46 protein-coding genes (2 of these 46 running past the window's edge) are annotated in these 57,671 nt (G+C 60.5%); 18 read left to right on the plus strand and 28 right to left on the minus strand.

Annotation, left to right across the window (positions count from 1 at the left end):
* Positions 1-1,423, plus strand: the 3' portion of a protein-coding gene (locus tag AC1RNA_RS05900) for a phosphoketolase family protein (protein ID WP_492951182.1). 947 nt of this gene lie to the left of the window's left edge; the window shows 1,423 of its 2,370 coding nt (coding positions 948-2,370); the start codon falls outside the window, past its left edge; it ends in the stop codon at positions 1,421-1,423.
* A gap of 47 nt (positions 1,424-1,470) precedes the next feature.
* Here AC1RNA_RS05900 and AC1RNA_RS05905 read toward each other — a convergent pair whose 3' ends face one another.
* The 5 genes from AC1RNA_RS05905 to AC1RNA_RS05925 form a co-directional block, all read right to left on the minus strand.
* Positions 1,471-1,944 (minus strand): hypothetical protein, encoded by a 474-nt coding sequence (locus tag AC1RNA_RS05905; protein WP_009337652.1) that lies wholly within the window; start codon positions 1,942-1,944, stop codon positions 1,471-1,473.
* A gap of 69 nt (positions 1,945-2,013) precedes the next feature.
* Positions 2,014-4,578 (minus strand): magnesium-translocating P-type ATPase, encoded by a 2,565-nt coding sequence (gene mgtA, locus AC1RNA_RS05910; RefSeq protein WP_492950456.1) that lies wholly within the window; start codon positions 4,576-4,578, stop codon positions 2,014-2,016.
* A complete protein-coding gene (locus AC1RNA_RS05915) occupies positions 4,575-4,829 on the minus strand; it encodes a hypothetical protein (RefSeq protein ID WP_492950457.1) in 255 nt (84 codons plus the stop codon). Before AC1RNA_RS05915 ends, mgtA begins: the two co-directional genes overlap by 4 nt.
* 103 nt (positions 4,830-4,932) lie before the next feature.
* On the minus strand, positions 4,933-5,580 hold the full coding sequence (locus AC1RNA_RS05920; protein WP_492950458.1) for a BON domain-containing protein: 648 nt from the start codon (positions 5,578-5,580) through the stop codon (positions 4,933-4,935).
* A gap of 115 nt (positions 5,581-5,695) precedes the next feature.
* Positions 5,696-6,670: a CHAD domain-containing protein gene (locus tag AC1RNA_RS05925; protein ID WP_492950459.1), complete on the minus strand. Its 975-nt coding sequence runs from the start codon at positions 6,668-6,670 to the stop codon at positions 5,696-5,698.
* 277 nt (positions 6,671-6,947) lie between these two features.
* On the opposite strand from AC1RNA_RS05925, the gene AC1RNA_RS05930 reads away from it, so the two are divergent.
* On the plus strand, positions 6,948-7,295 hold the full coding sequence (locus AC1RNA_RS05930) for a hypothetical protein (protein WP_156186797.1): 348 nt from the start codon (positions 6,948-6,950) through the stop codon (positions 7,293-7,295).
* Between the two features lie 154 nt (positions 7,296-7,449).
* On the opposite strand, the gene AC1RNA_RS05935 is transcribed toward AC1RNA_RS05930, so the two are convergent.
* Together AC1RNA_RS05935 and AC1RNA_RS05940 are read right to left on the minus strand one after the other, a co-directional pair.
* Positions 7,450-7,836 carry a hypothetical protein gene (locus tag AC1RNA_RS05935; protein ID WP_492950460.1) on the minus strand — a complete coding sequence of 129 codons (387 nt, stop codon included), beginning with the start codon at positions 7,834-7,836 and terminating at the stop codon, positions 7,450-7,452.
* Positions 7,837-7,928: 92 nt separating this feature from the next.
* Complete coding sequence (locus AC1RNA_RS05940; RefSeq protein ID WP_492950461.1) at positions 7,929-9,695, minus strand: PHA/PHB synthase family protein; 1,767 nt, start codon at positions 9,693-9,695, stop codon at positions 7,929-7,931.
* 189 nt (positions 9,696-9,884) lie between these two features.
* Here AC1RNA_RS05940 and AC1RNA_RS05945 point away from each other — a divergent pair, with 189 nt between their 5' ends.
* Positions 9,885-10,718, plus strand: a complete 834-nt coding sequence (locus tag AC1RNA_RS05945) for a universal stress protein (protein WP_492950462.1) — start codon at positions 9,885-9,887, stop codon at positions 10,716-10,718.
* Between the two features lie 72 nt (positions 10,719-10,790).
* Here AC1RNA_RS05945 and AC1RNA_RS05950 read toward each other — a convergent pair whose 3' ends face one another.
* The 6 genes from AC1RNA_RS05950 to AC1RNA_RS05975 all read right to left on the minus strand — a co-directional run bounded on the left by AC1RNA_RS05950 (position 10,791) and on the right by AC1RNA_RS05975 (position 21,953).
* On the minus strand, positions 10,791-13,127 hold the full coding sequence (locus tag AC1RNA_RS05950) for an HAD-IC family P-type ATPase (protein WP_492950463.1): 2,337 nt from the start codon (positions 13,125-13,127) through the stop codon (positions 10,791-10,793).
* Positions 13,128-13,218: 91 nt separating this feature from the next.
* Entirely contained in the window at positions 13,219-14,346 is a 1,128-nt protein-coding gene (locus tag AC1RNA_RS05955) for an ABC transporter permease (protein ID WP_492950464.1), read from the minus strand.
* A 6-nt stretch (positions 14,347-14,352) separates the two neighbouring features.
* Positions 14,353-17,124 (minus strand): ribosome-associated ATPase/putative transporter RbbA, encoded by a 2,772-nt coding sequence (gene rbbA, locus AC1RNA_RS05960; RefSeq protein WP_492950465.1) that lies wholly within the window; start codon positions 17,122-17,124, stop codon positions 14,353-14,355.
* On the minus strand, positions 17,121-18,224 hold the full coding sequence (locus tag AC1RNA_RS05965; protein WP_492950466.1) for an HlyD family secretion protein: 1,104 nt from the start codon (positions 18,222-18,224) through the stop codon (positions 17,121-17,123). Before AC1RNA_RS05965 ends, rbbA begins: the two co-directional genes overlap by 4 nt.
* Positions 18,225-18,603: 379 nt before the next feature.
* A complete protein-coding gene (locus tag AC1RNA_RS05970; RefSeq protein WP_009337639.1) occupies positions 18,604-20,721 on the minus strand; it encodes a methyl-accepting chemotaxis protein in 2,118 nt (705 codons plus the stop codon).
* Positions 20,722-20,780: 59 nt separating this feature from the next.
* Entirely contained in the window at positions 20,781-21,953 is a 1,173-nt protein-coding gene (locus tag AC1RNA_RS05975; protein ID WP_009337638.1) for an ABC transporter substrate-binding protein, read from the minus strand.
* A gap of 314 nt (positions 21,954-22,267) precedes the next feature.
* On the opposite strand from AC1RNA_RS05975, the gene AC1RNA_RS05980 reads away from it, so the two are divergent.
* The 5 genes from AC1RNA_RS05980 to AC1RNA_RS06000 all read left to right on the plus strand — a co-directional run bounded on the left by AC1RNA_RS05980 (position 22,268) and on the right by AC1RNA_RS06000 (position 25,494).
* Entirely contained in the window at positions 22,268-22,885 is a 618-nt protein-coding gene (locus AC1RNA_RS05980) for a LemA family protein (RefSeq protein ID WP_492950467.1), read from the plus strand.
* Between the two features lie 24 nt (positions 22,886-22,909).
* Complete coding sequence (locus tag AC1RNA_RS05985; protein WP_492950468.1) at positions 22,910-23,776, plus strand: TPM domain-containing protein; 867 nt, start codon at positions 22,910-22,912, stop codon at positions 23,774-23,776.
* A gap of 11 nt (positions 23,777-23,787) precedes the next feature.
* Positions 23,788-24,291 carry a TPM domain-containing protein gene (locus tag AC1RNA_RS05990; RefSeq protein WP_492950469.1) on the plus strand — a complete coding sequence of 168 codons (504 nt, stop codon included), beginning with the start codon at positions 23,788-23,790 and terminating at the stop codon, positions 24,289-24,291.
* Between the two features lie 112 nt (positions 24,292-24,403).
* On the plus strand, positions 24,404-25,027 hold the full coding sequence (locus AC1RNA_RS05995; protein WP_009337634.1) for a hypothetical protein: 624 nt from the start codon (positions 24,404-24,406) through the stop codon (positions 25,025-25,027).
* 80 nt (positions 25,028-25,107) lie between these two features.
* Positions 25,108-25,494: a hypothetical protein gene (locus AC1RNA_RS06000; protein WP_492950470.1), complete on the plus strand. Its 387-nt coding sequence runs from the start codon at positions 25,108-25,110 to the stop codon at positions 25,492-25,494.
* 83 nt (positions 25,495-25,577) lie between these two features.
* On the opposite strand, the gene AC1RNA_RS06005 is transcribed toward AC1RNA_RS06000, so the two are convergent.
* Positions 25,578-26,858 carry a glycerate kinase type-2 family protein gene (locus tag AC1RNA_RS06005; RefSeq protein ID WP_492950471.1) on the minus strand — a complete coding sequence of 427 codons (1,281 nt, stop codon included), beginning with the start codon at positions 26,856-26,858 and terminating at the stop codon, positions 25,578-25,580.
* A gap of 228 nt (positions 26,859-27,086) precedes the next feature.
* Between AC1RNA_RS06005 and AC1RNA_RS06010 the strand changes: the two genes are divergently transcribed.
* Entirely contained in the window at positions 27,087-28,274 is a 1,188-nt protein-coding gene (locus AC1RNA_RS06010) for an acetyl-CoA C-acyltransferase (RefSeq protein ID WP_492950472.1), read from the plus strand.
* Between the two features lie 9 nt (positions 28,275-28,283).
* Positions 28,284-29,786, plus strand: a complete 1,503-nt coding sequence (gene glpK, locus AC1RNA_RS06015) for a glycerol kinase GlpK (protein ID WP_492950473.1) — start codon at positions 28,284-28,286, stop codon at positions 29,784-29,786.
* Between the two features lie 60 nt (positions 29,787-29,846).
* Here glpK and AC1RNA_RS06020 read toward each other — a convergent pair whose 3' ends face one another.
* The 3 genes from AC1RNA_RS06020 to metF form a co-directional block, all read right to left on the minus strand.
* Positions 29,847-30,377 (minus strand): hypothetical protein, encoded by a 531-nt coding sequence (locus AC1RNA_RS06020; protein ID WP_492950474.1) that lies wholly within the window; start codon positions 30,375-30,377, stop codon positions 29,847-29,849.
* A 233-nt stretch (positions 30,378-30,610) separates the two neighbouring features.
* Positions 30,611-34,459 (minus strand): methionine synthase, encoded by a 3,849-nt coding sequence (metH, locus tag AC1RNA_RS06025; protein WP_492950475.1) that lies wholly within the window; start codon positions 34,457-34,459, stop codon positions 30,611-30,613.
* A 58-nt stretch (positions 34,460-34,517) separates the two neighbouring features.
* Positions 34,518-35,423, minus strand: coding sequence for a methylenetetrahydrofolate reductase [NAD(P)H] (metF, locus tag AC1RNA_RS06030; RefSeq protein ID WP_492950476.1), 906 nt, complete (start codon positions 35,421-35,423; stop codon positions 34,518-34,520).
* A gap of 322 nt (positions 35,424-35,745) precedes the next feature.
* On the opposite strand from metF, the gene AC1RNA_RS06035 reads away from it, so the two are divergent.
* On the plus strand, positions 35,746-36,765 hold the full coding sequence (locus tag AC1RNA_RS06035) for an LLM class flavin-dependent oxidoreductase (protein WP_492950477.1): 1,020 nt from the start codon (positions 35,746-35,748) through the stop codon (positions 36,763-36,765).
* A gap of 4 nt (positions 36,766-36,769) precedes the next feature.
* On the opposite strand, the gene AC1RNA_RS06040 is transcribed toward AC1RNA_RS06035, so the two are convergent.
* Together AC1RNA_RS06040 and AC1RNA_RS06045 are read right to left on the minus strand one after the other, a co-directional pair.
* The gene (locus AC1RNA_RS06040; protein ID WP_009337625.1) at positions 36,770-37,636 is read right to left on the minus strand and encodes a prephenate dehydratase; all 867 of its coding nucleotides are present in this window, start codon (positions 37,634-37,636) and stop codon (positions 36,770-36,772) included.
* 8 nt (positions 37,637-37,644) lie between these two features.
* Complete coding sequence (locus tag AC1RNA_RS06045; protein ID WP_492950478.1) at positions 37,645-38,388, minus strand: 3-deoxy-manno-octulosonate cytidylyltransferase; 744 nt, start codon at positions 38,386-38,388, stop codon at positions 37,645-37,647.
* 220 nt (positions 38,389-38,608) lie between these two features.
* On the opposite strand from AC1RNA_RS06045, the gene AC1RNA_RS06050 reads away from it, so the two are divergent.
* From AC1RNA_RS06050 to AC1RNA_RS06075, 6 genes are all read left to right on the plus strand, one after another.
* Positions 38,609-39,124, plus strand: coding sequence for a c-type cytochrome (locus AC1RNA_RS06050; protein ID WP_048755534.1), 516 nt, complete (start codon positions 38,609-38,611; stop codon positions 39,122-39,124).
* 197 nt (positions 39,125-39,321) lie between these two features.
* Entirely contained in the window at positions 39,322-41,205 is a 1,884-nt protein-coding gene (locus AC1RNA_RS06055; protein ID WP_492950479.1) for an extracellular solute-binding protein, read from the plus strand.
* Positions 41,202-43,064 (plus strand): extracellular solute-binding protein, encoded by a 1,863-nt coding sequence (locus AC1RNA_RS06060; RefSeq protein ID WP_492950480.1) that lies wholly within the window; start codon positions 41,202-41,204, stop codon positions 43,062-43,064. The genes AC1RNA_RS06055 and AC1RNA_RS06060 overlap by 4 nt, the downstream gene beginning before the upstream one ends.
* Before the next feature lie 3 nt (positions 43,065-43,067).
* Positions 43,068-44,174: a microcin C ABC transporter permease YejB gene (locus AC1RNA_RS06065; protein WP_009337620.1), complete on the plus strand. Its 1,107-nt coding sequence runs from the start codon at positions 43,068-43,070 to the stop codon at positions 44,172-44,174.
* On the plus strand, positions 44,171-45,343 hold the full coding sequence (locus AC1RNA_RS06070) for an ABC transporter permease (RefSeq protein WP_009337619.1): 1,173 nt from the start codon (positions 44,171-44,173) through the stop codon (positions 45,341-45,343). Before AC1RNA_RS06065 ends, AC1RNA_RS06070 begins: the two co-directional genes overlap by 4 nt.
* A 5-nt stretch (positions 45,344-45,348) precedes the next feature.
* Positions 45,349-46,986, plus strand: coding sequence for an ABC transporter ATP-binding protein (locus AC1RNA_RS06075; RefSeq protein ID WP_492950481.1), 1,638 nt, complete (start codon positions 45,349-45,351; stop codon positions 46,984-46,986).
* 6 nt (positions 46,987-46,992) lie between these two features.
* On the opposite strand, the gene AC1RNA_RS06080 is transcribed toward AC1RNA_RS06075, so the two are convergent.
* Together AC1RNA_RS06080 and AC1RNA_RS06085 are read right to left on the minus strand one after the other, a co-directional pair.
* Entirely contained in the window at positions 46,993-47,850 is an 858-nt protein-coding gene (locus AC1RNA_RS06080) for a C40 family peptidase (RefSeq protein ID WP_492950482.1), read from the minus strand.
* Entirely contained in the window at positions 47,843-49,219 is a 1,377-nt protein-coding gene (locus AC1RNA_RS06085; protein ID WP_492950483.1) for a leucyl aminopeptidase family protein, read from the minus strand. The genes AC1RNA_RS06080 and AC1RNA_RS06085 overlap by 8 nt, the downstream gene beginning before the upstream one ends.
* Positions 49,220-49,372: 153 nt before the next feature.
* Here AC1RNA_RS06085 and AC1RNA_RS06090 point away from each other — a divergent pair, with 153 nt between their 5' ends.
* On the plus strand, positions 49,373-50,182 hold the full coding sequence (locus tag AC1RNA_RS06090) for a tetratricopeptide repeat protein (protein ID WP_492950484.1): 810 nt from the start codon (positions 49,373-49,375) through the stop codon (positions 50,180-50,182).
* 64 nt (positions 50,183-50,246) lie between these two features.
* Here AC1RNA_RS06090 and AC1RNA_RS06095 read toward each other — a convergent pair whose 3' ends face one another.
* From AC1RNA_RS06095 to AC1RNA_RS06125, 7 genes are all read right to left on the minus strand, one after another.
* Complete coding sequence (locus AC1RNA_RS06095; protein ID WP_492950485.1) at positions 50,247-51,224, minus strand: type II secretion system F family protein; 978 nt, start codon at positions 51,222-51,224, stop codon at positions 50,247-50,249.
* A gap of 10 nt (positions 51,225-51,234) precedes the next feature.
* The gene (locus AC1RNA_RS06100) at positions 51,235-52,209 is read right to left on the minus strand and encodes a type II secretion system F family protein (protein ID WP_492950486.1); all 975 of its coding nucleotides are present in this window, start codon (positions 52,207-52,209) and stop codon (positions 51,235-51,237) included.
* An 11-nt stretch (positions 52,210-52,220) separates the two neighbouring features.
* Positions 52,221-53,687: a TadA family conjugal transfer-associated ATPase gene (locus AC1RNA_RS06105; protein ID WP_492950487.1), complete on the minus strand. Its 1,467-nt coding sequence runs from the start codon at positions 53,685-53,687 to the stop codon at positions 52,221-52,223.
* Positions 53,688-53,705: 18 nt separating this feature from the next.
* On the minus strand, positions 53,706-54,971 hold the full coding sequence (locus tag AC1RNA_RS06110) for a CpaE/TadZ family protein (RefSeq protein ID WP_009337611.1): 1,266 nt from the start codon (positions 54,969-54,971) through the stop codon (positions 53,706-53,708).
* Positions 54,968-55,708, minus strand: coding sequence for a CpaD family pilus assembly protein (locus AC1RNA_RS06115; RefSeq protein WP_492950488.1), 741 nt, complete (start codon positions 55,706-55,708; stop codon positions 54,968-54,970). Before AC1RNA_RS06115 ends, AC1RNA_RS06110 begins: the two co-directional genes overlap by 4 nt.
* A 20-nt stretch (positions 55,709-55,728) precedes the next feature.
* A complete protein-coding gene (locus AC1RNA_RS06120) occupies positions 55,729-57,183 on the minus strand; it encodes a type II and III secretion system protein family protein (protein ID WP_492950489.1) in 1,455 nt (484 codons plus the stop codon).
* A gap of 133 nt (positions 57,184-57,316) precedes the next feature.
* On the minus strand, positions 57,317-57,671 hold the 3' portion of the coding sequence (locus AC1RNA_RS06125) for an A24 family peptidase (RefSeq protein WP_492950490.1). It continues 170 nt past the right edge of the window; 355 of the gene's 525 nt are visible here — the last part of the coding sequence; its start codon lies beyond the right edge, outside the window — the gene reads right to left on this strand; its stop codon occupies positions 57,317-57,319.

Consider the following 57,671-nt stretch of genomic DNA (forward strand, 5'->3'; position numbering starts at 1 on the left):
GCCGGGTCACCTGCAACTGCTGGAGCACTGGCTTCGCAGCTATCTTCCCGAACGGCTGTTCGACGAGCAAGGTAAGCTCCGCGCAGAGATCGCCGCCCTCGCGCCGGTAGGGACAAGGCGGATGAGCGCGAACCCTTATGCCAATGGCGGTGCCGAGAGACGGCCGCTTTGCCTGCCCGATTTCACAACCTTCGCCGTCGATGTCGAGACACCTGGAAAAGCCGACGCCGAGGCTACGCGCGTGCTGGGAGGTTTTCTGCGCGACACCATGGCGGCGAACAAGGCCAATCGGAATTTTCGCGTCTTTGGTCCGGACGAGACCGCCTCCAACCGGTTGCAGGCGCTGTTCGAGGTCACCGACCGGTCATGGGACGCCGAAAGAATTCCGGAGGATGATCATCTCAGCCCCGATGGCCGCGTGATGGAAATCCTGAGCGAGCATACCTGCCAGGGATGGCTCGAAGGCTACCTTCTGACGGGCCGGCACGGCATGTTTTCCTGCTACGAGGCGTTCATCCACATCGTGGATTCAATGTTCAATCAGCACGCTAAATGGCTCAAGATCTCGCGCGAAGTGCCTTGGCGGCAGCCGATCGCCTCGCTGAATTATCTGCTCACCTCACACGTCTGGCAGCAGGATCATAACGGCTTCAGTCATCAGGATCCCGGCTTCATCGATCATGTGGTCAACAAGAAGGCGGACATCGTTCGCGTCTATCTGCCACCAGACGCGAACAGTCTGCTGTATATAACGGATCACTGCCTGCGAAGCTGGGACCGCGTCAACGTTATCGTTGCCGGCAAGGCGCCAAGTCCGCAATGGCTATCAATGGACGCGGCGATCAAGCATTGCACGCAAGGTGTCGGAATCTGGGAATGGGCCAGCAATGACAGGGGCGGCGAGCCCGACGTCGTGATGGCCTGCGCGGGAGATGTGCCCACATTGGAGACGCTTGCTGCTGTCGACCTGCTGAGGAACCAAATTCCGGAGCTGAAAATCCGGGTGGTGAATGTCGTCGATCTGATGACCTTGCAATCGAAAGAGCAGCATCCGCATGGGCTGACCAATAACGATTTTGATGCATTGTTCACCACGAATAAGCCTGTGATCTTTGCCTATCACGGCTATCCGCCGTTGATCCACCGGCTCACCTACAAGCGCGCTAATCACGCCAATATCCATGTGCGAGGTTATGAGGAGGAGGGGTCAACGACGACGTCTTTCGACATGGCCGTTCGTAACAGGCTTGATCGCTTCCATCTTGTCGCCGATGTCATTGACCGGGTGCCGCAACTCGGCGCGGCTGCCGTATATGTCAAGCAGGCCATTCGCGATAAGCTGGTCGAGCATGAACGATATATCCGGGTCCACGGTGTGGATTTGCCAGAGGTAAGAAATTGGCGGTGGAAGGGCACCAAATAACTCACCGGCCTTGAATGAGCTCGGTCTTTGGTGAGGCTGGAACTGCCTTATTTCTTCAGCGGGAAAACCTGATTGCTGAATGGCGAAGCGGTCGGGACCTGGATGACGATATACTCCCGACCGATCGCCTGGTGGCAGGAATTGCAGGCCGCCGTTAGCTCCTTGTAAGTTTCGCTGAATTTCACGGCATCCCTGGCCTTGATGGCCTCGCCAATATCCTTGGTGGGACCGATAAGCATTTCCACATCGGCGACAGGCACGTTCGGATAGAGGATGGCGATATCCCGGAAATTCTCCATCATCAGGTCGACTTCGTAGGCGGCCAGAGGCCAGTTATTCGATCTGCCGGCGAACCATAGCTTGAGGTGCCGCGCTTGCATGGTGTTCATGAGGTCGCCGAGATGCGGTAAGTAAGCCTCTCGGGAAAGTGACTCAGCGGCGCTTCCCTTTGGTACGCCGAGTGTCAGTGCAGTCGCAAATAAGATTGCTTGGCAAATTTCTCTCGTCCGCAAAGCGCGCATGTAAGCCTCCTTTGTCAGATAATATTTTAGCCGAGCGAGGAACCCCAAGTTTGATTTGACTCAATACGATTACGACGCGGTCTTGGGGGGTATCTCACGGGGTGGATAAAGCCACCTCGCGCCTGTGCGTTTGACGGCTTCGGCGCACAGCAAATATGCCCCGACCATAGCCATCATGGCCGCGACCACCATGGACGGTAACGGCACGAGTTGCGCCAATATGCCGAGCGGGGTCAGGGCAATGACGAGCGCACAGCCCAGCGCGCCCAGCGACGTCAGCGCTAGCATTTCATGCGGATGGCTTTTGAGTGGGGAAAGCACAGTCCGGATGATAAAAATCACCAGGATCTGGCTGGCGATCGATTCCACAAACCAAGCCGTCCGAAAGGCCGAGACGTCGAGCGCAAAGACAAGCCGCAGCAGGGCGAAGGTCGCGATGTCGAACAGAGAGGATAGTGCGCCCATGACAAGTGTAAAGCGCAGGATAGATCGCATGTCCCAGGCATGGGGCTTGTCGACATCAGCCTTGTCGGCGCGATCGAACGGGATGCCGGTTTCGGACAAATCGTACAGAAGATTGTTGAGCAGAATCTGGAGAGGCGTCAGCGGCAGAAATGGCAACAGCAGCGAAGCAAACGCCATCGACAACATGTTGCCGAAATTGGAGCTGGTTGCCATCCGGATATACTTCATGATGTTGGCGTATGTCCGACGGCCCTCCTTGATGCCGGCGCTGAGAACGCCGAGATCGGGCGCGAGCAGGATGATATCGGCAGCCGCACGGGCGACGTCGGTTCCTGTGTCAACTGAGATGCCGACATCCGCCGCATGGATCGCAGGCGCGTCATTGATCCCGTCGCCCAGAAATCCGACGGTGTGGCCACATCGTCGAAGGGTACGAACAATCCGCATTTTCTGATCCGGAGAGGTCCGCACGAATGCGTCGATATCCGCCACGCATGCCTCGAGTGCCGTCGCGCTCATCTGTTCAATTTCGTCGCCCGATATGATCTGCGGCGACTTCCAGCCGAATACCCCCAGCAAATGACGCACCACCGGCTTTGCATCGCCGGAGATGATCTTCACGTTGACACCTGCTTCCGATAATTCACGGATGGCATCCTTGGCTGAAGCCTTTGGGGGATCGAGAAACGAGGCAAAGCCTGCGAGAATGAGGTCGCATTCGTCGTGTATGTCGATCGTGGTACGGTCGCTTGGCATCGCCCGGCATGCGACCGCCAGGAGGCGATAGCCTTGTGCGCCGCGATCTTCCACCAGAGCCCTCAGCTTGTTGCTTATCGACGCGTCCAGCGGGCGGATTGAGCCGTCTGCGTGCTGTACTTTCGAGCACAACAGGATGAGGCTTTCGGGAGTCCCTTTGGTCACGATCGTCGGGGTGCCTGCGCGAGTGAAAAGAACCGAGGAGCGCCGCCGCTCGAAGTCAAAGGGCGCGGCGTCGAGATAGCCGTCCACTGCGGCGGGCGTTGCCGTTTTAAGAACGGCGTCGTCCATTTCATTGTGAGCGTAGCGCGAGAGTTTGCAGTTCAAATAGAGAAGAGCCTCGACATCGGCGCTTTTTTGTCCATCGCAATCGAAGCTGCCGTCATACGCAATGCTCGCTTCCGTAAGTGTTCCAGTCTTGTCGGTGCAGAGGATATCCATGGCCCCGAGGTCGTGAATGGCCGACAGTTTCTTCACGATGACCTTGCGTTGGGCCATGTAAACGGCGCCCTTCGACAAAGTGACGGTCACGATCATGGGAAGCAGTTCGGGTGTCAGCCCGACCGCCAGCGCGACCGCAAAGAGAAAACTATCGAGCGAAAAGCGGTGGCTGCTCACTTGGACAAGAACGACGAAGAGAACCAGAAATCCGGTAAGCCGCAGAATGAGAACGCCGAGAGAGTGAATGCCTGTCTCGAACGCAGTCGGCGCCTCCTGATCCTGCAGTGACGAGGATATTTTGCCGAAGCGCGTTTGTGTGCCGGTGCGGATCACGAGCATTTCGGCTGTGCCATTGACGAGGCACGTGCCGCTGAACAACGCGTTGAATGCATCGGCTGGCAGCACGCCGGAGCTTGGTCCCGGGCGCTTTTCGACCGCATAAGGTTCGCCGGTCAGAATGGCTTCATTGGTACGGGCGTCATGAGAGGTCAGGACAACGCCATCCGCCGGGACGAGTCCGCCTGCCTTGAGTTGAATGATGTCTCCTGGCACGATATCGCGAACGAGAACCGTCTGATACAGGCCGTCGCGGCGCACCTGTGCGGTGACGGCCACGGATTTTCGCAGCGCTTCGACAGCGGCTTCCGCGCGTTGAACCTGAAACAGATCCAGAGCGATGGAGGAGGTGAGAATGACGACAATGATCACGCAGCTTTCCCGGTCGCCCATGACGCCGGTGATCAAAGCGGCCAGCAGGAGAATAGCGGTGAGCGGTTCAATCAGCCGCCGCCCAATCTTGATGAGAAGGCTTCGCCGCAGAGATGTGACCGGTTCGTTCGGGCCATAGAGCGCCAACCTTGCGGTGGCCTCCTGGCTGGAGAGACCGCGGGTGTCGGACGAAACTCCGGATGCAAGATCGAGGTTGGTTGCAGTCCAGAAGCAATCGTCCGCCGCGATGGTATTGGAACTCATGCAGGTCCCTGTGTCTTGGGCCTCCCGCGGGTGGTGTGCGGGCTCCCGGAATGTATGCCGAGTTCGGCCCTGACGTTGTCTGCACACCTTGCAAGTTTTTGATATTCGGCTGCCACCTGGATCAGGTGGGCCTTGAACTGGGGATCTTCAACGGACTTCGCTTTGTCCAAGGTCAGCTTGGCCCTGCGACGCCAGTGGTTGGCGTTATAGGCTTCCCGCGGTGTCAGAACATGATGATCGACATATGGCATGTCGTTTTCCTCTCTCGACGAATCCATGCGTTGAGATGAGTCAAGCCGGCAGTGGCGGAAGACGTAGCCAGCCCGGTCGAAGCCGGGCTGGCTACGTATTTGGTCAGGCAATCCTGAGATTATCTTCAACCTGGCTCACGCCAGCGGCGGCCCAGGCGGCTTGTTCGGCGATATTTCTTTCGTGCCATGCGTGAATCTTGCCGTTAAGGGTGACCTTGTTGCCGGTGACTCCGACAATGATGTTGCTGGATTCCATCTGTGCGTTGCGCTTCAACGCCTCCTCGATGCGGCGCTTGACGTCGGGGGCGCTGACCTTGGGGCGAACTTCAATGAGGTTGGTGACACCCAGGACGCCTCCGAGCCGGCGTACGGCGGCCTCTGCATTGTTTCTTTGGAACGCCCAATCGGCGTGGCCCTTGAGGGTGACCCACCCGTTCTGGACCATGACCTGGATATGTTCGTCGGGAATTGTCGTATCCCAGGCGATAATATCGAGCGCGCGTTTTGCGATTTGGTCGTCCGCGGTTTTTTTCTCATCGGGATAGCGGACCTCGATGTCCTGGGCGATTCCGTGGACACCTTTGACACGCTGAGCGGCATGCCCCGCGGCAACGCGTTCGGCATAGCTGTTGACATATCCCGTCAGGGTGACGATTCCGTCCTTGACGGCAACTCCGATATGGCTCGCCTCCACCCGCGGGTCGAAGTCGAGTTCATTGAGAATATCTTGGCGCAGTTGGATATCGTTCATGGCTAGAACTCCCTCACGATGCTGGAGCCTGATTAAAGCCTGCCGCAGGGCGCCCCGTTTGATTCACCTCAAGGTCCGTTAAGCTGTATTTTAGGGAAGGGCGAGATTTTGGAACTCAAGCTAGCCGGTAAAGGCGGCGGCCGGATCTTTTCGCTTTCTTCAGGATCGGCTGGATACGACATATTCTGAGGCCGATCACGAAACCAAGCGAGAGAGCTTCTTTATCGTCCTTCAATTCGCGGGAAAGCTTCGATGCAAGCTCCATCTGAGTTGCGATGTCATTCAATTTCCCAAGCTTGTCCTGCAATGAATCCAGCTCCTCCATAAAGCTCAGCTTTATTCCCTTTATTGCTTTCGTCGTGATGAGGTGTTCAAAAAATCCATATGTGTAACGTATCTTCTTCACTGCAATGCGAAGCTTGTGGCGTCTCGCAGGAGTGAGCTTGTCGATTCCGCGCGCCGCATTGGAAATTTTCCACGCACGCTCTCGTAGCTCATGTTGGGCAAAATGTTTCAGAAGCTTTTCGCGGGCAAAGGTGGTGCGGCTGTCTCTGTCGTGCAACCAAGGACCATCCAGCAGCCACAAGGCCAATTCGGCGATAAATGCTCGAAAGCCATCGCTACCGACGACCCTTTTGGATGAATTTAGGAAAAGATCGTATCTAGCTCTGATGTCAGCCTTCAAAACCTCAAATTCGAGGCCGGATGTGTGCGCATGTTTAAAGGCGTCTGTCAGAAAAACATGATATTCTCGTGCCGGCTCAAGCTGGTTCGCCAGCCATTTGACTTTATCTGTGATTGCTATGATGTCGCGCCCGCGCAGCATCTTCTTGAAAATCGATAGCGCCACGCGTAGCCGCCGCAAACCGATGCGCATTTGATGGATGCCTTCACTGTCTCCCCGGAGCACAGCTTCCCGATTGCGGGCGACATGGCAGAGGCATTCGATCCCGATGGATATGAACGCTTCCGCTGTCGTCATGTTCGGATCGAGCACGATGATTCCAGCTTCCGACGGATTCCCGCCGCTTCTTGCGACGGAGCCTCGTCCATGTCTGGTCGATAGTTGTTGTTTCGTTTGTCTTACCATGCGCTGCATCCGCATCGGCCTGACCGTAGCAAAGTATTGATTGGTGATTCTCGAACTAATCTAAAAGCATGAAATGTCGTTTCGTTTGATCTAGCTCATGTGGTTCCCCCAGCCAGTGCGCATTCTGGAATAGATGGGATATCTAAGTACGGGGAGGATCATGAATGACAAGCTCATGGGCGGGATTGGGATTGTGGTCGCTCAGAGGTCTCGAAAGGATACGCCGTAAGGATTTCACGAGGGAGTATTCAATCGTGCGAACGGAAGGTCCGATATCTTGACCGATCATGTTTCGGCAACGCTTTGTGATCTTGCCGCAGGTAGCTGGGATTGCGGCTTGAGGATGCTCACTGAAGCTACAAAGAGCGAAGACTTGGTGCGCGACCTATTCGCGTCGAAGTCGGCGTCGGATGTTTTCGTAGCGTGGTGCAATTATTCTGCTGGGCAGGTCGCTAAAGGACTCGATCAGGCGCGAATCGTCCAGGATCTCTATTGGAATGCCGGCGTAGCCCTGGGACGAGCTGGCGGCATATTACCTCCGCTGACTGCAGGCGTGAGCACTGGTGGCAAATGCGACGCAACCTCCCCTGAACAGGAGGTAATGTTGCTTCATGTTATCGAGTAAGATGGACAGCCAGCGTGGTGCGGGGCGCTCTCGGCCACCTTGCGGCCAAAGGATCGGCCGGTAAAGGCGGCAGATATCACCTCTGCATCCGCTCAGCGCCAATAACTTGTAGGTGCAACTGTGCCAATCAGGAAGCGTTTTCCTGAAGCTCGATTTACGCGGCTCTCGGCCAAATAAAGGGGAGGGCTTCCTCGTTGGTCTGCTGTCCGGCCTGAGCCGACGCCATTGATGAAACCGCAGTATGAACGAGTTGTTGGTATGCGATCTGGTCGTCGAGAATGCGCGATGCTGCTCCTGCGGCCCATTCCTGATAGCACGCGATCATCTCGGCGGCGTTTTTTGACTCGCAAGCACGCAGGGAGGCCTCGAGCGCGGCTCGTGTGCCGACATGGCGCCGATCGAACCAGCCGGCCGAAAATCTCTGCATGCTATCGAGGACCTTCGACTGGCTTTCCCAGAATTTGCTGGCGAAGTCTCTCGTCGATCCGTTGTGGAAGTTCCAGATGGCGAACATTTCCATAGGAGTTTTGGCACTGCACATGACGCAAGTCTCCGGTTGAGGTTTTTAGCGTAGTGAATTGAACGCGCCCTGTCTTGAGGCGGATCAATGCCGTTAGTCCAGATACCGAGTTCCTAATGCTCGCGGACGTAGGAGCCGGGTGCATCTTCCAAAACCGGATATCCCATTTCCGGAGCACCTAATGGTGGAGGCGAAAGCGCGGCGCCTGAATGGTCTTTGAGCCAGTCAACCCATGCCGGCCACCATGAGCCGTCCTGTTTCGCCGCCCGTATCGCCCATTCATCCGGCGATAGATAATCGCTTTTTGACGGACGGTTCATCATACGAAAATGGCGGCCAGGATGACCCGGTTCGCTGACGATTCCTGCGTTATGCCCGCCAGACGTCAGAACGAAGGTGATATCGCCGCTATTCAGAAGATGAATTTTGTAGACCGAGCGCCAGGGTGCAACGTGGTCGGTCTCCGTGCTGACGCTGAAGATCGGCGCATGAATGTCCTGCAGCGCGATGCTCTCGCCGCCCGCAATGTAGCGGCCTTCTGCCAGATCGTTATGAAGAAACATCTGATGGAGATATTCCGAATGCATCCTATAGGGCATGCGTGTTGCGTCCGCATTCCACGCCATCAGATCGCTTGGTTGCTCCCGCTCACCTAGCAGATAGGATTTGACGACCCGTGACCAGATCAGGTCATTCGATCTGAGGAGCTGGAATGCCCCTGCCATCTGTGTGCTGTCGAGATAGCCTTGACGCCACATCACATCGTCGAGCAGCGCCAATCCACTCTCGTCCGTGAAAAGCTGGAGCTCGCCAGGTTCGCTGAAATCGGTTTGTGCGGCGAGCAGCGTCACCGTGGCTAACTGGTCGTTGCGATCCCGCGCCATGGTGGCTGCCGCGATGGCGAGAATCGTGCCTCCCAGACAATAGCCGCAGGCATGCACTTTGGCATTTCCGCAAATCGCCTGAATGACATCGAGCGCCACCATGACGCCGTGGCGACGGTAGTCGTCGAACGAGACGTCGCGCATTCCGGCATTCGGATTCCGCCAGGATATGCAGAACACAGTGAAGCCTTGTGAAACGAGATAGCGGATCAGCGAGTTCTCGGGGGAAAGATCGAGAATATAATATTTCATGATCCATGCGGGCACGATCAGCACCGGCTCCGGATGGACGGTCACGGTGGCCGGTTCGTATTGAATCAGTTCGATCAACTCGTTTCGGAATACAACCTTGCCGGGGGTGATCGCCACATTCTCGCCGACAACGAAATGACCCGCGCCCTGCTTTCCGCCGGTTGCGGCGCCGAGGAGGTCCTCGGCGCAATTGTAGAATCCCTTCACGAAGTTGAAGCCGCCTTGTCGAACTGTCGCTCTTAGAACCTCTGGATTAAGCCACGCGTAATTGGAGGGCGAATACATGTCGAGGATCTGCCGCGCGGCAAAGGAGATGACATTGCCGTGCGATTTCGCGACGCCGGCGGGTCCCGTGGTTGCCTCGCGCCACCACTCCTCGATGAGCAGGAAACTCTGCGAGATCACATTGAACGGATAATCATCCCATGCCGGGTCATTGAAGCGCCAGTCCTGGGGTAAGGGGTGGATCCATTTTTCCGACTTGGTGAGCTGTTCGAACAATTCGAAGGCGCGGCAGGCCAGTTGAATCTGGCGTCCAGGCGAGTTCGCGAGATGCCATGCAAAATCCAGATAGGCAAGCGCGAGAGAGATTGTGGAGAGGGAGCCTGTCAATCGCGCTTCGGCAGCGTGAACAACACGATCGATCGAAAGCGGCTGTGATGCCGGAGTCGCCTCAACCGGAGCAGTCGGAATTTTGATCGCGCTCGTCAATGGAGCAGCTTTCGAGGCAAAAGGATCAACCATTATTCTTCCCATCATATTATTTATTTTAGGTCGTACGCCGTCCCATCTGGTTGATATCGATCAAGCCCCGTTAAGTGACGTGGGAAACCTTGCTGATTGCGGGAGCCTCTTGACCTCGGTCAATATCGTATGTGCGACATATGAGAGCGTCTTGGATCACGTATATCTTTTCCTCCCGGAGAGAGAACCATGATTAAGGACATCATCTTGAATCTTGAGACGGAAAAGTCGCGGGACAGTGTCTGCGGCTATGCCATTTCAGTTGCGGAAGCCTTTGACGCTCATCTGGCGGGGGTAGCCTTCGCGGGTAGGGGGGTCGTTCCCAGTTATTTCATGCCAGGCGTTCCACCTTATGTTCTCGATGACGTGATGAGAGATTCAAATCAGCAAGCAGCTGCTGCCTTGGAGCGCTTTGAGGCTGCAGCCAAACGCAGCGCCCTTTCGGTCGAATGTAGACTCGATACCGAAAACGGCTTCTCGCCAGCCCAGAGTTTCTCAACGATGGCGCGTCGTTTCGATCTGAGCATCATCATGCAATCCGACGACACCAATGGTCCAGAGAATGATCTGCTGATTGAAGCGGCGCTATTCGACTCGGGGCGTCCAATGATCGTTGTCCCTTATATTCAAAAGGGAGGGCTGAAAGTAGAACGGATTGTCTGTTGCTGGGATGGAAGCAGTGCTGCGGCGCGTGCCATCAACGACTCGCTGCCAATCCTGAGGAGGGCGGCATTGGTTGAATTGTTCATCGTCACGAACGAAAAGACCAAGGGCGGCAACGAATTTCGCGGTGCCGATATGGCCAATCATCTCGCCCGGCACGATGTCAAAGTGGAGATGACGGCGCTGCCCGGTGCGGACAGCGACGTCGCAAACGTCATTCTCTCGCATGTTGCCGACTGCGGCGGAGACATGCTTGTAATGGGTGGCTACGGGCATTCGCGATTGCATGAGTTCATCTTGGGTGGTGCTACGCGCGGAATCCTGGCGACGATGACTGTCCCCGTATTCATTTCGCATTAGCGCGAATGGAAGTGAGAACGGCGAGAGAGTTGAGTCGCGCGTTTGCATTTCGATTAAGATGGCTGTGCTTTATCAATCTATCGTGAGATGATGCAGAAGGACTGTTTTCACGCCGTCGAGCGTGAATGCGAAGATGGCAGAAACTCCGAATAATCCGGCGATGATCGGAACAGGCAAGGGCGCCATCAACGTTCCGGTCACGGCAAGCGATGGCACCAGCGTAAGATCAATAATTGAACAGGCAGCGACGATCTTGCTCGGCCGCGATGACCAGAGGTGACGCCGCTCTCTGACCACATAGTAAATGGCCTGACCACTCACGACCAGATTGACGAGCGTCAATGTCTGCATCGTCTCAATTGGAAGATGCAGCTTCGCATGTCCGATCCACAGGATGAGGACGCAGAAGAGCAGATCGAATGCTCCCATCATGATTCCCATCAGCGTCAGATCGCCGATCTTCCATATATTCGGTCTAGGCGAAGGAATGACGTTGTCCGTGGTCGATGACATCGCCAGAAAGTCGCCGGTGATCATCGAAATCACCACGAGCATCGGTGTGAGAATGGCGTGGCCTGTCATGAAAAGTCCGATTCCGAGATACGGCACCTGCCGAACCTTGTGCAGGATCGAGCGCAACGTGTAGGTGAGAATGCGCTGGAACGCGATGCGCCCTTGGGTGACGGCGTTGACGATTCCGGACAATCCCGGTTCTGTCAGGACAATCCCGGCAGCCGATTTGGCAACGTCGGTCGAGGTGGATACAGCGATGCCAAACTGCGCTTGCCGCAATGCTGGCGCATCATTCGCGCCGTCGCCGCACATTCCGACGATATGGCCAGCCGATTGAAATGCTTTAACGAGTATGAACTTGTCTTCCGGGAGACAGCCAGCAAAAACTGCGAAGTCCTCTGGCTCGATCCGATCCGGTATCGTTCTTCCAGCGAAGACTTTTCCTTCGAGTCCGACGGCCCGTGCAACTGTTGCAGCGGTTTCGGGTGCGTCGCCTGTCACTATCACGACATGGATGCCCATCTGCTGCAGAGTTCTGACGCACTCCCGAGCGTCAGGTCGCGGCGGGTCGCTCAACGCCAGCAACCCCGCAAGACGCATTTTCCCGGGAGGCCCTTCGGCGACGCCAAGGACTCGCAGACCTTGGTTTTCCAACTTGGAGGCTTCGCTAGTGGCGAGCAGTGTGCAACGGCTGGCTTTTGCCACGTAGGAAAAAGCGCCCTTGATGATCGTCCTTTGCGATCCCGACGAGTCCAGCACCATGGCTTGCGCCATCTTGGTGTTGGGATCGAACGGAGTGAATCGCTCGAGCCTCAAACCGGCCGGCGCTGGGCGGGCAGACTCGCGCACGGCGGCATCGATGGGGTCCAATCCGCCGTCGGAGCTGGCGAGCCGCGCCAATCCGAGAACGCTGTTTTCGTCGTATCCGTCGAACGGCACAACCTTTGCGATCGCAAGCTCGTTCTGAGTCAGAGTACCGGTCTTGTCGACACACAACACGTTCATGGTGGCTGCTTCATCGACGGCGGAAAGCCGTGTCGGTAGTACGCCCGTTCTCGCAAGTTTCTGGGCACTGTTCGCCGCAGCAAGCGTGAAGGTGGCGGGCAGGGCGACCGGTACAGAAGCCAGCACTGCAATTAAACCCAGCGGCAAGATCTCCTCGACCGGGAGTTTGAGGAAAATCGAATATCCGATCAGGGCAACCGCAAATATGCCATTGGCTATTGCGAGATAAAGGACGACCCGAAAGATGGCCTGCTGTTGGGAGCTCGCATTGTGAGCCGTGCGCACGAGTTCGGCGGTTTTTCCGAATTTTGTGGCATGACCAGTCGCAGTGACCTCGGCGACGGCTTCGCCACGGCGGATCAGGGCGCCAGCGTAAGTCTCACGGCCGGGCCCCGCTTCGACGGGAAGGGATTCTCCGGTAAGCATCGATTGATCGAGCAGTACGGAGCCGGATTTCAAGCGGACATCGGCTGCAACGACGCTTCCCAGGGAAAGTTTGATGATATCTCCGGGTACGAGCTTCTCTGCAGGCAGGATCGTCCATGCTCCGTCGCGAAGGGCCGTCGTTTTTAGGGCCAGGCGTTTTCTCAGGGCTTCCAGCGTCGCTCGGGCGCGGCTCTCCTGAAAGAAGCCGAGCGTTGCGTTGAAGATCAGCAATACGGCGATCAGGGAGGCTTCGATGTACTCGCCGAGAATGATCTGAAGGATGATCGCGCCTTCCAACAGGCAGGGAATGGGCGCAAGAAACTTGGCCCACAACAGGCGCCAAGTGCTCTCCTCGACATCAATCGCGGAGTTGGGCCCAAAGGTCTGGAGGCGGCGGTTTGCCTCTTGTGTCGACAGGCCAATATCCTTTTGGGGAGAGCTGATTACCGCCGGATTGCCTGCCATAGCGCCATCATTCGCTGGTATCGATCAATCGGCCTTTCTAGCAGCCGCCTGCATTGGCTTTTTGCTATAGGTCAAACAACAGATTGCGGAGCTAAGACGACGCGGAACCGATGGCAGATCGGAAGCGGATGAGCACGAGCCATACAAACAGAACGCCGATGCCGCTGATTGCCAGGAACTCCGGCCAGACGATGTCGAATCCTGCACCCCGATAGAGAATCGCCTGAGCAAGAGCAACGAAATGCGTCGAGGGAGATGCCTGCATCATGGTCGCAAGCCAAGGCGGCATGCTCTCCAGTGGAGTCGCGCTGCCTGACAGAATATTCATCGGCGTCGCCACAAGCATGAAGAGCAGGCCAAGCTGCGGCATGGACCGGGCCACGGTGCCGAGAAACAGGCCGAGCGCTGTAGCGAAGAACAGATACAGGATGGTGCCGAACAAAAATAACGGAATGGAACCGGCAATCGGAATCTGCAGAAGCAGCCGAATCACGAGATAGATCGCAAGCGCAACGGCGACAGCAATCACAAGTCCGTTCGCCCAAATCTTCGACATCGCGATTTCGAAAGGAGTGATGGGCATGACCATGAGGTGGTCCATGGTGCCGTGTTCACGCTCCCTGACGAGGGCTGCGCCGGCGAGGATAATCGCCAGTATGTTGACGCTGCCAATGATGCTCATCACGCCGGTGAACCAGGAGGTCGTTACGTTGGGGTTGAAGGCGATCCTGATTGCCAGATTGACAGGTGATAGCGGCGTGCCTTCGCGGCGTGACAAAAATTGTGCGATCTCGGTACTGATGATCTGCTGAGCATACCCGGAGCCAAGGCCCGCCTGGACCATGGCGGTAGCGTCGACATTGATTTGAAGCGCCGGTTGACGGCCCGCAAGAACGTCCCGCTGAAAGTTCGGTGGAATATCGATGATGAAGGTATACCGGCCCGCATTCATCAGGGGTTCGATGTCGGCTTCATCGATCAGGACCGGTGGTTTGAAATACGGCATGAGAAACGCGTGCGTAATCCGTCGCGATAACTCGGAATGGTCTTCATCTACCACGCCTATCGATGCGTGATACAGCTCTTGCGAACTGCTTTGTGCCTGACTGATGACGGCCAGTGAAAATGAATAGATTACGAAGGCAAGCAACACCCAGTCGCTGAAGAAGCTCCTCAATTCTTTGGTGCCGAGCCAGAATATGTTGGAGAGACTGCGCATCGGTTTTCATCGTTCTTGTTTCGGAAGCAGCCAGAGGCTGAGTATCGTCAGCGCCGGAATGAACAGTATCAAAAGCAGGATGCTGGAGGTGAGATCGGAAAACCCCAGTCCCTTGGTAAAGGTCCCGACGCTGATCGGTCGATAGTAGGTCATAGGAAAAATCAAGCCGATCAGTTGTGCCGTCCCCGACAGAGAAGATACCGGCGTCATCATGCCGGAGAATTGCTGGGCTGGAAGGATTGTCAGGATTGCCGTTCCGAACAGCGCTGCTATCTGGCTGCTGCAAAATGTCGAGATCAACATTCCGTAGCCGGTGGTAGTGAAGACATAGATGATCGTGCCAATAAGCAGGGCCAGGAAGCTGCCTTTCAGGGGTACACGGAAAAGCAACACGGCTATTGCGAACATGACTGTAAAGTTAATCATCGCGACTGCGACGTAAGGCAGCTGCTTGCCGACCAGAAACTCCAGCCGGGTCACCGGCGTGACATAGAGATTGGTAATGGAGCCGAGCTCTTTCTCACGCACCACGGCAAGGGCCATCAGGATTGCCGGAAATAGCGCCAGCATCATCGCAATGGTCGACGGCACCATTGCATAGATGCTGTCGAAATCCTGATTGTACTTGAATCTTACTTCGATGTCGGCGGAGAACGGATTCGATGGTTGCGTCGTCTTGATAGCCGGATCGCTCAGATAAAGTTGGTGCATACCCTGGAGATAGCCACGGATGGTTTCTGCCCGGAAAGGCATGGCTCCGTCGATCCACGCGGAGACCCAGGCCGGTCGGCTCCGCTTGATGTCTGATCCGAAATTCGGCGGAATTTCGATGCTGACATCGATGCTTCCGTTCTTCAAACGCCGGTCGAGGTCTGCATAGTCCTTCAGCGGGGCCTTCTCAACGAAGTAGCTCGATCCCCTGACTTCTTCGAGATAAGCACGGCTTTCGGGAGTCTGATCGCGATCGAGAACGGCAAATGTCAGGTTGTTGACGTCGGTGGATATCCCGAGGCCGAAAACGACCATCAGCAGAGTGGTGCCAAACAACGCGAACATGAGTCGGATGGGATCGCGGAGGAGTTCGAGGCTCTCTCGAATGGTGCAGGCGACCAATCTCTGAAAGCTCTGAAAAATGGCAGGACGGTCTTGGTAATTTGTTCCGTCTGACGCAACGCTGGTAGTTCGTGATGCGTCGGATGTGATTGTCGAGATGCCGAGAGATTTCGTCTGCTCGCTTGGCTCTTCTTGCTCGAGAAAGCTGATGAAGGCATCTTCAAGATTGTTGCCGTTCTTGGCCCGGATCAAGTCGGCAGGCGTGTCGGTGGCGAGCACCCGCCCTTCGTGCATCAGCGATACTCGATCACAACGCTCGGCCTCGTTCATGAAGTGCGTCGATACGAGGATGGTAATGCCTTCGTTTTTCGACAGGTGAATCAGCAAGTTCCAGAACTGATCGCGGGCCACCGGATCAACGCCGGAGGTCGGCTCATCCAATATGAGAAGATCTGGCTTGTGAACAATGGCAACGGCAAGTGAAAGCCTTTGTCTGATTCCAAGCGGTAGTGTGGAGGCAAGGCTGTCAAGGTAGCCGGTGAGATTGCATTTCTCAATCAGCTCGGCAATCCGCTCTTCCGCAAACTTTTCCGGAAGGTGGAAGAGCTTGGCGTGCAAAGTGAGATTTTGCCGAACCGTCAACTCGCTATAAAGCGAAAAAGATTGCGACATGTAACCGACGCGGCGACGAGACTCGATGGTATCGGCTGCCAGCGGCTTTCCAAAGACAAGAGCTTCGCCTTCGGTGGGTGGCAGAAGTCCCGTCAGCATCTTCATGGTGGTTGTTTTGCCGGATCCGTTCGAGCCGACAAAGCCGAAGATTTCACCTTGTCGGATCGTGAAGTTGACTCCATTGACGGCGGTGAAATTGCCGAAGCGGCATGTCAAATTCTTTGCAACAATGACTGGCTCTGTCGGAGTGAGGAGCGGCTGAGCATTCTCCGCACTCTGCTTTTCAGCGCGAGCCGGCTCCCGCCGCGGCAGCAATGTGACGAAGGCGTCCTCGACCGATCCTGTATGCGTCTGCTGTTTCAGGTCGGACGGCGTGCCTGCAGCGAGGCTTCGTCCTTCGTTCATGGCAATCAACCAGTCGAAATGTTCTGCCTCTTCCATGTAGGCGGTTGCAACGACCACGCTCATCTCCGGCCGACGTGCATGCAGCCTGCCGATGAGATCCCAGAACTGCCGGCGCGACAGCGGATCGACACCGGTGGTGGGTTCGTCGAGGATCAGAAGATCAGGATCGTGAATGAGCGAGCAGCACAGGCCGAGCTTCTGCCGCATTCCCCCTGAAAGTTTGCTGGCGGGTCGATCGACGAAAGGCCTCAGTCCGGTGCTTTCCAGGAGCTCTTTGATTCTCCATTCGCGTTCCCGATGGGACTGGCCAAACAACCTGGCAAAGAACTCGATGTTTTCACGAACGCTGAGGTCAGGATACAGGTTCTTTCCGAGTCCCTGCGGCATGTATGCGATTTTGGGGCAGATCTGAGTACGTGCCGAGGAGTTTGAGATATCGACGCCGAGGACCGTGACGCAGCCCTGCTGGATTTTGCGCGCGCCGGCCATGATCGCGAGTAGCGACGATTTTCCGACGCCGTCGGGGCCGATCAGTCCAGTGAGCCGGCTCATGGGAATGTCGACCGATATGTCGTCCAAAGCGGTCACGGAGCCGTAGTTGTGAGAGAGACCCCGAACGACCGCCACTGGACCATTACAGCCACTCATGGAGCGCTCTTAAGTTTTGCGGGCCAACCGACTGAATAGTCCCAGCGCACATAGGCCTCGCCTGGCAGGCCGCTTCTGATGGAATCGCTGTGTGCAAGCAAACGGTCCTGATCAATCCGCACCCGGATTCGAAACATCAGCTTATCGCGCTCGCTTTTTGTCTCCACTGTCTTCGGTGTGAACTGGGATAGATTCGCGACGAACGAGACTTTCGCGGGAATTGGATGATCGGGATAGGCGTCAAGAACGATACGGGCATCGTCGCCGACCTTGACCTTGCCCGCTTCCGCGGTGGGTAGATAGATGTCCATGTAGACATATGAGAAGTCGAGCATGGTGAAGACCTTGCCCCCAGCGGGAAGGACTTCGCCAATATTGGCAAGCCGGTATTGGATTCTCCCTCTCTTGGGCGCGATGAGGGCATTGTCAGCGATCTGGACTCTATAGAAGGCGGCATCGTGCTCTGCTGCGCTGAGCGCATGCTCTGTCTGAAGAACCCTGGCCTTCGCGGCAGTCAGGCCGGCATTGGCGGCGTCAAGCTGTTGTTGCCGTTGGTCCATCAATTCTTTTGTTGCCCAGCCACTCTTCAACAAGGTGCGGGTTCGCTCGATCTCTTGTTCTGAGAGCCTCTGCTGAGTCTGTTGCTGGACAAGATTTGCTTGCGCTTCGTCGATCGCCTTCTGCGCTTGGCGCGCCGTTGCTTCGGATTTCGAAAGGGATTGCTGGATATCCTGGGTATCCATTTTGGCCACGACCTGTCCGGGAGACACCAGATCGCCAATGTCCGCTCCCAACTCAGCGATTCTGCCTGCGTATTTTGTGGCGATATCAATTTCGTCTGCTTCGATGCGGCCGTTTCCGTAACTGATCCCAATCGGGAGAGATGGGTGCAATCGCTCCCACCAGTAGTATCCTGCTCCGCCAGATAGGGCACCGAGCAGCAGTAAGGCTGCTGGCAGCCATCGATGCCTGACTGTTCGGTTGTCTCGTGATTGAGGCACGGGAAGGTGCTCCCTGCCGGGGGGAACGATCCCGTTCTCAGATGAGGTTTTGTACGTTTGTGTTTCTTGTGAGGGGGAGTTTTCTTGACCCGTGACCATGCTTCAGCTCCGCACCGAAACTCAGTCGCACTTTCTTATCTGCAGTGCTTGATCTGGCTCAAGTGAAGAAGGAACAGGGGCACTTCCTGGTCCGATTTCTGCAAGCTACGAGCCACAAAACACAAACTGTTTTATGCTTCAGTCATCCTGCAGGCGTTCGGTTGCTGGAGAACCAGGCGACGCCTTGGAAAAAGAAGAGGAGCGGGATGGGGCTGCCATTGACGGGATAGTGATAGAAGTGCTGCACAGGGCTGGAACGCATCCTTTCGGGCGCGCCATTCAAATCAGCAGGTCAAAGCCAGCTTGTAGCTTATGTGGCGATAGCGGGTTCGCTATCGCCAGTCTGCGCCATTCACATCGCCTCGCAGGCTTCCGCCCGTTAGGCGGCGCGTACGGTCTCCAGGAAACGATCGACTTCCAGCTTGAGGCGATTGCTTTCGCCGGACAGGGATTGCGCCGACGAAAGCACCTGCGAGGATGCCGAACTCGTTTCATTGGCGCCCTTGTTCACTTCGCTGATGTTGCCGGCAACTTCGCTGGTTGACTTGGCCGCGCCCTGAACACTGCGGACAATCTCTTGAATGGCGCTGCCCTGCTGTCCGACCGAATCGGCGATCACCGAAGCGATTTCCGAAATGCGGCCGATGGTGGCGCTGATCTGCTTGATCGCGCCAACCGATTCCTGCGTCGCCACCTGCATGCCGGCGATCTGGGAGCTGATCTCGTTGGTCGCCTTGCTGGTCTGGGTCGCCAGCGACTTGACCTCCTGCGCGACGACGGCAAACCCCTTGCCGGATTCGCCGGCGCGCGCGGCCTCGATGGTCGCATTCAGCGCCAGCAGGTTGGTCTGCTCCGCGATGGAGGTGATGAGATTGATGACGTCGCCGATCCGTGTCGCCGCCTTGGACAATTCGTTGATGCGGCCATCGGTCATTTCAGCCTGATGCACCGCGTCGGAGGCGATACGGTTGGACTCCTGCACCTGACGATTGATCTCGGCGATCGAAGCGGTCATCTCCTCGGTGGCGGCGGCGACAGAATCGACATTCCGGGACGCGTCGCCCGACGCGGTTTCTACCATCGCGGACAGTTGCTGAGTCTCCGCTGCGGTTGAGGTCAGTGTCCTCGCCGACGCCTCGAGCTCGGTGGAAGCGGACGACACCGTTTGCACGATTTCGCCGACCGCGGCATGGAATTCGTCGGCGAGTTGCGACATCTCGCTCCGGCGCTGGGCCGAGGCGCGCTTCTCGCCTTCGATCCGCTCGGCACGCAAGCGGTTGGATTCCGCCATGTTGTCCTTGAACACCTGAAGCGCTTCGCCCATCGCGGCGATTTCATCCGACCCCTTGGTGGCCACGTCCACCGCGAGGTCTCCGGCGGCAATCGCCTTCATGTTCGTCTGCAATCCGACGAGGCGACGCACCACGCCACGGCCGACATAGAACCAGCCGATCAGCAGCGCCGCGAGCAGGCTCGCAAGGGCGATCGTGATCAACACGACCCGGCCCCGGCCGATTTCGGCCTGGGAAGCCTGCACCGCGCCTGCGGCGGCGACTTCGCTCCGCTGGCCGAGCCCGGCCACTTCCTTTGCAAATTCGGTTGCGAGCACGCGGTTCTGAGCCACCACGTCCACGCCGGCCTTGGTGGCCGCGATTTCCTTCTGCTTCAGATCGAAGATATTGTTCGAGCCGCGACCGATAGCGACCAACTGGCCGACAAGCTTGGTCGTTTCCGGGTTTTTGAGGATCGCCGCCGCCTTGTTGATGTGATTGGCGGCTGCATTGAAGCGATCCTTCACCGGCGGCAGCAGGTCGGCGGATGTGAGATCGGCGGCCTCGACGAGGACACCGAGCATCAGGTTGGATTCGGCACGCAGCGCCAGCACCGCCTGAAGTTCGCCGAGTTCATTATCGGCCAGCCCCATCAAGGTTGTATGTACGGTGGCAGGGTCGGGCTCGTCAGCGGCCTTTTCCAGCGCCATCGTGAGCGCGAAGCCAACATCGTCCGCAATCGGGATCAGTTTTTCAGCAAGCTTCTGGTGTGTCTTGCGCAATTCGCCGATCAGGGCATGACGGGCTTCGGCGATCGATTGGCGCTCGGTGACGGATTTCTCCAGCCGCGTCAGGTTTTCGAGAATGCGCCCGGCAGTGCCGTTGAGCTTGGCGGCATCATCCGCGCTCAACAGGCCGATGCTGTGTTTCATTTCTTCGCGCGCAGCCGCAAGCGCCTTGAGGGCATCGCTGCGCTCGGCGTTGTTCGCTGCGGCAAGCAGGCTGGGGGCGGCCGCGCCGACATCGCCTGCAGCCTTGATGACGCTGGAGGATCGCGTCAATTCGGGGAGGCTCTGCTCGGCGATCACGCCGAGAGAATTGCCGAGGCTGACATAGGAGAATATCGCGTTCAGGCTTGCGATCACGGTCAATGCCGCGACCAATCCGAACGCCATGAACAGGCGGCCCCGCAAACCAAAATGCAATTTCGACAGTACGGCCTTCATCGTATCCCCCGAAGCTCGTGCCTTATCCATTGTTGCCGTCTTCACTGAAGCCTTCGCCGTCACATTCCGGCTTTTTGCAAGCGGTTGACCGCCTGCAGGCTGCCGTCGGCCTGAATCACCGTCAGGAAGACCTGATCGGAGCCGCGATTGCTTGTGGTGCTGTAGGATAGCTTCATGCCGCCGACATCGATCGGGCTGGCTTTCTGGACCGCCTCGATCAATCCCTTGCGCGTCGGCGCACCATCGATCTTCTCAAGCCCGGCGATCAATGTGCGGCCGACCAGATAACCTTCCAGCGATACGAAGCCCGGTTTGGCATCCGGCGCCACGGATTTGAGGGCTGCCTGATAGTGGCCAACCACGGGAATCTTATTGTCCAGCGGGAATGGCACGACCTGCGTCACGACCACGCCCGCGCCATTCGAGCCAAGCTCCTTGGCGAGAGCGTCGGAGCCGACGAAGGAGACGTTGACGAAGGTCGGGTCGAACTTGATCTCGCGCGCCAACTTGATGAATGCCGCCGCTGGCTTGTAGGAGCTGATCATCACCACGGCTTCGGGCTTGGCCTTCCGCACCGCAAGCAGCGCGGTCTTGATCGCGACCGTGTTGCGTTCGTACGTCCCCTCACCGGTGAGCTTCATGCCGCGCTTTTCCAGCGCGCGCTGCAGCCCGGCGAGGCCCGCCTGCCCATAGCCGTCATCCTGATACATGATGCCGATGCGGGTGTAGCCGAGATCCTTGGTGAGATGCTCGACCATCGCCTCGGTCTCCTGGTAGTAGGAGGCGCGGACGTTCATCACCAATGGCTTATAAGGCTCGCGGAGAAATTCGACGCCGGAGAATGCGCCGATCATCGGGACACCGGCATTGGTCGCGATCGGCAGGATCGCGGCGGCGGTCGGCGTGCCGACCGTGCCGATAATCGCGAAGACCTTGTCTTCTTCCAGCAGCTTCTTGACGACCCCGATCGAGCGCGTCGGCTCATAGCCATCGTCGACGCTCTTGAGTTCGAGCTTCCGGCCCTTGATGCCGCCGGCCTTGTTGGCCTCGGCGAATGCCGCTTCGAGGCCCAGCTTCATGCCCTGCCCCAGGGCTGCCGCCGGGCCGGTCAACGCTGCCGCCTGACCAAGCACGATCTTGTCCGCCGAGACGCCATCCTCGGCGTGGGCAGCGGGCAGGGCGGCCATAAAGCCAGCCAACGCAATCGAAGCCATTCTGAACGACGGGCGCATGGAAATATCCTTAGATTTCAATCGTGATGGTTGATCCGGCAAGGTCGACGAAAACTGTCCGACGTCCCGCCATCGCGAAGACTCAGTCCCGATTGCATACAATCCAGCAAAAGCATCTATTTTGAATTAATCGTCAGGGCCGATGGCACCGATGTATTTTCTTGATCTATGCCTTGACGCTATGCTGCCCCCATTCAGGTTTGCGCCTCGCCAGTGCGATGCTGGCGGCTGGCGCACGATGCAGTCTTCGTGATGATATAAGATGCGACCATCACCGCACGCGGATGTGCGCGTTCAATGACAGGAGATTTTTCATGCGCAGGTTGCTGACGGTTCTCGCCGCGCTCGCGACACTTAGTCTGACCAATTGCGGATACAATGCGATCCAGCAAAACGACGAGCAGGTGAAGTCCGCCTGGTCGGAGGTGGTGAACCAGTATCAGCGCCGCGCGGACCTCGTGCCCAACCTCGTCAATTCGGTGAAGGGTTTTGCGCAGCAGGAAAAGGATGTGCTGCTCGGCGTCACCAATGCGCGCGCCAAGGTCGGCAGCGTGCAGGCGGGTCCCGATGTCGTCAACGATCCGGCGGCGTTGCAGAAATTCCAGGCAGCGCAGGGTGAACTGTCGAGCGCGCTGTCGCGCCTGCTGGTCGTCACCGAAAACTATCCGCAGCTCAAGTCCGACCAGTTGTTTCGCGACCTGATGGCTCAACTGGAAGGCACCGAGAACCGCATCACGGTCGCGCGCAACCGCTACATCAAGGCGGTGCAGGACTATAACGTCAACATCCGCACCTTCCCGAATAACCTCACCGCGATGGTGTTCGGCTACAAGACCAAGGCGAACTTCACCGTCGATAATGAGAAAGATATATCGATTGCGCCGAAGGTCGATTTCAATGCACCCGCACCCGCTCCGGCGCCTGCCAAGTAGCGGGGTGGCCGGCGAGGCGCATCGATGAAGATCGCGAGGCAGCTCGTTCTTGCGTTCCTGCTGTGCTGGGCGGCGGTCGCCGTGGCGGATGTCGCGGTGCCGCAGCTCACCGCGCGCGTCACCGACCAGACCGGAACGCTGAGCGCCGCCGACATCTCGAATCTCGACCAGAAACTGGCCGCGTTCGAGGCCCGCAAGGGCAGCCAGATCGCGGTGCTGATCGTGCCGACCACGCAGCCCGAAGACATCGCGCAATATTCCATCCGCGTCGTCGAGCAGTGGAAGCTGGGGCGCAAGGGTGTCGATGACGGCGTGCTGCTGCTGGTCGCCAAGGATGATCGCCGCCTACGCATCGAGGTTGGTTATGGCCTCGAAGGCGCGCTGCCCGACGTCACCGCCAATCGCATCATCAACGAAATCATCACGCCGAAATTCAGGCAGGGTGATTTCGCCGGTGGCATCGATGCCGGGGTTGATCGGATCATCAAGGTGATCGATGGCGAGCCGCTGCCCGCGCCTGCTCCGCGCAGCAACGTCAGTCAGGGCAATTGGGACGAGATTGGCCAGGCTTTTCCGGTCCTTCTGATTCTCACCATCGTGATCGGCGGAATTTTGCGTCAGGCCTTTGGCCGGTTTCCGGGCTCGTTGCTGACGGGTGGCGGCGTCGCCATCGTGGCCTGGTGGTTCGTCGGGTTCTGGGCGGTCTCGCTGATCGTCGGCATGATCGCGTTCTTCTTCACATTGATCGGCGATGCCATTCCCTTCTCCGGCGGTGGCGGCGGCTATGGCGGTGGCCGTGGCGGATCGAGCTGGGGTGGCGGATCGGGCGGTGGCGGCTTCAGCGGAGGCGGCGGCAGTTTCGGTGGCGGCGGCGCATCGGGAAACTGGTAGCGGGAACGGCGATGGCGGTGAACATCAGGCGATTGAGCAAGCATCTTCTCAGCAATCGCGCGCGCGTGCGCAAGGCGTTCTCGCCACAGGGATTGAAGCGCATTGAGGATGCGATCAAGGCCAGCGAGGCGCGGCATGCCGGCCAGATACGTTTCGTCGTCGAAGGCGCGCTCGACGGGCGACCGCTGCTGGCCGGACAATCGGCGCGGGAGCGCGCGCTCGACCTGTTTGCGCACCTGCGCATCTGGGACACCGAAAATAATTCCGGCGTGCTAATCTATCTGCTGCTGGCGGATCGCGATGTCGAGATTGTCGCCGATCGCGGCATCGACGCGAAGGTTGGCGCGGAGCGTTGGCGCGAGGTTTGCGCGATCATGGAGAGTGCGTTCCGGCAGGGCCATTTCGAACAAGGCGTGTTGTCCGGGATCGAGCGGATCACGGCTGAGCTCGCGGCGCATTTTCCGGCGTATGATACGCATCGCAATGAATTGCCGGACCCGCCAGTGGTTCTTTGATGCATCAGTGCAGGGGAAATTTCCACACGCGGCGATAAGATTGTCGCGGTGGCTTGGCGTCTCGCTTTTGCTCGATTAGTTTTCGGAGCGTTGGTTGGTGTCGAGGGTCGTCATGTCACGCAGTTCATCATTTCGGGGCGCGCTTCTGGCGATGCTTGCAATGTCGCCGGTTCCAGGCTTTGCGATGGAACTGACCCCGCCGCAGGCCGATCTTTATTCCTCGGTGTCGATCAATCCGCCGTCCATGAGCGAGATGACGGTGTGCTACGGCTTCGTCTGCCGCCGCCGCATGACCCTGGTGTTCTCCGACGCGGATCGCAGGACGCTGACGCAGATCCTGTCGGCAGGGAAGGCAAATGCGGCTGCCGAACGTGGGGCGCTCCAGAAGGCCGTCATCTGGTTCGACCGCCGCGTGGGACCGGTGATCGGCACCAGCAAGCGGGTCGCCAAGGCCGATATCCGCGCCGGATCGGACGCCACCAATTTTGATTGTTTCGACACCACCCGCGATACCACCAGCCTGTTGCTGGTACTGCAGGAGTGGGGCCTTCTGAAATTCCATACCGTCGGCAATCCGCGCTATCGGGGCAATCCGTTCGCGCTGCAGACGCCGCACAACACGGCGGTCGTGGTCGACAAGGCGACCGGCGTTGAATGGGTGGTCGATCTGTGGCCGAAGAAATACGCGGAGGCTCCCGACGTCATGCCGGTCGAGCGCTGGCTGAAGGAAGACTGAGCGTCGTCCGACGCCGTGGTTCCTTATGGTTAACCTTCCGTTAGCGAATTGCATCGCATCTTTTGCGGAAGGAGAGAGCAATGTCTTCCAGCCGTAATTCCTTGGACAATGATTCCTGCCCCGTCGGGGACGAACTGCTCGGTAGCCTCTATCGCGCGAGCGAACACGGCCTGGCCCAGTTGGTCGAGACGGTGTCGGGCGATGTGCGGGCGATGCTGGCGCTGTTCTGCTACCGCCGGGCCCATCTGCATTCGATGAGCCTTGCGATCGCGGCGACATGCAGCGAGCAGGATTTGAAAGAGCAGGGCGGCACCGTCGGTGCGACCTTGTTTGCGATGTCGCGCGAGGCGCCGTCGGGACAGGTTGCTTCCGCTTCAAGCAGCCGCCGTGCCATCACGCTGTCGACCAAGCCGCTTCGGGCCATCCCCGAAATGGCCGACGACGATATCGAGCCGCTCAGCGCCTGATCGATATCAGGCCGCTCGATCCGGGCGCAGGACGCGCCGGGACTGCGCTTGCCGCGAGAGGCAAGCGCTAATCGGTCGACGCCTTAATCGACCAGTATGATCCGGATGTCGTTGACGTTGGTGAGCGTCGGCCCGGTCAGCACGAGATCGCCGGTCTTCTCGAAAAACGTCGTGGCGTCGTTATTGTCGAGATAGGCGATCGGGTCGAGCTTCAGCTCCCGCATTTTCGCAAATGTCGTCTCGTCGGCCATCGCACCGGCAGGATCGGTCGGCGAGCCGCCCCCGCCATCGGCGCCGTCGGTATCGGCGGCGAGAATGGAAATACCCTTGGTGTCGGCCAGTGCCGCTGTTGCGGCCAGAACGTATTCCTGGTTCGGGCCGCCGCGCCCGTTGCCGCGCACGATCACGGTCAGTTCGCCGCCCGACATGATGGCGATGCGCTTGCCCTTGGCGCGGGCATCCAGAGCGAGCTTGGCGTGCTCGGCGGCAACCTTGCGGGCCTCGCCTTCGAGGTCTGCGCCAAGGTCGAGGATTTCATATCCGGCCTGGGCGGCGACCCGCAGCGCGGCGTCGAGTGAATCGCGTGGTCTGGCGACGATGTCGAAGCGCGCGCGCTCGAAGGCCTTGTCGCCGGGCTTGACGCTTTCGTTGCGCGGATCGGCCAGCGCCGCGCGCACCGCGTCGTCCACTTGCAGTTTGTACCGCTCGACGATGGCGCGTGCGTCCTGCAGCGTGGAAGGATCGGGGACGGTCGGGCCGGATGCGATCACCGCCGGGTCGTCATGCGGCACGTCCGAGATGGCGAGCGTCACCAGTTGGGCGGGGTAGGCAGCGCGGGCGAGCCGTCCGCCCTTGATGCGCGACAGATGCTTGCGCACCGTGTTCATTTCGGAGATCGGTGCGCCGGAGCGCAGCAGGCTTTTGTTGACCTGCTGCTTTTGCGCGTAAGGGATGCCTTCGACGGGCGCGATCCAGTTGGCGGAGCCGCCGCCCGAGATCAGGGCCAGAACGAGGTCGTCCGGACCGGCTTCCGCAGCGAGCGCCAGGGCTTTCTCGGCGCCGCGCACGCTGGCCTCGTCGGGGACGGGATGGCCTGCTTCGATGACTTCGATCCGGCGGGTCGGCACGGCATGGCCGTGCCGGGTGGTCGCGACGCCCGAGATTCGGTCCGCACTCAGACCGGCATCGTCCATGTAATGACGCTCGGCGGCGGCAGCCATCGCGGCTGCGGCCTTGCCGGCAGCAAGGATGAAAACCCGTCCCGGCGGCGGGCCGGGCAGGTGCCGGCGCAGCATCTTATCGGGGTGGGCCGCGCTCACGGCAGCGTCGAAAATGGCGCGAAGCAGGGTACGTTTGTCGGTCATTAGGTACCTTATGCATGGATTCGGTACCGCGTGAAACAGGACACTGCTGCCGACGCCATACCAAACGGACTGCGCCGGAATAAGGAAAAGTGCGGCGGATTACAACCTTTGGACTATGACGGAACCCGGCGTGGCTAACACCGGGTAGCCGGTCATGGTTTTTGGCTGGTGAAGCGTGCAACATCGTCACGCGCGTGAATCGGCGCCTGTCTGACAAGGGGGAGTTGCATGCCGGAGGCCGTCATTGTTTCCACAGCCCGCACCCCGATTGGGAAGGCCTATCGGGGCGCTCTGAACGCCACGGAAGGGGCGACCCTGTTCGCCCATGCCATCAAGGTGGCGGTGGAGCGGGCCAAGCTTGATCCTGCGGAGGTCGAGGACGTGGTGATGGGCGCGGCGCTCCAGCAGGGCGCGACCTTCGGCAACATCGCGCGCAAGGCGTTGTTGCGGGCGGGCCTGCCGGTGGGTGTCGCGGGAACGAGCGTCGATCGTCAGTGCGCCTCGGGCCTGCAGGCCATCGCGAATGCCGCGCGCTCGGTGCTGTTCGACGGTGTCGAAATCGCGATCGGCGGCGGCGGCGAATCGATCAGCCTCGTGCAGAACGACAAGATGAATATGTTTCACGCCGTCGATCCGGCGCTGAAACAGATCAAGCCGGAGATCTACATGTCGATGCTCGACACCGCCGAGGTGGTGGCGAAACGCTACGGCATTTCGCGGCAGCGGCAGGACGAGTACGCGCTGGAGAGCCAGCGCCGCATCGCCGCCGCGCAAGTCGCGGGCAAGTTCAACGATGAGATCGCGCCGGTCACGACGAAAATGGGCGTGCTCGACAAGGCAAGCGGCGAAGTGTCGTTCAAGGACGTGACGCTGTCGCAGGACGAGGGCCCGCGCCCCGACACCAGCGCCGAAGGCCTTGCCGCGCTGAAGCCGGTGATGGGTGAGGGCTTCACCATCACCGCAGGCAATGCGAGCCAGTTGTCGGACGGTGCGAGCGCCGTTGTCATCATGAGCGACAAGACGGCGGCGCGGCGGAATCTCAAGCCGCTCGGAATCTTTCGCGGCATGGTGTCCGCAGGATGTGAGCCGGACGAGATGGGCATCGGCCCGGTGTTCGCGGTGCCGCGTCTCCTGAAGCGCCATGGCCTGACCGTCGATGACATCGACCTGTGGGAATTGAACGAAGCCTTCGCGGTGCAGGTGATCTACTGCCGCGACAGGCTTGGCCTCGATCCGGCGAAGCTCAACGTCAACGGCGGCGCCATCGCAGTCGGTCATCCTTACGGCATGACCGGCGCGCGGCTTGCAGGCCATGTTCTGATTGAGGGCCGGCGTCGCAAGGCGAAATACGCCGTGGTGACGATGTGCGTCGGCGGCGGCATGGGGTCGGCCGGATTGTTCGAGATCGTGCACTAGGCATCGGCGATGGCTTATCTCCTCGCCATCGATCAGGGCACGACATCCTCGCGCGCGATGCTGTTTCGCGGCGATCTTTCGGTCGCGGCCAGAGCGCAGCAGGAATATCCGCAACACTTTCCGGCATCGGGCTGGGTCGAGCACGAGCCCGAAGACATCTGGACAAGCACGCTCGCGACCTGCCGCGCCGCGATGCGCGAAGGCAATGTCCACGCGGGCGACATCGCGGCCATCGGCATCTCCAACCAGCGCGAGACGGTTGTGGTGTGGGACCGCAAGACAGGACAGGCGATCCACCGGGCCATCGTCTGGCAGGACCGGCGCACAGCGGATGTCTGCGCGCGGTTGCAGGCGGATGGCAGCGAGCCGCTGATTGCCGCGCGAACAGGGCTGATCGCCGATCCGTATTTCTCGGCGACCAAGGTCGCGTGGATTCTCGATCATGTCAGCGGCGCGCGCGAACGCGCCTTGCGTGGCGAGCTTCTGTTCGGCACAGTCGATTGCTATCTGCTCTGGCGGCTCACGGGCGGCGCAGTTCATGCGACCGATGCGACCAACGCCTCGCGCACGCTCTTGTTCAATATCCACACCGGCGCGTGGGACGACGATCTGCTCAAGCTGTTGCGGGTGCCGCGCGCGCTGCTGCCGCAGGTTCGCGACTGCGCGGCTGATTTCGGCGCGACAATGCCTGAATTGTTCGATGGGCCGATTGCCATTCGCGGCATCGCGGGTGACCAGCAGGCGGCGACCGTCGGTCAGGCCTGCTTCGCGCCGGGGATGATGAAGTCGACTTACGGCACTGGCTGCTTCGCGTTGCTCAACACCGGTGAAACGGCGGTGGCGTCAAAAAACAAGCTGCTGACGACCATCGCCTATCAATTGAATGGCAAGCGCACCTATGCGCTGGAAGGTTCGATCTTTGTCGCGGGCTCCGCCGTGCAATGGCTGCGCGATGGCCTTCACCTCATCAAGACTGCGCATGACAGCGACGATCTCGCGTCGCAGGCGGACGAGACGCAATCAGTCTATCTCATTCCGGCCTTCGTCGGGCTCGGCGCGCCATACTGGAATCCGCGCGTGCGCGGTGCGCTGTTCGGGCTGACGCGCAACACAGGCCCCGCCGAACTCGCGCACGCGGCGCTGGAAAGTGTCTGCTACCAGACGCGCGATTTGTGGGAGGCGATGCGCGCCGACTGGCCGGATCTCGCGGCGAAAGACGTTTCGCTTCGCGTCGATGGCGGGATGTCCGTCTCGGACTGGACCATGCAGCGCCTCGCTGACATCCTTAAGGCAATAGTCGACCGTCCTATGATCCCGGAGACGACGGCGCTGGGCGCGGCCTATCTCGCGGGCCTTGCAGCGAATGTCTGTCCGCCGCCGGAGACGTTTGCCGCGCAATGGCAACTCGATCGCCGCTTCACGCCAGCGATGGATGATGCAACGCGCGCGCGGAAATTAAAGGGATGGTCGCAGGCCGTGAAAGGACTGCTCGCGAGCGATAGGGATGGCTGATGTCATGGCACCGGGACGGCAGTGGCGAGCGCCACCATCCCGGTGTTATTGCAGGGCAGTTTACTGACAGAGCGTAGGTTGCCCATTCAGCTTGATGATGGTGCCGGGACGGCAGGTGAAGCCGTTGCGGGCGTCAAAGCTCGGTGAGCCCGGAATGGCGGTGCCATCGTAATTATATACGCCGAAGCCTTCGTCCATGGACGCATAGGTGCCGCCGTAACGATAGCCGCTGCGATAGGCGACATCGCCATAGGGCCGGTCGTATCGTCCGTAGTAGCCGTTATCATAATAGCCGGCCCGGAAGGGTGCAGTTGCAATCGCGTCGGCGGTTGCGATCGCGCCGCCGGCAATGGCGCCTGCGGTGGCGGCGGGCCAGAAGCCGCTGCGATGGTTCCAATTGCTGTCGCGTTCACCGCGCCGCGCGAGGCGATCGCCTGAGCGCATGGTTCGAGCATGGTGGACGCTATGCTGATGCAGCTTGGATGATTTCATCTGCACATTGGAATGCGTCTTGACCATATCCCGTGCGAGGGCGGGGGTCGCGATCAGCGCAATCGCGGCGGTGGCTGCGAGGAGGGTTGCCTTGTTCACAGTGCGTCTCCTTTTCTTCTGTTATGAAAATTTGATGAGAAGGCGGAGGAAAGTTCCGACGTGGCACAGCGCCGCCGAATTTTCGACGCTGTGTGGTCAAAACGAACCGGCGGCGATGCAGTTCCACCGCTGTCTCACGTCACACAGACGTGAAAGGACGAAGGCCGAACGGATTTGAAGTTCCGTTCGGCCTTCGCGGGATATCTTCAGAAATTCAGTGACGAAGCCGAGAGTTAGTCAGGCCGCGCATCGGTGCGTGATTTCATCTTCATGCGCATATGGATCGCGCAGCCGCAGCCCGGCGGATGCTGGGCGGGGGGCAGACTGGTGATGTCGTCGTCCGCAGGTGCTGGTGGCTGAGGTTCGCTCGCGGGAATGTAGTTCAGAACGGAAGCAAGCGAGCGCTCGGTCTCGGCCACGGTCGCGCCGATGCGCTCGGCATAATCCTCGACCTGATCGCGCTCGATCTTGCCGACGCCAAAATATTCGCTCTGCGGGTGGCTGTAGTAGATGCCTGACACCGATGAGCCCGGCCACATCGCAAGGCTTTCGGTCAGGGTCACGCCCGCATTGCGCTCGGCATCGAGCAGTTTGAAGATCGTGGTCTTCTCGTTGTGGTCGGGTTGCGCGGGATAACCCGGCGCCGGGCGGATGCCCTGATACTTCTCGAGGATCAGGTCGTCATTCGACAGCGCCTCGTCGGCCGCGTAACCCCAGAACTCCATGCGGACGCGCTGGTGCATCCGCTCGGCGAAGGCTTCCGCGAGGCGATCCGCCAGCGCCTTGACGATGATCGAGGAATAATCGTCGTTGGATTTCTTGAAGCGCATGGTGATCGCTTCCTCGCCGATGCCGGCGGTGACGACGAACGCGCCGATGTAATCGGCGACGCCGCTTCCCTTCGGCGCGATGAAATCGGCGAGCGCGAGGTTGGGGACACCGGCGCGCCGCTCAAGCTGCTGGCGCAGCGTGTGCAGCGTCGCAAGCGGCTTGGTGCGCGCCTCGTCGCTATAAAGCGTCACGTCGTCGCCGTCCGCATTGGCGGGCCAGAAGCCGATGGTGGCGTTGGCGGTGAACCAATTTTCCTTGATGATGGTGTCGAGCATCCTGCGTGCGTCGTTGTAGAGCGACTGCGCAACCTCGCCGACGTTCGGGTCCTTCAGGATTGCCGGGAAGCGGCCCGACAATTCCCACGCCTGGAAGAACGGCGTCCAGTCGATGCACTCGGCGAGTTCGGCGAGCGAATAGTTGGTGAAGGTCTTCAAGCCGAGGAACGACGGTTTGACCGGCCTGGTCTTGCTCCAGTCGATCTTCAGGTGATTGGCGCGCGCGGCTTCGAGCGAGAGTCGCTTCTTGTTCTGCTGGGCGCGGAAATGCGCGTCCGCGATCTTGGCGTAGTCGGCGCGGACTTCGGCGATGTATTCGTCGCGCTTCTCCACCGAGAGCAGCGAAGAAGCGACGCCGACCGCGCGGCTCGCGTCATTGACGTGCACGACCGCGCCCTTGCGGTAGCGTGGATCGATCTTCACGGCGGTGTGGACGCGGCTCGTGGTCGCGCCGCCGATCAAGAGCGGAATGTCGAAGCCCTCGCGTTCCATTTCGGATGCGACGAACGCCATCTCGTCGAGCGAGGGCGTAATCAGGCCGGAAAGCCCGATGAGGTCGGCGTTCTCTTTCTTCGCAGTTTCAAGAATCTTGGCGGCGGGGACCATCACGCCGAGGTCGACCACCTCGAAATTGTTGCACTGGAGCACGATGCCGACGATGTTCTTGCCGATGTCGTGAACGTCGCCCTTCACTGTGGCCATCACGATCTTGCCGGCGGACGAGCGCTGGCCTTCGGTAAGGCCTGCGGCCTTGTTGCGTTCCTTTTCCTCTTCCATGAACGGCATCAGATAGGCGACCGCCTGCTTCATCACGCGGGCGGACTTCACCACCTGCGGCAGGAACATCTTGCCGGAGCCGAACAGGTCGCCGACCACGTTCATGCCGGCCATCAGCGGGCCCTCGATCACGTTGAGTGGCCGCTCCACGGTGAGGCGTGCGGCTTCGGTGTCGACCTCGATATATTCGGTGATGCCGTTGACCAGCGCGTGGGAGAGCCGCTTCTCGACGCTCCATTCGCGCCAGGCAAGATCCTGTTCCTTGACCTGCTTGCCCTGGCCGCGGAATTTTTCCGCGAGCTGCAACAACCGTTCGGGCGCGCCTGGATCGCGGTTGAGGATGACGTCCTCGCATACGTTGCGCAATTCGGGATCGATGTCGTCATAGATCACCATCTGCCCGGCGTTGACGATGCCCATGTCCATGCCCGCCTTGATGGCGTGATACAGGAACACCGAATGCATCGCCTCGCGCACCGGCTCATTGCCTCGGAATGAGAATGACAGGTTCGAGACGCCGCCCGAGATGTGGACGTGCGGCAGGTTCTGGCGGATCCAGCGCGTCGCCTCGATGAAGTCGACGCCGTAATTGTTATGCTCCTCGAGCCCGGTCGCGATGGCGAAGATGTTCGGGTCGAAGATGATGTCCTGCGGCGGGAAGTTGAGCTTCGTCGTCAAGAGATCGTAAGCGCGTTTGCAGATATCGATCTTGCGCTGGTAGGTGTCGGCCTGCCCGACCTCGTCGAACGCCATCACCACCACGGCGGCGCCGTGGCGGCGCGCGATGGCGGCTTCGTGGAGGAATTTCTCCTCGCCTTCCTTCATCGAGATCGAGTTGAGGATCGACTTGCCCTGAATGCACTGCAGTCCGGCTTCGATCACCTCGAATTTCGAGGAGTCGACCATCACCGGCACCTTGGCGATGTCCGGCTCGGAGGCGACGAGGTTGAGGAAGTCGATCATCGCCTGCTTGGAGTCGAGCAGGCCCTCGTCCATGTTGACGTCGATCACCTGCGCGCCGTTCTCAACCTGATCGCGGGCGACCTGAAGTGCTGCGGTGTAATTGCCTTCCTTGATGAGCTTGCGGAAGCGGGCCGAGCCGGTGACGTTGGTGCGCTCGCCGACATTGACGAACGGAATGTCGTTGGTCAGCACGAACGGCTCGAGGCCGGACAACCGGAGTCTCGGCTCGATCGCCGGGACGATGCGTGGCTTGTGTGGAGCGACGGCCTGCGCGATCGCCTTGATATGATCGGGCGTGGTACCGCAGCAGCCGCCAACGACATTGACGAGGCCATCACGGGCGAATGCGCCGACGAGGCGGGCCATGTATTCCGGCGTCTCGTCATACTGGCCGAATTCGTTCGGCAGGCCCGCGTTCGGATAGGCGCAGACGAGCGTATCGGCGACGCGGCCGATATCGGCGATATGCGCGCGAAGGTCTTCCGCGCCGAGTGCGCAGTTGAAGCCGATGGTGATGGGATTGGCGTGTTGCACCGAGTACCAGAACGCTTCCGGCATCTGGCCTGACAGCAGGCGGCCGGATTTGTCGGTGATGGTGCCGGAGATCATCACCGGCACGTCGATGCCACGCGCCTCGCAGATTTCTGCGATGGCGTAGAGTGCGGCCTTGGCGTTGAGCGTGTCGAAAATGGTTTCGACCAGCAGGAGATCGGCGCCGCCGTCGAGCAAGCCGTTGATCTGCTCGCTGTAGGCGATGCGCAGGCCGTCGAAGGTCACCGCGCGATAGCCGGGATTGGCGACGTCCGGCGAGATCGAGGCGGTGCGGTTGGTCGGGCCAAGCGCGCCCGCGACGAAACGCGGCTTGCCGTCATCGGCCTCGGCGCGGTTGGCGGCGTTGCGCGCGAGCCGTGCACCCTCGCGGTTCAGCTCATAGGCGAGGTTCGACATATCGTAGTCGGCCTGCGCGATGGAGGTCGAGGAGAAGGTGTTGGTCTCGACGATGTCGGCGCCGGCTTTCAGATATTCGTAGTGAATGTCCTCGATCGCCTGCGGCTGGGTCAGGATCAACAGGTCGTTGTTGCCGCGCACGTCGCGGTGAAAATCTTTGAACCGCTCGCCGCGGAATGCCGCTTCGTCCAGTTCGAGCCGCTGGATCATCGTGCCCATGGCGCCGTCGAGCACCAGAATGCGTTCGCGGGCGAGGGCGCGGAATTTGTCGGCGGTTGAAGAGGTCATTTACTCATTACCTTGCATGCGTCACGTCCGCGGCGGGCGGGCATGACGGAAGAAAATATCAGGTGGCCTGTTGCGATCCGTTCGGGCGGATGCCGAGCAGGTGGCTGATGGCGAACACGAGGTCCGCGCGGTTCATGGTGTAGAAGTGGAAATTCTCGACGCCGTGCTTGGCGAGCTTCTGGACCTGGCCTGCGGCGACAGTGGCGGCGACGAGCTTGCGGGTCTCCGCGTCATCGTCGAGGCCTTCAAATTTTTCCGCCAGCCAGTCCGGCACCGTTGCGCCGGCGCGCGTGGCGAAATTCTTCGCCAGCTTGAAGTTCTGCACCGGCAGGATGCCCGGCACGATCGGAATTGTGATGCCCGCCGCGCGCACGCGGTCGAGATAGCGGAAGTAAAGATCGTTGTCGAAGAAGAACTGGGTGATGGCGCGGTCGGCGCCTGCATCGACCTTGGCTTTCAGCACGTCGATATCGGCGTCGATGGTTGCGCTCTCAGGATGCTTTTCCGGATAGGCCGAGACCGTGACTTCCATATCCGGATGGCGGCGCTTGATCGAGGCGACCAGATCGGCGGAATTTTGATAGCCGTTCGGATGGGCCCGATAGGCGGTGCCGATGCCGCCCGAGGGATCGCCGCGCAGCGCCACAATATGGCGCACGCCGACTTCATGATAGCGATCCACCACGTCATCGATGTCGGCGCAGGTCGCGTCGACACAGGTCAGGTGCGCGGCGGGGGTGAGGCTGGTTTCCTCAAGGATGCGCTTAATCGTCGAATGGGTCCGCTCGCGGGTCGAGCCGCCCGCGCCGTAGGTCACGGAGACGAAATTCGGTGACAGCGGTGCAAGGCGGTTGATGACGCCCCAGAGATTCTGCTCCATCTCCTCGGTCTTCGGCGGGAAGAACTCGAACGAGATGGAAGGCCGTGCAGCCTGCGTGTGGGCAGAAGGTGGGGTGTCGCTCATGACGCCTCGGAAGAACCGGCTGGGATGTGATGATGCGCGATGGCTTCAACCTAGCGCGCAAACGCTAAAATAGGCCATAAGGCTTCGGTCCGACAGCCCACCAAGGCGCATATTGCGGTGGGAAATTGCCCATAACAGGAGAAAAATTGCGGGAAAATCCAATTACTGGATATCGGGTGGGCCAAGGCGAAGAGAGTTTGGCGCTGCATTCCCGCTGAAAGTTTCGGAAAGCGGTTGGCTGAAGAACACTTTCAAGGGCTTGTCAGACGTCCTTGCCCACCGGCAACTTGAGCGCGCTGGCGCAGCCATTACCTGAGGGCCCATGCCTCCTTTGTCCGTTCTCGATCTTTCCGTCGTCACCACCGGCACCAAACCTGCACAGGCGTTGCGCAACAGCATCGATCTGGCGCAGGAGGCCGACCGGCTGGGCTACACCCGTTATTGGCTTGCCGAGCACCATGGGCTGGCGTCGGTTGCAAGTCCCGCGCCCGACATCATGATCGGGCAGATCGCGGCGGTGACGCAGCGCATCCGCGTCGGCTCCGGCGGCGTGATGTTGCCGAACCATGCGCCGCTCGTTGTGGCCGAGCGCTTCAAGATGCTGGAGGCGCTGTTTCCCGGCCGCATCGATCTGGGCTTGGGTCGCGCACCGGGGACTGATGGGGTGACCGCCTATGCGCTGCGCAATCGACTGGAAGTGCGGCCCGGCGATGATTTTCTGGAGCGGCTGCAGGAATTGATGTTGTGGGAGACGCGGGAATTCCCGGCCGATCATCCCTTCAACAAGGTGGTTGCGATGCCGGACGATACGCCGTTGCCGCCTTTATGGCTGCTCGGCTCCAGTGACTACAGCGCGCAACTCGCGGCGCAGGTCGGCATGGGCTTCGCCTTCGCGCATCATTTCGCATCGTTCGATGCTGTCGCAGCGCTCACCCATTATCGCGCGCATTTTCGTCCCTCGCGCTGGCGGCAGACGCCGCACGGCATTCTCGCGGTCGCGGTCGTCACGGCGCGGACCAATGCGGAGGCCGAAGAACTAGCGATGTCGATGGACCTCAACCGCCTGCAGCGCGAGCGGGGCGCCTATCTGCCGATCCCGAGCGTCGCGGAGGCGAAAGCCTATCCGTATTCGGAGGCCGACCGCGCGATCATCGCCCGCAACCGCGCAAAGCTGTTCGTCGGCTCGCCTGCGAGAGTTCTGGAGCGGCTGACGCCATTGATCGAGGCGAGTGGAGCCGACGAGGTGATGGTGACGAGCGCGATCTACGACCATAGCGCGCGCAAGCGGTCCTATCGGCTGCTCGCCGAGGCGTTCGGGCTGAACAAGCAAGCGGCGGCGTAGCCGCCTACTTGCCGTTCCTGCCGTTGAACGCGATGCGGAACGGATGTGCCGGATAGACGCCGACAATGCGCAGCTCCGCCGAGAAGAATTTCAGTTCCTCCAGCGCATAAGCGAGGTTCTGGTCGTCGGGATGGCCGTCGACATCGGCGAAGAACTGCGTGGCGGCGAAATTGCCTTCCACCATGTAGCTTTCCAGCTTGGTCATGTTGACGCTGTTGGTCGCGAAGCCGCCGAGCGCCTTGTAGAGCGCGGCCGGCAGGTTGCGCACGCGGAAGACGAACGACGTGACCGTGGCCCCGGAATCGTGCGGCGCCCATTTCGGCTCGCGGGCCAGCACGACGAAGCGCGTGGTGTTGTGATGCTCGTCCTCGACATCTTCAGCCAAAATGTCGAGACCGTAGATATCGGCTGCGATCTTCGGCGCGAGCGCCGCGCGGGTCTTGTCGCCCGCCGCCGCGACCGCGCGGGCCGAACCCGCGGTATCGGGCGACACGATCGAGCGCACGCCGAGCCTGCGGATGATGTTGCGGCATTGGCCAAGCGCGTGGATGTGGCTTTCGATGGTCTTGATGCCATCGAGCGCGGCGCCGCGCGGAGCCATCAATTGATGATGGATCGGCAGGAACCATTCGCCGACGATGAAGAGGTTCGATTTCGGCAAGAGATGGTGGATGTCCGCGACGCGGCCCGCGACCGAGTTCTCGATCGGGATCATGCCGAGATCGGCCTCGCCGGAGGCAATCGCGGCCAGCGCATCCTCGAAGGTGGCGCAGGGCAGGGCCTTGGCGCCGGGATACGCCTCGTCGATGGCGATATGCGAGTTGGCGCCGGGCTCGCCCTGGAAGGCGATGGTCATTGGTTCTGTCGTCATGCTTGTCGTTATACCTGTTTTGCCAGTGTCCGGCGCGCGGCTTCCAGATCGTGCGGAGTGTCGACGCCGAGCGGCACCGAATCGACGATCCGGACGTCGATCCTCATGCCGGTTTCCAGCGCGCGCAATTGTTCGAGCTTCTCGCGCCGCTCAAGGGGTGAGGGCGGCAGCGCGACGAATCGCGCCAGCGCCGCGCGGCGATAGGCATAAAGCCCGATGTGGTGGTAGCGCGGTCCCTCGCCATGAGGCGCGGTGGCGCGGGTGAAGTAAAGCGCCCGCAGCGTGTCGTTCGAGACAGGCGAGCCCACCACCTTCACTACGTTTGGGTTGGTGTGTTCTTCCGGGACGCGAATTTCCGCAGCCAAAGTGGCGATATCGACGGCGGGTTCGCTCAAGGGTTGCAGCACCGCGCGGATGTCGGCCGGCGCAATGGTAGGCAGGTCGCCCTGGACGTTGATGATGGTGTTGATGCGGCCTGCGCCGTCGAGTTTGCCCAAGGCCTCGAAAATGCGGTCCGACCCGGAGGGGTGGTCGGCGCGGGTCATGACGGCCTCGCCGCCCTGTGCGGTGACGGCGGCGGCGATTTCGGCTGAATCGGTGGCGACCGCGACCCGGCCAAGGCGGGCATCCCGCGCCCGGCGCAGGACATGGGCGATCATCGGCAGGCCCGCGATGTCCAGAAGCGGTTTTCCCGGCAGCCGCGACGCCGCCATGCGGGCGGGAATCAGGACCAGGGTGTCTTGTTCGGTCATGGACGGAAGGCCGGGCTGCAGGGCTGGAAACGCACGGAAATGCGGGATATTCGCAGGATCGGGACATTTATACGGGTTGCCAGAAGCCGGGCAAACCGTTATTCCCTCGGCGCTGCCTCGCAAGTGGCGCGTAGCTGACCCTGCACTGATGTTTTGATCCGTTTTTCAGCGGAAAATGCAAGGCATCAGGTCAATTTCCCGGCCCGGAGCCTGATCTGAAATGGACTCTTTCGAACTCAACAAGATCATGGGTGCGATTCTCGGCACCTGCCTTGTTTTGCTGGTGACGAATTTCGCCGCCCAGGCAATTTTCGCTCCGAAGAAGCTGGACAAGCCGGGCTTTGAGATCGCGGTGAAGGAAGCGGCAGCCGCTGGCGCGCCAGCCAAGGAGGCACCTGAGGTGCCGATTGCGGATTTGCTCAAGACGGCTTCCGCCGAAAAGGGCCAGGCTGTTTCCAAGAAGTGCGCGGCCTGCCACACCTTTGAGAAGGGCGGACCCAACAAGGTCGGTCCGAACCTGTTTGGCATTGTTGACGAGCCGAGGGGCCAAGGCCGCGGCGGCTTCAACTTCTCCGCCGCCATGAAGGCCAAGGGCGGCAACTGGACCGTTGAGGACCTCAACCATTTCATCAAGAGTCCGAAGACCTTTATCCCGGGCACGGCGATGGGCTTCGCGGGCATCAGCAAGGACAGCGAACGCGCCGACCTGATCGCCTATCTCGAGACTCTCAAGTAAGGCAGGCTCGCTCGGTCCGTATCCGGGCGCACGTTCCAGCCTAAACGATTTTTTAGAATCCGCGCGACAACGTCGCGCGGATTTATCGTTTCGGCGGGCTGGCGTCATATCCAAAAACCGACATAATGAACGCGGACGGTGAAGCGGTCGCGCACTGCCGCGTTGCGTTTATTTCACAACCAACAGGATTTTGACGGTTGCCGATTTCCCGACGCCAACTCCTTCGCAGCGGCGCGCTCGCCGCCTCGTTTTCTCTCCTCAACTCTGTCAGGCCGGCGTTCGCTGAAACTGCATCGCCCAAGGATGGCGCGTGGACGCACGGCCTGTCGCTGTTCGGAGACGTCAAGTATCCGGCAAATTTTCCGCATTTCGATTACGTCAATCCCACAGCACCCAAGGGCGGAGTTGTGCGGCAGACCGCGGTCGGCACGTTCGACAATTTCAATATGGTCGTCGCCGGCGTGAAGGGATCAATCGGCGCCATCGGAGAAATATACGAGGCGCTGACGGTGTCTTCGCTCGACGAAGTGTCCACCCAATATGGTCTGCTTGCGGAAGCGATGAGCTACCCGGCGGATTATTCGTCGGTCACCTACCGGTTGCGCAAGGAAGCGAAATGGCACGACGGCAAGCCGGTGACGCCGGACGACGTGATCTTCTCGCTCGAGGCGTTCAAGAAATATCATCCGTTTTATTCCGCCTATTATCGCCATGTGACGAAGGCGGAGAAGGCCGGGCCGCGCGAGATCAAGTTCACTTTCGATGCGCCGGGCAATCGCGAGCTGCCGCAGATTCTCGGCCAGTTAACGGTGCTCCCGAAACATTACTGGGAAGGCACGGGCAGCGACGGGAAGCCGCGCGACATCGGTGCGACCACGCTGGAGCCGCCTATTTCCAGCGGTCCCTACAAGATCAAGAATTTCGTGCCGGGCCGCACCATCGTGCTCGAGCGCGTGAAGGATTATTGGGGCAACGGCATCAACATCAATGTCGGCCGCAACAACTTCGACGAGTTGCGCTACGAATATTTCCGCGACTCCACGGTGGCGCTTGAAGCCTTCAAGGGCGATCAGATCGACTGGCGTTCGGAGAACAGCGCCAAGAACTGGGCGACCGCCTACGACTTTCCGGCGGTGACGGACAAGCGCGTGGTGCTGGAGGAATTCCCCAACCGCACCGTCGGCGTCATGCAGGCGTTCGCATTCAATATCCGGCGCGATAAGTTCAAGGACCCGCGCGTGCGGCGCGCGATGAACTTCGCGTTCGATTTCGAGGAAATGAACCGGCAGATCTTCTTCAGCCAGTACAAGCGCATTGCAAGTTACTTCGAGGGCACCGAGCTCGCGTCCAGTGGTCTGCCGCAGGGACGCGAACTTGAGATTCTCGAAACCGTTCGCGATCAGGTGCCGCCTGAGGTGTTCACCACGCAATATACAAATCCGGTTGGTGGATCGCCGGAGAATGTACGCAACAATTTGCGCGAAGGCCTGCGGCTTCTCAAGTCGGCAGGTTATGAGATCAAGGACCGCAAGCTCGTCGATGCCAAGACCGGCGCGCCATTCGAGCTTGAACTATTGACCTACGATCCGAGCTTCGAGCGGGTGCTGTTGTTCTTCAAGCCCTCGCTGGAGCGGATGGGCATGACGGTGAGTGTGCGCACCGTCGACGCGACCCAGTACGAAAACCGCCTGCGCAACTGGGATTTCGACGTGGTGGTGAATTCGTGGGCCGAGTCGCTGTCGCCGGGCAACGAGCAGCGTGAGTTCTGGGGCTCGCAGGCTGCCGATATGCCGGGATCGCGCAACATCATCGGCATCAAGAATGCTGCGATCGACAAGCTGATCGAGCGCGTGATCTACACCAAGGATCGCGAGGATCTTGTCGCGGCGACGAAGGCGCTGGACCGCGTGCTGCTCTGGCATCATTTCGTCGTGCCGCAATGGACCTATGGCAAGATCCGCACCGCGCGGTGGGATCGTTTCAGCCGTCCATCCGAGATGCCGAAATACGGCATGTCCGCGTTCCCTGAGATCTGGTGGTTCGACGCAGACAAGGCCGGCAAGATCGGGCGGCGGTCTTGACGCGGATTTCGCGCCGACATGTTCTGGTGCTTGGCGGCGGCGCCGCGGTGGCGGGCGTCCTCAAGCCTGCGATGGCTGATGATGCCGGATTCTCGCATGGCATGTCGGCGTTCGGTGACCTGAAGTACCCGAAGGACTTCAGGCAATTCGATTACGTCAACGCCGATGCGCCGAAGGGCGGCCTGTTCTCGACCATTCCGTCGAGCCGTTCCTACAACCAGTCGTTTCAGACCTTCAATTCTCTCAATGCCTTTATTTTGAAGGGCGACGGCGCCATCGGCATCGAGCAGACCTTTACCACGCTGATGATGCGCTCCGGCGATGAGCCAGATGCGATGTATGGCCTGGCCGCGGGCGGGGTGCAGATTTCTCCTGACGGCCTGACCTATCGCTTCAAGATGCGTCCCGAAGCGCGCTTTCACGATGGCACGCGGCTGACCGCGAAGGATGCGGCCTTCTCGTTGAGCGTCCTGAAAGAGAAGGGCCATCCGATCATCCGCCAGCAGATGCGTGACGTCATCAAAGCGGAAGCGCCGGACGACGCGACACTGGTGGTGACATTCGCGCCGAACCGCGCGCGCGATGTACCGCTCTATGTTGCCTCGCTGCCGATTTTCTCGAAGGCCTATTACACCAAGCAGCCGTTCGAGGAATCGACGCTGGAGGTGCCGCTGGGCTCGGGCCCTTATAAAGTCGGCAAGTTCGAGGTCGGCCGCTTTATCGAATACGACCGAGTGAAGGACTGGTGGGGCGCAGGCCTCCCCGTCGCGAAGGGCGCGTTCAACTTCGACACCGTGCGTTACGAATTCTATCGTGACCGCGATGTTGCGTTCGAGGGCTTTACCGCGCGCAATTATCTCTACCGCGAGGAATTCACCGCGCGCGTCTGGGCGACGCGCTACGATTTCCCCGCCGTCAAGGACGGGCGGGTGAAGCGCGAAACGCTGCCGGACGAGACGCCCTCGGGTGCGCAGGGCTGGTTCATCAACATGCGGCGGGAGCAGTTCAAGGACCCGCGAGTGCGCGAGGCGCTTGGCTGCGCCTTCGACTTCGAATGGACCAACAAGAGCATCATGTACGGTGCCTATGCACGCACCGTCTCGCCATTCCAGAATTCCGATTTGATGGCGACGGGTGCGCCCGGCGCGGATGAACTCAAGCTGCTCGAGCCGTTTCGCGGGCAAGTGCCGGATGAGGTATTTGGCGAGCCGTTCGTGCCGCCGGTGAGCGATGGTTCCGGGCAAGACCGCAAGCTGCTGCGCAAGGCAGCGCATCTGCTGCAGGAGGCGGGCTGGACTATCAAGGACGGCAAGCGCGTCTCGAAATCGGGCCAGCGCTTTACGCTGGAATTCCTGCTCGATGAGCCGTCGTTCCAGCCGCACCATGCGCCCTACATCAAGAATCTCGGCGTGCTCGGCATCGATGCCAGCCTGCGCATCGTGGACCCGGTGCAGTATCGTGCCCGCCGCGACGATTTCGATTTCGATGTCACCATCGAGCGGTTTTCGATGGCGTCGACGCCGGGCGAGGCGCTGCGGACGTTCTTCTCGTCGCAGGCGGCCGCGATCAAGGGCTCGAACAATCTGTCGGGTGTGGCTGATCCCGTGCTCGACGCGCTGATCGAGAAAATCATCGCGGCCAACAGCCGCGACGAGCTGCGCATCGCCTGCCATGCGTTCGACCGGGTGTTTCGCGCTGGCCGTTACTGGGTGCCGCAATGGTACCGTAACAATCACCCCATCGCGTATTGGGATGTGTTCGGGCATCCGGCAAAACTGCCGCGCTATGCGGGCGTGGGCGTGCCGGACCTGTGGTGGTACGATGCCGCGAAAGCATCGAAGCCCGAACAGGCGAGATAGCCGATGGCAGCCTATATTGCCCGCCGTATCCTGCTGATGGTGCCGACGCTGTTCGGCATCCTGTTTGTGTCGTTCGTCGTGGTGCAGTTCGCGCCGGGTGGTCCGGTGGAGCGGGTGATCGCGCAATTGTCGGGCGCCGACACCGGCGCAAGCTCGCGCATTTCGGGCGGCGGCGGCGATCTCGGTGCGCGCGGCGCGCCCGGCGCTTCGATGGATGCGGTGAACTCGAAATATCGCGGCGCGCAGGGGTTGGACCCCGAATTCATCAAGAGCCTCGAAAAGCAGTTCGGCTTCGACAAGCCTGCGCCGGAACGCTTCGCGCTGATGCTCTGGAATTTTTCCCGCTTCGATTTCGGCAAGAGCTATTTCCGCGACGTCAGTGTGCTGCAGCTCATCAAGGAAAAGCTGCCGGTGTCGATGTCGCTCGGCATCTGGATGACATTGTTGACCTACCTGATCTCGATCCCGCTCGGCATCCGTAAAGCGGTGGCGGACGGCTCGCGCTTCGATACATGGACCTCGGCGGTCATTATCGTCGGCTTCGCGATTCCGGGCTTCATGTTCGCGATCCTGCTCATCATCCTGTTCGCGGGCGGCTCGTTCTACGACATCTTCCCGCTGCGCGGGCTGACCTCGGACGGCTGGTCGCAATTCCCATGGTACTGGAAGATCATCGATTATTTCTGGCATCTCACGCTGCCGCTGCTGTCGATGGCGTTGAGTTCGTTCGCGACCATGACGCTGTTGACCAAGAATTCGTTTCTCGACGAAATCCGCAAGCAATATGTCATGACCGCGCGGGCCAAGGGTTGCAGCGAGCATCGCGTGCTCTATGGCCACATCTTCCGCAACGCGATGCTGATCGTGATCGCCGGTTTTCCTGGCGCGTTCGTCCATGCGTTCTTTTCCGGCTCGCTGCTGATCGAGACGATCTTCTCGCTCGACGGGCTCGGACTGCTCGGCTTCGAAAGCGTGCTGAATCGCGATTACCCCGTGGTGTTCGGCACGCTGTTCATCTTCTCGCTGGTGGGCCTTGTCGTGAACCTGATCTCCGATCTCACCTATATGTGGGTCGATCCGCGGATCGATTTTGAGGCGCGTCAGGCATGAGCGTGACTCCGCCCATTGAGACGCAAAGCCTGTCGCCGCTTGGAGAAGCGGTGCCGGCCTCGCAGCGTGGCCTGAGGTTGTCGCCGCTGAACCGGCGGCGCTGGCAGAATTTCAAGGCCAACCGCCGCGGCTTCTGGTCGTTCTGGATCTTCTCGATTCTGTTCATCGTCTCGCTGTTCGCGGAACTGATCGCCAATGATCGCCCGTTTCTCATTCAGTATGACGGCCATCTGTATTTTCCCGCCTTCGTCACCTACCCGGAGACGGCCTTCGGCGGGGATTTCGAGACGGCCGCGGATTATCGCGATCCTTATCTGCAGAAGCTGATTGCGGAGAAGGGCGGGCATATCGTCTGGCCGCTGATCCGCTATTCCTACGATACCCATAACCTCGATCTGCCGACGCCCGCACCGTCGAAGCCGACCTGGATGCTGACCGAGAAGGAATGCGCGCCGGTGGTGGAGCGCAAGGGACTGAAGAGCTGCCGCGATCTTGAATACAACTGGCTCGGCACCGACGATCAGGGGCGCGACGTGGTGGCGCGGCTGATCTACGGTTTCCGCATTTCGGTGTTGTTCGGTCTGGCTCTCACGATCATCTCCTCGATCGTTGGCGTCGCGGCGGGTGGCATTCAGGGCTATTTCGGCGGCTGGGTTGATCTCGGCTTCCAACGCTTCATCGAAGTGTGGACGGCGATCCCATCGCTTTATCTGTTGCTCATCCTGTCATCGATTCTGGTGCCGGGATTTTTCGTGCTGCTCGGAATCCTGCTGCTGTTCTCGTGGGTGTCGTTGGTCGGGCTCGTACGCGCGGAATTCCTGCGCGGGCGCAACTTCGAATACATTCAAGCGGCGCGCGCATTGGGTGTTTCCGACCGAGTCATCATGTTCCGGCATTTGCTGCCGAATGCGATGGTCGCGACCATGACGTTCCTGCCCTTCATCGTGTCCTCATCGGTGATGACGCTGACGGCGCTGGATTTCCTCGGCTTCGGCCTGCCGCCGGGCTCGCCGTCGCTGGGCGAGTTGTTGTCGCAGGCCAAGGCCAACATTCAGGCACCGTGGCTCGGCCTGTCCGGCTTCTTCTCGCTCGCGATCATGCTCTCTCTGTTGATCTTCATCGGCGAAGCGGTGCGTGACGCGTTCGATCCGCGCAAGACGTTCGAGTGAGGCCGATGGACACGACCTCACAGCCTTTGCTCGATGTGCAGGACCTCTCGGTCGCGTTCCGGCAGGGCGGCAGGACATCCGTTGCGGTCGACAGGATTTCGTTCTCGATCAATCGCGGCGAATGCGTCGCGCTGGTCGGCGAATCTGGTTCCGGGAAATCCGTCAGCGCGCTGTCGGTGCTGAAGCTATTGCCTTATCCAACGGCCTCTCATCCCTCGGGCAGCATCAAATTCAAGGGGCGGGATTTACTGCCGCTCGGCGAGAATGAGATGCGCGGCGTGCGCGGCAACGACATCTCAATCATCTTCCAGGAGCCGATGACGTCGCTCAATCCGCTCCACACTATCGAGGACCAGATCGGAGAGGCGCTGCTGCTTCATGGCGGCCTGCGCGGCAAGGCGGCACGCGCCCGCACGCTGGAGCTTCTGACGCAGGTCGGCATTCCCGATCCCGAGACCCGGCTGGGGGCCTATCCGCACCAATTGTCCGGCGGGCAGCGCCAGCGCGTCATGATCGCGATGGCGCTCGCCAACGAGCCGGACCTGCTGATCGCGGACGAACCGACGACGGCCCTTGATGTGACGGTGCAGGCGCAGATCCTCAAGCTGCTCGCCGATATTCGCACGCGTCTCGGCATGAGTCTTCTGTTCATCACCCATGATCTCGGCATCGTGCGGCGTATCGCCAATCGCGTCTGTGTCATGAACAATGGCAAGATCGTCGAGCAGGGTCCGGTCGAACAGGTGTTCACCGCGCCTCAGCACGATTACACCAAGGCGTTGCTGGCTGCCGAGCCGAAGCCCGATCCCGCGCCGCCGCGACCTGATAAACCGGTGGTGATGCAGGCGGACGATCTTAAGGTCTGGTTTCCGATCAAGCGCGGGCTGCTGCGCAAGACCGTTGGCCACGTCAAGGCGGTCGATGGCGTGTCGCTCGCTGTGCGCAAGGGCGAGACGCTCGGCGTCGTCGGCGAATCCGGCTCGGGCAAGACCACACTCGGCCTTGCGTTGTTGCGGCTGATTTCTTCAGAAGGCCCCATCGTGTTTCTCGGCAAGCCCATTCAGGGGCTGCGCTTCAAGGAAATGCGGCCGTTCCGGCGCGACATGCAGATCGTGTTTCAGGACCCTTACGGCGCGCTCAGCCCGCGCATGTCGGTGAACGATATTGTGGCCGAGGGGCTGAGCGTGCATCAGCCGTCATTGTCTGCGGAGGAGCGTGAGGCGCGCGTGGTCAAGGCGCTCACCGATGTCGGCCTCGATCCGCAAGTGCGGTTCCGTTACCCGCATGAGTTTTCGGGCGGGCAGCGTCAGCGCATCAGCGTGGCGCGTGCCATCGTGCTGGAGCCGGATTTCGTCGTGCTTGACGAGCCGACCAGCGCGCTTGACATGCTGTTTCAGGCGCAGATGGTCGACCTCTTGCGGAATTTGCAGCGCAAGCGCGACCTTACCTACATGTTCATTTCCCATGACCTGCGCGTGGTGGCCTCGCTTGCGAGCCATCTGATCGTGATGCGTCAGGGCAAGGTGGTGGAAAAAGGCGAAGCCTCCACGCTGTTCAAAAATCCGAAGACGGATTACACCCGCGCGCTGTTCGCGGCAGCGTTCAATATCGAGGCGGATGCGGCGATTGCTCCGGAGGCGTGAAGCGCCTTACTTCAAGCGTTTCACGCTCGTCACCTTGCTGCCCGCTGCTTCGATCCGCGCGATGGCCTGTCCAAAAGGTTCATGAGCCGTGGCCATCGCATAGGCATTGGCGTGGACCAGCATATCGTAGCCGCTGACGATGGCGACATGCCCTTTCCAGAACACCAGATCGCCACGCCGCAATTCGTTCCACTGCGTGGGCAGGACAGCCTCTCCCAAAGCGGTTTCCTGCATGTCGCTGTCGCGCGGAGCCTTGATCCCTGCGGCGGCCAGCGAGACTTGCACGAGGCCGGAGCAATCGATGCCCATATTGCTCTTGCCGCCCCAGAGGTAGGGCGTGCCGATGAAACGCTCGGCGACCGCGACGAAGTCATTTTCATGGGCAGCAAGCGTCGCAAGATGTCGTAAGGGAATGTAATGGTTCTGCGGCGTCACGGCGAAATTGTCGCTGGTTTTCACGATCGCGACGCGCGACCCGAGCGGCAGGCTTTCGGCCGGCGGCAGCTTGATGGATGGGCCGGGGAAAGCCAGCGTGCGCTGGACGATGACATGATGCGTCGGCGTCGTGCGTGGCTGGACCAGCGCTGATTCAGGCATCCAGCCGACATAGCCGTCGGCGTTCAACTGCCCCCAGGCCCAGCCTTCGCCGTCGCGATCGTAGATCGTGACGCGCTCGCCCTTCAGGGCCTGTGTGAGCAGCGTGGCGTTATGGGATGGCTCGCATCGCACCGGCGCGAGGGCATCGATCACCTCGTTCTCTTCGCCAACGACAAAGCGCGCGGCCTCCACTTTGCCTCGCAGGCACGAGGCCGCAAGATCGGACCGCGCGGGCGTGAGCCGTGGATCGGGCTTCGTCTCAGCCATAGCGTTCGCTCAACAGCTTGTAGAACGCGCGCGCGCCCTGGCACTCGCCGCCTTCGGGGCGGGCAGGCTTCGCGGCCGGCGTCCAGCCATAGATGTCGGCATGCAGCCAGCGCGTCCCGGCGGTCACGAAACGCTGCATGAACAGCGCGCAGGTGATCGAACCCGCGAAGCCGCCGGACGGTGCATTGTTGATATCAGCCACTTTGGAATCGAGCCACGCGTCGTAAGGCTGCCACAGCGGCAGCCGCCACAGCGGATCGTTCTCCTGCCGCGCATGACGCGCGACATCGGTAGCGAGCGCTTCATCGTTGGTGTAGAAGGGCGGCAGGTCCGGACCGAGCGCCACGCGCGCGGCGCCCGTGAGCGTGCCCATGTCGATCAGCAGATCGGGGTTTTCTTCGCAGGCCAAAGTGAGCGCGTCGGCCAGCACGAGGCGGCCTTCGGCGTCTGTGTTGCCGATTTCGACGGTCAGTCCCTTGCGCGAGCGGAACACGTCCAGCGGACGGAAGGCATTACCGGCGACGGAATTCTCCACCGCCGGAATCAGCACCCGCAGCCGCACCTTCAGCTTGGCGGCCATCACCATCCGCGCAAGTGCGAGTACGTTGGCCGCGCCGCCCATGTCCTTCTTCATGATGAGCATGGCGCTGGAAGGCTTGAGGTCTAGGCCGCCGGTATCGAAGCAGACGCCCTTGCCGACTAGCGTAACCTTCGGATGAGAGGCATCGCCCCAGGTGAAATCGATCAGGCGCGGCGCGCGGGTCGAGGCCATGCCGACGGCGTGGATCAGCGGAAATTCACGCGCCAGTTCCTCGCCGCCGACGCAGCGCCAGGCTGCGCCAAATTCATCGGCCAGTGTTTTGGCTGCGTCCGCGAGTTCCTCCGGCCCCATGTCGTTCGGTGGGGTGTTGATGAGATCGCGCGCGAGCGTGGCGGCATCCGCCATGCGCGCCAACTCATCGGCGTCGGCGCCTTCCGGGGGGACGAGGCTGACGCCGTAGGGCTCCGCCTTTTTGTAGCGGCTGAACCGGTAGCTGCCGAGCGCGAAGGCGAGCGTGGCAAGGCGCACGTCATGCGGCGCGTTGCCGAAGTGGTAGGTACCCTTCGGCAGCTTGGCGGGCAATTGCCCGGGGCGGAACGGGTCGGCCGTGGCGGCATCGTCCTCCAGTCCGAACAGGACAAGGCCGAGCTTGCCGTTCTCGCCGGGCAAAGTGAGACATTCGCCGGGTTTCGCGGAGAAACCATTAGCCGTCGCGAATTCGCGCGCTGGCGCGGGCAGGTTTGCAGCGACTTTGTCCCAGGTAGATGTCGTGGCGAACAGGATGGGTGTGGCGGAGGAAGCAGGAGTGGTCGAGAATGGGGCGGGCATCAGGCAACTCGGGATGGAATCTGCGGGCGCGAAGCGCGGTCGAGAATGGGTGTATCACGCCGTCGGCAAAATTAACCACTCATTAGGGTTAACAATTTACTGCTGAAGGATCGGCTGAATCCCGTCGTCCATCTTGTCTTGAGCGAACGCGCCATGCGTCAATCACCCCGTCTTGCCCGGTTTCTCGGCTCGGTCGGCTTTCTGACCATCGCCGCGGTTGGCCTTGCCGGTTGTCAGACGACAGGGGTGCCGGACATCACGGGATCGATCGGCAGCAAGGCCAGTGCCTCTGCGCCGGAGACGGACACTCGCCGCGCAGTCGAGGTCTATGGCGAGAAATATCGCGCCAATCCGAAAGACCTCGACACTGGGCTGCGCTACGGACAGGCCTTGCGCGCCAATGGCCAGCGCGAGCAGGCGGTGGCGGTGCTCGAACAGACAAATCTCACCCATCCCGGCAACCGCGAGGTGCTCGGTGCCTATGGCCGGGCGCTGGCCGAGAACGGCGACTTCAAGCTCGCCTTCGATGTGCTGTCGCGCGCGCACACGCCGGCCAATCCGGACTGGCGCATTCTCTCGATACAAGGCGCAGTGCTCGATCAGATGGGCAAGCCCGAGGAAGCGCGGCGTTATTATGCAAGCGCGTTGAAGATCAGGCCGGATGATCCCTCGGTGCTGTCCAATCTCGGGCTGTCCTACGTGCTCACCAAGGAGTTGCCTCAAGCGGAGGCGACGTTGCGCCGCGCTCAAAAGCTCGCGCCGAATGATTCCCGTATCCGGCAGAACCTCGGGCTTGCGCTCGGCCTGCAGGGCCGCTTCGCGGAAGCCGAGGCTATCGTGCAGGCGGACCTGCCCCCGGATCAAGCCGCTGCCAATGTCGCCTACCTCAAGGACATGCTGAACAACGGGCAGGCCGGCAAGACGCCCGCTCGTCCGCGTAGCGTTGCATCGTCGCGGTCCTGAAAATTATCGATTTTGAGAAACAAGTGCAGACCCTGCCTCGGCGGCGGCAAACCGCCGTCGCAGGTCAGTGCATGTAGGCCGCGACCTTGATGCCGGTCGGCCCGAGAATGACCACGAACAGGATCGGCAGGAAGAACACGATCATCGGAACCGTGAGCTTCGGAGGCAGAGCCGCGGCTTTCTTCTCGGCTTCGGTCATGCGCATGTCGCGGTTTTCCTGCGCCATGACGCGCAATGTCTGGCCGAGGGGCGTGCCGTAGCGCTCCGATTGCATCAAGGCCATACACACCGATTTCACGCCGTCGATCCCGGTACGCTTCTGCAGGTTCTCGTATGCGGTCTTGCGGTCTTGCAGATAGGACAGTTCCGCGGTCGTCAGCGTGAATTCCTCGGCGAGGGCCACGGACTGCGATCCGATCTCGAAGCTGACCCTGCGGAAGGCTGCTTCGATCGACATGCCGGATTCGACGCAGATCAGGAGAAGGTCCAGCGCATCGGGGAAGGCGCGCTTGATCGAGAGCTGGCGCTTGCTGATCGCGTTTTTCAGAAACAGCATGGGGGCCTGCATGCCGAACCAGGCCGCGCCGATGCAGATGCCAATTTTGACCAGTGTAGTCTGATTGAGCTTCAGGATCACGAAGATATACAGCGCGGTCACGGCCAGAAGGACGATCGGGGTCACCATGCGGAAAAACAGGAAGGTGATGTAGGGCGCATGGCCGCGATAACCGGCCATAACCAGTTTTTCCTTGGCTTCCTCCTGCGCGAGCCATTTGCCGAGGTTGAAATCGTGGACGATCTTGCCGATGAACTGTTTTGGGCTTTGCCGCAGCGTGACCCTCTCACTGTTGTTCATGCGTTCGCGTTCGCGCTGACGGATGCGCTCGCGCTCGTTGGCGACCGCTTTCATTCGCCGCGTCAACCCGTCGCTGGCGAACAGGGGAGAGATCAGGGCATAGGCCGTAGCGCTCGCGGCGATTGCGGCAAACACCATCGTCAGGAAGCGAACGTCTTGGACTTTATCGATCAACATATCGAGCATGACGTATCCATCAGAAATCGAAGTTGATCATTTTTTTCATCACGAGAATGCCGGCGGTCATCCAGACGGCGCAACATGCGAGCATGAAGCGGCCCGTCGGATGGGTCCACAGCAGCGAAATGTAATCCGGCGACATGATGTAGACGATAATCATGACGACAGGCGGCAGCGCGCCGATAATCGCGGCAGAAGCTTTCGCTTCCATCGACATCGCCTGAATCTTGGCTTTCATTTTCTTGCGGTCGCGCAGCACCTTGGACAGGTTGCCGAGCGCCTCGGACAGGTTGCCGCCGGATTTTGTCTGGATGCCGATCACGATGCCGAAAAAGTTCGCCTCCGGTAGCGGCATACGCTCGTAAAGGCGCATGCAGGCTTCGCCGAGCGGCATGCCGATACTCTGGGTCTCGATGATGGCGCGGAATTCCGAGCGCAGCGGCTCTGGCGAATCGTTGACGACCACCTTGAGCGAGTCGAACAGCGGAAGGCCTGCCTTCACGCCGCGGACGATGACATCGACGGCATCGGGAAGCGCCTCCAGAAACTGCTTCTCGCGGCGGCGTTTCAGATAGCTCAGGACCCAGCGCGGCAGGCCCAGCCCGGCGGAGAGGGCGAGCGCGGCCGTTGCGATCAAATTTGCGCCGGTCACGAAGCAAATGAAGAACACCAGGAGTCCAAGAGCAGCCGAACCGATGATGAACTGCCGCCTGCTCCAGCTCACGCCGGCCTGGGCCAGCCGTGTGTTGAGCGGAACCTTCTTGGCCTGCTTGGCACGGTCTTCCACATCCTTCAGTGTGTCCTCGACCTGCTCGCGGCGCGAACGCTGATTGCGATCGATGCGCCGTGTCGCAGCTTCGGTGCGAGAGAAGGAAGCGCGGCGCTTCTCGGCCTGCCGTTCGCCGGACAGGAGAGGATACAGAAACACCCAGGCAAGGCCGCCCAGCGTCACCGCGCTCATGAATGCAATCGCAAGGGTCTGAATCTTCATGAGATCACCCCTTACCGTGTTGGATCTGGCGCTTCCGCCGCGTCGAGCGCCGCGGCGAGCCGCTTTTCCTCACCATAGTAGCGCGCGCGATCCCAGAAGCGCGGACGTCCGATGCCGGTCGAGCGATGCCGGCCGATGATGTTGCCGTTGATATCCTCGCCCGTGATGTCGTAGACGAAAATATCCTGGGTGATGATGGTGTCGCCTTCCATACCCATCACCTCGGTGACGTGCGTGATGCGGCGGGAGCCGTCGCGCAGGCGGGCGGCCTGGACGATGACATCGATCGAGGCACACATCATTTCGCGGATGGTGCGCGAGGGCAGTGAATAGCCGCCCATCGTGATCATGGATTCGCAGCGGGAAAGAGCTTCGCGCGGGTTGTTGGCGTGCAGCGTTCCCATCGAGCCGTCATGGCCGGTGTTCATCGCCTGCAACAGATCGAACGCCTCGGGTCCGCGGACTTCGCCGACGATGATGCGTTCGGGGCGCATACGCAGACAATTCTTGACGAGATCGCGCATGGTGACCTGACCCTCGCCCTCGATGTTCGGCGGGCGGGTTTCAAGGCGCACGACATGCGGCTGCTGGAGCTGCAGTTCGGCCGCGTCTTCGCAGGTGATGATGCGCTCGTCTTCGTCGATATAGTTGGTCAGGCAGTTCAGCAGCGTGGTTTTGCCGGAGCCGGTGCCGCCGGAGATCAGCACGTTGGCACGGCAGCGGCCGATGATCTGCAGGATCTGCGCGCCTTCCGGCGAGATCGCGCCGAAATTAACGAGCTGGTCGAGCGTCAGCTTGTCCTTCTTGAACTTGCGGATGGTGAGCGCGGGACCGTCGATGGCGAGCGGCGGCACAATCGCGTTGACGCGGGAGCCGTCGGCGAGGCGGGCGTCGCAAATCGGGGAGGATTCGTCGACGCGGCGGCCGACCTGGCTCACGATGCGCTGGCAGATGTTGAGGAGCTGCTGGTTGTCGCGGAAGCGAATCCCGGTCTTCTGGATCTTGCCGGCGACTTCGATGAACACCGTGCCGGCGCCGTTGACCATGATGTCGGCGATGTCGTCGCGGGCGAGCAATGGTTCCAGCGGGCCGTAACCCAGCACGTCGTTGCAGATGTCGTCGAGCAGTTCTTCCTGCTCGGCGATCGACATCACGATGTTCTTGATCGCGATGATCTCGTTGACGATGTCGCGGATTTCCTCACGCGCCGACTCGGCATCGAGCTTGGCGAGCTGGGCAAGGTCGATCGCTTCGATCAGCGCGCCGAAAATCGTCGCCTTGACCTGATAATAGCTCTCGGAGCGGCGTGACTCGTTGACAGGCGGTGGAGCTGATCGCGCGGGCGCCAGCGGAGGTGCTGCCGCTTTCGGCACGTCGATGACCGGCGCGCGCGGGGCCGCCGCCGCAGGCTCCGCCGGCTTTACGACGGCGCTTCCGGGCCGGAAGTCCGTGTCTACTCCGCTACGCTTGCCAAACACGCTCTACCTCAAGCCAGATTATTTCCGGCGCAACTTTCCGAGAAGGGGGGCTAAAAATGAGTGACCTGATTTCTTGGAGTCGCCGCGGCCGGTGAGGCGCTGCGCGATCTGCAGGAACATCTCGGCGGTCCGGTGATTGGCCGAGATTTCCGCGATCATTTGACCGTTGTTAGCGGCGGACCCGAAAATCTGCGGTTCGAACGGAATCGAAACGATCGGGTCGTTCTCGATGGCCTTGGCAAATTCTCCGGCCTTGATCTCGGGTCGCTTCGGAATCCCGACCTGATTGAGGCAATAGATCGGCGCGCGGTCGTTCGGGCGGGCGGCCTTCAGCGTGTCGAACATGTTCTTGGTGTTGCGCAGATTGGCGAGGTCCGGCGCAGCCACGATCAGGATGTCGTCGGCTCCAACAAGTGCGCGCTTGGTCCAGCCGGACCACTGATGCGGAACGTCGAGGACGATGCAGGGCATGGTGGTGCGCAGCGTGTCGAAGATCGCGTCAAAGGCGTCGTTGCCGAAATCATAGACCCGGTCGAGCGTGGCGGGTGCCGCGAGCAGGTTGAGGTGGTCCGTGCATTTCGACAGCAGGCGATCGAGGAAGGCGGTGTCGACGCGATCCGGCGAGAACACAGCATCGGCGATGCCCTGCGGCGGGTCCTGATTGTAGTCGAGCCCGGCCGTGCCGAAGGCGAGGTCGAGGTCCGCAACCACCGCATCCAGCGCCAGGTCGCGGGCGATCGCCCAGGCGACATTGTGAGCGATGGTGGAGGCGCCAACGCCGCCCTTGGCGCCGACGACGGCGATGATGCGGCCGACGGCCTTGGCTTCCGGGGTCGTGAACAGGTTGCAGACCGAGCGCACGATATCGAGCGGGCCGACAGGCGAGATCACGTAATCGCTGACGCCACGTCGCACGAGTTCGCGATAGAGCGTGACATCGTTGATGCGGCCGATGACGACAACGCGCGTGCCTGCGTCGCAAACCGCTGCAAGCTGGTCGAGGCCGGACAGGATTCCCGTCTCGCTCTCGGTCTCGAGAAGAATGACGTTGGGTGTTGGCGCTGTGCGATAGGCCTCGATCGCGGCGGCCATGCCTCCCATCTGAATCTTGAGATGTGCCTTGGCAAGCCGCCGGTCTTCGCACGCTGCTTGCACGGCAGCGGCGGTCTCGACGGTTTCGCAGAACGCCTGCACGGACACGCGCGGCGCAGGAGCGATATGCTCCTCCACCGCCGCCTGACTGGTCTCGTCGTTCTGCTCGCCCTGACGCGCGTAACTGATCATTTGCCTACCGTGCTGAGTTTGGCTTTTTCGGCCTCGGGGTAATCGGTCGCAGTCGTCTGTCCGTTGCGATACTTGGCGAAAGCTTCGGTGCGGCGCGCCGAATTCGGCGGGGTCTCCGCGCGCGGCTGAACGAGATCTGCCGGATTGGCGACCATCGCGGCCATGTTGCGCTGATAGGCGCAGCCGAAATTCTGGTAGGAGCGGTTCTCGAAATAGGACTTGTTCTTGACCGAGGGGCCAAGATCTTCCGGCCAGAGTCCGCAGGGGCCAGCATCCGCAATGATTCGCGCATAACGCACGCGAACCGGCGCGAATTGGCGCGGATCGTTCGGGTGATAGGGCATGACCCTGATCCCTTTCGGCGGAATGCCGGCGGCGGCCAGAATGTTCTGGATGTCGCGAACCGTCACGCTTGCGGCCTGCGCGTTCGGCGTGCCGGTCGGAACGTCGATCGTAATGGCCCCGGTGCCTTCGCTGAGCCACGACTGGGAGAGTCCGACGATATCGGCGCGCTGCGCCGTCGTCAGTCCGCCACGCGCATGGCCGACAAAAATCTCCGTCGTCTTGCTGGCTTCCTGAATGACGATCGGGTGGCGCAGCCGGTAGTCGTCGGGTAGCGAGCCGGTCACGATCTCGGCTTCCTGGCTGTGCATGCACCCGCCGAGCATGGTGAGGCTCACCAGCGCCAGTGCGGCCATAGCCGTGGTGGAGGAGAGGTTGGATACGCGTTTGCTCATGATCGAAATCCTGTCCAACCTTAATCGGTAATGAAGCCGTACTTGCCGCGATAGTTGCTGCTGGCCTGGCCTTCGCGGCGCGGCACACCATAGATACGGGTGATGTTGCCGAGCAGGACGGTCTGCGGGTCCGATGCCGAAGCGAAACCGTCGTCAGGCCGCGACAGATCCTTCTGTGCCACGGCGCGCACCACGTAGGGGGTCACCAGCACCATCAGTTCGGTCTGGTTGTTGATGAAATCGCGGCTGCGGAACAGCGTGCCGAGCACCGGCAGCTGCGCGAGGCCCGGCAGGCCGTTGATCGCCTGCTTGGTCTGCTCCTGGATGAGGCCGGCCATCGCCATCGAGCCGCCCGAGGGAATTTCGAGCGTGGTTTCGGCGCGGCGGGTTTTAATGGAAGGAATCGTCATGCCGCTGACCGTGAGCGAATTGTCGTTCGATATTTCCGAGACCTCGGTCATGACCCGCAGACTGATTCGGCCTTCGGTCAGCACGACCGGTGTGAAGTTCAGTGAGATGCCGAATTTCTTGAAGGCGATGGAAGGCTGGCAATTGCTTGAGGTGCCGGCTGCCGTTTGGCAGGTGATGCCAGTGGGAATCGGGAATTCGCCACCTGCGATGAACGTGGCGCTTTCACCGGAAATAGCGGTCAAATTCGGTTCTGCGAGGGTGCGGACCACGCCTGCGCTTTCCATCGCACGCAATGTCGCTTTCACCGAAGGCGCGGAGCCGAACGACGTGGAAATCGCATTATCGGGCGCCAGCGCGTGGCCGAGCGCGCTGAACTGGTTGGCATTGTTGAAATCCACCACGGCCGTGCCGTAGCTGAATTTACCGCTCAGATCGACGCCGAGCTGTTTGACGATGTTGCGCTGGACTTCCGCGACGGTGACTTTCAGCATCACCTGGTCGCGGCCGCGAACCGTGATGTTGTTGACGACGAGATCGTTGGCCTTGGAGGGACCGCCGATCAGGCGCGCGGCGAGTTCGTAAGCCTGCTGCGCTTCGGCCTGGTTGGCGGCGCTGCCGGTCAGCACCACGCCATCGCCCAGGCCTTCGACCTGGATGTCGGATTGTGGCAAGGCCTGATGGATCGCGGTGCGGATGCCGTTGAGATCACGGGTCACGGCAACGTCGTAAGCGGCCATCTGCTGGCCGTCGGCGTCGAAGAAGATGATGTTGGTCTGGCCGACGGCGGCGCCGATGATGTAGGCGCGCCGGGACGAGCGCACGACCGCGTTGGCGATTTTTGGGTCCGCCACCAGGACGTCCTTGACGTCGCGCGGCAGGTCGACGACCAGCGACTTGCTGATGCCGAGCCTCAGCGATCTTGCGTTCAACGAATCCGCGGATGAGGTACTGGCGGAGGCGACCTGGTAGTCCGTTGCCAGAACAGGCGAAAGGGATGAGTTAAGAATGAGAGCGGAGACGGCCACGAACGACAGAGCGCGGGCAATCAAGGGGGCGGTCTTCATACGCTTCACTTTCCACATCACGCGGCGACGGCTCTGTCGCTGTGAGGGGATTTGACCAGTTATTCGTCAAAGCATGGTTAATGAGGCGTATCTAAATCGGGTTAATGGAAGCTTTATCGCTCGCCGTCGCGGCTCACCGCATTGCGAGTTGGAACAGATCAACCGCCCTAGTCCAGTCCGTGTCCGGATAGATCAGAAGCGCCGCGGCGGCGAGGGCAATGCCGTAGGGGATGCCGGTGTCCTTGCCATGGAGTCTCACCAGCCAATCTTGACCCAGGAGCCAGGTCGGCAGCGTCCAGTTGCGGAACTGTAAGATCGCCAGGGTGAGAACGCCGCCGAGCACCGATGCGAGCAGAAGATAATCGAGCAGATAGCCGAATCCGAACCACAGCGCGGTAGCGGCCGCCACCTTGGCATCGCCGCCGCCGATCCAGCCGAACGCAAAGCAGGCAAAGGCAATCATGAGGACGCTCAGCCCGGCGAGAGCA

The organism is Afipia sp. GW821-FHT14H12 (genome assembly GCF_058803465.1).

Excerpts from the sequence above, each read along its gene's own strand:
- AC1RNA_RS06000 (WP_492950470.1), top strand. The coding sequence starts at position 25,108 with ATGTCTTCCAGCCGTAATTCCTTGGACAATGATTCCTGCCCCGTCGGG.
- AC1RNA_RS05985 (WP_492950468.1), top strand. The coding sequence starts at position 22,910 with ATGAAGATCGCGAGGCAGCTCGTTCTTGCGTTCCTGCTGTGCTGGGCG.
- AC1RNA_RS05925 (WP_492950459.1), bottom strand. The coding sequence starts at position 6,670 with ATGGTAAGACAAACGAAACAACAACTATCGACCAGACATGGACGAGGC.
- AC1RNA_RS06040 (WP_009337625.1), bottom strand. The coding sequence starts at position 37,636 with ATGACGACAGAACCAATGACCATCGCCTTCCAGGGCGAGCCCGGCGCC.
- AC1RNA_RS05955 (WP_492950464.1), bottom strand. The coding sequence starts at position 14,346 with ATGCGCAGTCTCTCCAACATATTCTGGCTCGGCACCAAAGAATTGAGG.
- AC1RNA_RS05915 (WP_492950457.1), bottom strand. The coding sequence starts at position 4,829 with ATGCCATATGTCGATCATCATGTTCTGACACCGCGGGAAGCCTATAAC.
- AC1RNA_RS05945 (WP_492950462.1), top strand. The coding sequence starts at position 9,885 with ATGATTAAGGACATCATCTTGAATCTTGAGACGGAAAAGTCGCGGGAC.
- AC1RNA_RS06075 (WP_492950481.1), top strand. The coding sequence starts at position 45,349 with ATGGACACGACCTCACAGCCTTTGCTCGATGTGCAGGACCTCTCGGTC.
- AC1RNA_RS05940 (WP_492950461.1), bottom strand. The coding sequence starts at position 9,695 with ATGGTTGATCCTTTTGCCTCGAAAGCTGCTCCATTGACGAGCGCGATC.
- AC1RNA_RS06100 (WP_492950486.1), bottom strand. The coding sequence starts at position 52,209 with ATGAAGATTCAGACCCTTGCGATTGCATTCATGAGCGCGGTGACGCTG.
- AC1RNA_RS05980 (WP_492950467.1), top strand. The coding sequence starts at position 22,268 with ATGCGCAGGTTGCTGACGGTTCTCGCCGCGCTCGCGACACTTAGTCTG.
- AC1RNA_RS06080 (WP_492950482.1), bottom strand. The coding sequence starts at position 47,850 with ATGGCTGAGACGAAGCCCGATCCACGGCTCACGCCCGCGCGGTCCGAT.
- AC1RNA_RS05905 (WP_009337652.1), bottom strand. The coding sequence starts at position 1,944 with ATGCGCGCTTTGCGGACGAGAGAAATTTGCCAAGCAATCTTATTTGCG.
- AC1RNA_RS06050 (WP_048755534.1), top strand. The coding sequence starts at position 38,609 with ATGGACTCTTTCGAACTCAACAAGATCATGGGTGCGATTCTCGGCACC.
- AC1RNA_RS05975 (WP_009337638.1), bottom strand. The coding sequence starts at position 21,953 with ATGCGCCCGTCGTTCAGAATGGCTTCGATTGCGTTGGCTGGCTTTATG.
- metH (WP_492950475.1), bottom strand. The coding sequence starts at position 34,459 with ATGACCTCTTCAACCGCCGACAAATTCCGCGCCCTCGCCCGCGAACGC.
- AC1RNA_RS06070 (WP_009337619.1), top strand. The coding sequence starts at position 44,171 with ATGAGCGTGACTCCGCCCATTGAGACGCAAAGCCTGTCGCCGCTTGGA.
- AC1RNA_RS06065 (WP_009337620.1), top strand. The coding sequence starts at position 43,068 with ATGGCAGCCTATATTGCCCGCCGTATCCTGCTGATGGTGCCGACGCTG.
- AC1RNA_RS06035 (WP_492950477.1), top strand. The coding sequence starts at position 35,746 with ATGCCTCCTTTGTCCGTTCTCGATCTTTCCGTCGTCACCACCGGCACC.
- AC1RNA_RS05965 (WP_492950466.1), bottom strand. The coding sequence starts at position 18,224 with ATGGTCACGGGTCAAGAAAACTCCCCCTCACAAGAAACACAAACGTAC.
- glpK (WP_492950473.1), top strand. The coding sequence starts at position 28,284 with ATGGCTTATCTCCTCGCCATCGATCAGGGCACGACATCCTCGCGCGCG.
- AC1RNA_RS05970 (WP_009337639.1), bottom strand. The coding sequence starts at position 20,721 with ATGAAGGCCGTACTGTCGAAATTGCATTTTGGTTTGCGGGGCCGCCTG.
- AC1RNA_RS06095 (WP_492950485.1), bottom strand. The coding sequence starts at position 51,224 with ATGCTCGATATGTTGATCGATAAAGTCCAAGACGTTCGCTTCCTGACG.
- AC1RNA_RS05995 (WP_009337634.1), top strand. The coding sequence starts at position 24,404 with ATGTCACGCAGTTCATCATTTCGGGGCGCGCTTCTGGCGATGCTTGCA.
- AC1RNA_RS06120 (WP_492950489.1), bottom strand. The coding sequence starts at position 57,183 with ATGAAGACCGCCCCCTTGATTGCCCGCGCTCTGTCGTTCGTGGCCGTC.
- metF (WP_492950476.1), bottom strand. The coding sequence starts at position 35,423 with ATGAGCGACACCCCACCTTCTGCCCACACGCAGGCTGCACGGCCTTCC.
- AC1RNA_RS05935 (WP_492950460.1), bottom strand. The coding sequence starts at position 7,836 with ATGTGCAGTGCCAAAACTCCTATGGAAATGTTCGCCATCTGGAACTTC.
- mgtA (WP_492950456.1), bottom strand. The coding sequence starts at position 4,578 with ATGAGTTCCAATACCATCGCGGCGGACGATTGCTTCTGGACTGCAACC.
- AC1RNA_RS06010 (WP_492950472.1), top strand. The coding sequence starts at position 27,087 with ATGCCGGAGGCCGTCATTGTTTCCACAGCCCGCACCCCGATTGGGAAG.
- AC1RNA_RS06005 (WP_492950471.1), bottom strand. The coding sequence starts at position 26,858 with ATGACCGACAAACGTACCCTGCTTCGCGCCATTTTCGACGCTGCCGTG.
- rbbA (WP_492950465.1), bottom strand. The coding sequence starts at position 17,124 with ATGAGTGGCTGTAATGGTCCAGTGGCGGTCGTTCGGGGTCTCTCTCAC.
- AC1RNA_RS05990 (WP_492950469.1), top strand. The coding sequence starts at position 23,788 with ATGGCGGTGAACATCAGGCGATTGAGCAAGCATCTTCTCAGCAATCGC.
- AC1RNA_RS06115 (WP_492950488.1), bottom strand. The coding sequence starts at position 55,708 with ATGAGCAAACGCGTATCCAACCTCTCCTCCACCACGGCTATGGCCGCA.
- AC1RNA_RS06090 (WP_492950484.1), top strand. The coding sequence starts at position 49,373 with ATGCGTCAATCACCCCGTCTTGCCCGGTTTCTCGGCTCGGTCGGCTTT.
- AC1RNA_RS06110 (WP_009337611.1), bottom strand. The coding sequence starts at position 54,971 with ATGATCAGTTACGCGCGTCAGGGCGAGCAGAACGACGAGACCAGTCAG.
- AC1RNA_RS06045 (WP_492950478.1), bottom strand. The coding sequence starts at position 38,388 with ATGACCGAACAAGACACCCTGGTCCTGATTCCCGCCCGCATGGCGGCG.
- AC1RNA_RS06085 (WP_492950483.1), bottom strand. The coding sequence starts at position 49,219 with ATGCCCGCCCCATTCTCGACCACTCCTGCTTCCTCCGCCACACCCATC.
- AC1RNA_RS05950 (WP_492950463.1), bottom strand. The coding sequence starts at position 13,127 with ATGGCAGGCAATCCGGCGGTAATCAGCTCTCCCCAAAAGGATATTGGC.
- AC1RNA_RS05920 (WP_492950458.1), bottom strand. The coding sequence starts at position 5,580 with ATGAACGATATCCAACTGCGCCAAGATATTCTCAATGAACTCGACTTC.